Annotated in this window: 53 protein-coding genes and 2 tRNA genes (1 of these 55 cut by a window edge); 33 read left to right on the plus strand and 22 right to left on the minus strand. The window is 66.9% G+C overall.

The window, feature by feature from the left end; all coding sequences use genetic code 11:
* From ADE01S_RS19500 to ADE01S_RS19525, 6 genes are all read left to right on the plus strand, one after another.
* Positions 1 to 924, plus strand: a 924-nt coding sequence (locus ADE01S_RS19500) for an FAD-dependent oxidoreductase (protein WP_122984343.1), incomplete at its 5' end; no start/stop codon positions are given.
* 271 nt (positions 925 to 1,195) lie between these two features.
* Complete coding sequence (locus ADE01S_RS19505) at positions 1,196 to 3,421, plus strand: glycoside hydrolase family 31 protein (protein WP_062683386.1); 2,226 nt, start codon at positions 1,196 to 1,198, stop codon at positions 3,419 to 3,421.
* 260 nt (positions 3,422 to 3,681) lie between these two features.
* The gene (locus ADE01S_RS19510) at positions 3,682 to 4,770 is read left to right on the plus strand and encodes a methionine ABC transporter ATP-binding protein (RefSeq protein ID WP_062683387.1); all 1,089 of its coding nucleotides are present in this window, start codon (positions 3,682 to 3,684) and stop codon (positions 4,768 to 4,770) included.
* Complete coding sequence (locus ADE01S_RS19515; protein ID WP_062683388.1) at positions 4,727 to 5,380, plus strand: methionine ABC transporter permease; 654 nt, start codon at positions 4,727 to 4,729, stop codon at positions 5,378 to 5,380. The genes ADE01S_RS19510 and ADE01S_RS19515 overlap by 44 nt, the downstream gene beginning before the upstream one ends.
* Positions 5,381 to 5,436: 56 nt before the next feature.
* On the plus strand, positions 5,437 to 6,234 hold the full coding sequence (locus ADE01S_RS19520; RefSeq protein ID WP_062683389.1) for a MetQ/NlpA family ABC transporter substrate-binding protein: 798 nt from the start codon (positions 5,437 to 5,439) through the stop codon (positions 6,232 to 6,234).
* Positions 6,235 to 6,364: 130 nt separating this feature from the next.
* Positions 6,365 to 6,440: transfer RNA gene (locus ADE01S_RS19525), tRNA-Lys, on the plus strand.
* A gap of 32 nt (positions 6,441 to 6,472) precedes the next feature.
* On the opposite strand, the gene ADE01S_RS19530 is transcribed toward ADE01S_RS19525, so the two are convergent.
* A complete protein-coding gene (locus ADE01S_RS19530) occupies positions 6,473 to 7,408 on the minus strand; it encodes a LysR family transcriptional regulator (RefSeq protein ID WP_062683390.1) in 936 nt (311 codons plus the stop codon).
* 143 nt (positions 7,409 to 7,551) lie between these two features.
* Between ADE01S_RS19530 and ADE01S_RS19535 the strand changes: the two genes are divergently transcribed.
* From ADE01S_RS19535 to ADE01S_RS19560, 6 genes are all read left to right on the plus strand, one after another.
* On the plus strand, positions 7,552 to 8,487 hold the full coding sequence (locus ADE01S_RS19535) for a 3-hydroxyacyl-CoA dehydrogenase family protein (protein WP_062683391.1): 936 nt from the start codon (positions 7,552 to 7,554) through the stop codon (positions 8,485 to 8,487).
* 178 nt (positions 8,488 to 8,665) lie between these two features.
* A complete protein-coding gene (locus ADE01S_RS19540) occupies positions 8,666 to 9,205 on the plus strand; it encodes a TRAP transporter small permease (protein ID WP_228468134.1) in 540 nt (179 codons plus the stop codon).
* Positions 9,202 to 10,473: a TRAP transporter large permease gene (locus ADE01S_RS19545; protein WP_062683393.1), complete on the plus strand. Its 1,272-nt coding sequence runs from the start codon at positions 9,202 to 9,204 to the stop codon at positions 10,471 to 10,473. Before ADE01S_RS19540 ends, ADE01S_RS19545 begins: the two co-directional genes overlap by 4 nt.
* 71 nt (positions 10,474 to 10,544) lie before the next feature.
* On the plus strand, positions 10,545 to 11,537 hold the full coding sequence (locus ADE01S_RS19550) for a TRAP transporter substrate-binding protein (protein WP_062683394.1): 993 nt from the start codon (positions 10,545 to 10,547) through the stop codon (positions 11,535 to 11,537).
* Positions 11,538 to 11,574: 37 nt separating this feature from the next.
* Positions 11,575 to 12,408 (plus strand): NAD-dependent epimerase/dehydratase family protein, encoded by an 834-nt coding sequence (locus ADE01S_RS19555; protein ID WP_062683395.1) that lies wholly within the window; start codon positions 11,575 to 11,577, stop codon positions 12,406 to 12,408.
* Positions 12,409 to 12,464: 56 nt separating this feature from the next.
* Positions 12,465 to 13,379 (plus strand): SMP-30/gluconolactonase/LRE family protein, encoded by a 915-nt coding sequence (locus ADE01S_RS19560; RefSeq protein WP_062683396.1) that lies wholly within the window; start codon positions 12,465 to 12,467, stop codon positions 13,377 to 13,379.
* Here the strand turns inward: ADE01S_RS19560 and ADE01S_RS19565 are convergent.
* Positions 13,360 to 14,337 (minus strand): LysR family transcriptional regulator, encoded by a 978-nt coding sequence (locus ADE01S_RS19565; RefSeq protein WP_062683397.1) that lies wholly within the window; start codon positions 14,335 to 14,337, stop codon positions 13,360 to 13,362. The genes ADE01S_RS19560 and ADE01S_RS19565 overlap by 20 nt on opposite strands.
* 208 nt (positions 14,338 to 14,545) lie before the next feature.
* On the opposite strand from ADE01S_RS19565, the gene ycaC reads away from it, so the two are divergent.
* Complete coding sequence (gene ycaC / locus ADE01S_RS19570) at positions 14,546 to 15,172, plus strand: isochorismate family cysteine hydrolase YcaC (RefSeq protein ID WP_062683470.1); 627 nt, start codon at positions 14,546 to 14,548, stop codon at positions 15,170 to 15,172.
* Between the two features lie 30 nt (positions 15,173 to 15,202).
* On the opposite strand, the gene ADE01S_RS19575 is transcribed toward ycaC, so the two are convergent.
* From ADE01S_RS19575 to ADE01S_RS19585, 3 genes are all read right to left on the minus strand, one after another.
* A complete protein-coding gene (locus ADE01S_RS19575) occupies positions 15,203 to 15,493 on the minus strand; it encodes a ClpX C4-type zinc finger protein (protein WP_062683398.1) in 291 nt (96 codons plus the stop codon).
* Between the two features lie 141 nt (positions 15,494 to 15,634).
* Complete coding sequence (locus tag ADE01S_RS19580) at positions 15,635 to 16,054, minus strand: hypothetical protein (RefSeq protein WP_062683399.1); 420 nt, start codon at positions 16,052 to 16,054, stop codon at positions 15,635 to 15,637.
* Positions 16,051 to 16,491, minus strand: coding sequence for a ferric uptake regulation protein (locus ADE01S_RS19585; RefSeq protein WP_062683400.1), 441 nt, complete (start codon positions 16,489 to 16,491; stop codon positions 16,051 to 16,053). Before ADE01S_RS19585 ends, ADE01S_RS19580 begins: the two co-directional genes overlap by 4 nt.
* A 143-nt stretch (positions 16,492 to 16,634) precedes the next feature.
* Between ADE01S_RS19585 and ADE01S_RS19590 the strand changes: the two genes are divergently transcribed.
* Positions 16,635 to 17,414, plus strand: coding sequence for a helix-turn-helix domain-containing protein (locus ADE01S_RS19590; RefSeq protein ID WP_075873344.1), 780 nt, complete (start codon positions 16,635 to 16,637; stop codon positions 17,412 to 17,414).
* A 42-nt stretch (positions 17,415 to 17,456) separates the two neighbouring features.
* Here ADE01S_RS19590 and ADE01S_RS19595 read toward each other — a convergent pair whose 3' ends face one another.
* Positions 17,457 to 17,918: a YkgJ family cysteine cluster protein gene (locus ADE01S_RS19595; protein WP_062683401.1), complete on the minus strand. Its 462-nt coding sequence runs from the start codon at positions 17,916 to 17,918 to the stop codon at positions 17,457 to 17,459.
* 146 nt (positions 17,919 to 18,064) lie between these two features.
* On the opposite strand from ADE01S_RS19595, the gene ADE01S_RS19600 reads away from it, so the two are divergent.
* Positions 18,065 to 18,670 carry a DNA-3-methyladenine glycosylase I gene (locus ADE01S_RS19600; protein WP_062683402.1) on the plus strand — a complete coding sequence of 202 codons (606 nt, stop codon included), beginning with the start codon at positions 18,065 to 18,067 and terminating at the stop codon, positions 18,668 to 18,670.
* Positions 18,671 to 18,674: 4 nt separating this feature from the next.
* Here ADE01S_RS19600 and ADE01S_RS19605 read toward each other — a convergent pair whose 3' ends face one another.
* The gene (locus ADE01S_RS19605; RefSeq protein WP_062683403.1) at positions 18,675 to 20,579 is read right to left on the minus strand and encodes an LTA synthase family protein; all 1,905 of its coding nucleotides are present in this window, start codon (positions 20,577 to 20,579) and stop codon (positions 18,675 to 18,677) included.
* 245 nt (positions 20,580 to 20,824) lie between these two features.
* On the opposite strand from ADE01S_RS19605, the gene ADE01S_RS19610 reads away from it, so the two are divergent.
* Entirely contained in the window at positions 20,825 to 22,900 is a 2,076-nt protein-coding gene (locus ADE01S_RS19610; protein ID WP_062683404.1) for an AsmA family protein, read from the plus strand.
* A 22-nt stretch (positions 22,901 to 22,922) separates the two neighbouring features.
* On the opposite strand, the gene ADE01S_RS19615 is transcribed toward ADE01S_RS19610, so the two are convergent.
* Complete coding sequence (locus ADE01S_RS19615) at positions 22,923 to 24,512, minus strand: sensor domain-containing diguanylate cyclase (RefSeq protein ID WP_062683405.1); 1,590 nt, start codon at positions 24,510 to 24,512, stop codon at positions 22,923 to 22,925.
* Positions 24,513 to 24,523: 11 nt separating this feature from the next.
* Positions 24,524 to 25,150 carry a TetR/AcrR family transcriptional regulator gene (locus tag ADE01S_RS19620; RefSeq protein WP_062683406.1) on the minus strand — a complete coding sequence of 209 codons (627 nt, stop codon included), beginning with the start codon at positions 25,148 to 25,150 and terminating at the stop codon, positions 24,524 to 24,526.
* Between the two features lie 117 nt (positions 25,151 to 25,267).
* Between ADE01S_RS19620 and ADE01S_RS19625 the strand changes: the two genes are divergently transcribed.
* Positions 25,268 to 26,014 (plus strand): 3-oxoacyl-ACP reductase family protein, encoded by a 747-nt coding sequence (locus ADE01S_RS19625; protein WP_062683407.1) that lies wholly within the window; start codon positions 25,268 to 25,270, stop codon positions 26,012 to 26,014.
* A gap of 152 nt (positions 26,015 to 26,166) precedes the next feature.
* Positions 26,167 to 26,242, plus strand: a tRNA-Lys gene (locus tag ADE01S_RS19630).
* A 298-nt stretch (positions 26,243 to 26,540) separates the two neighbouring features.
* Here ADE01S_RS19630 and ADE01S_RS19635 read toward each other — a convergent pair.
* Positions 26,541 to 27,233, minus strand: coding sequence for a GntR family transcriptional regulator (locus ADE01S_RS19635; RefSeq protein ID WP_062683408.1), 693 nt, complete (start codon positions 27,231 to 27,233; stop codon positions 26,541 to 26,543).
* A 315-nt stretch (positions 27,234 to 27,548) separates the two neighbouring features.
* On the opposite strand from ADE01S_RS19635, the gene ADE01S_RS19640 reads away from it, so the two are divergent.
* From ADE01S_RS19640 to ADE01S_RS19675, 8 genes are all read left to right on the plus strand, one after another.
* The gene (locus tag ADE01S_RS19640; protein WP_062683409.1) at positions 27,549 to 28,652 is read left to right on the plus strand and encodes a phosphotransferase; all 1,104 of its coding nucleotides are present in this window, start codon (positions 27,549 to 27,551) and stop codon (positions 28,650 to 28,652) included.
* A gap of 11 nt (positions 28,653 to 28,663) precedes the next feature.
* Complete coding sequence (locus ADE01S_RS19645; RefSeq protein ID WP_087881413.1) at positions 28,664 to 29,989, plus strand: aspartate aminotransferase family protein; 1,326 nt, start codon at positions 28,664 to 28,666, stop codon at positions 29,987 to 29,989.
* 92 nt (positions 29,990 to 30,081) lie between these two features.
* A complete protein-coding gene (locus tag ADE01S_RS19650) occupies positions 30,082 to 31,674 on the plus strand; it encodes an ABC transporter substrate-binding protein (protein ID WP_062683410.1) in 1,593 nt (530 codons plus the stop codon).
* A gap of 15 nt (positions 31,675 to 31,689) precedes the next feature.
* Positions 31,690 to 32,667 (plus strand): ABC transporter permease, encoded by a 978-nt coding sequence (locus ADE01S_RS19655; protein WP_370511554.1) that lies wholly within the window; start codon positions 31,690 to 31,692, stop codon positions 32,665 to 32,667.
* Positions 32,664 to 33,500, plus strand: a complete 837-nt coding sequence (locus ADE01S_RS19660; RefSeq protein WP_062683412.1) for an ABC transporter permease — start codon at positions 32,664 to 32,666, stop codon at positions 33,498 to 33,500. The genes ADE01S_RS19655 and ADE01S_RS19660 overlap by 4 nt, the downstream gene beginning before the upstream one ends.
* Positions 33,501 to 33,503: 3 nt before the next feature.
* Positions 33,504 to 35,102, plus strand: a complete 1,599-nt coding sequence (locus ADE01S_RS19665; protein ID WP_062683413.1) for an ABC transporter ATP-binding protein — start codon at positions 33,504 to 33,506, stop codon at positions 35,100 to 35,102.
* 30 nt (positions 35,103 to 35,132) lie between these two features.
* The gene (locus ADE01S_RS19670; RefSeq protein WP_062683414.1) at positions 35,133 to 36,176 is read left to right on the plus strand and encodes a histone deacetylase family protein; all 1,044 of its coding nucleotides are present in this window, start codon (positions 35,133 to 35,135) and stop codon (positions 36,174 to 36,176) included.
* 1 nt (position 36,177) lies between these two features.
* Positions 36,178 to 36,900 carry an SDR family NAD(P)-dependent oxidoreductase gene (locus ADE01S_RS19675; protein WP_062683415.1) on the plus strand — a complete coding sequence of 241 codons (723 nt, stop codon included), beginning with the start codon at positions 36,178 to 36,180 and terminating at the stop codon, positions 36,898 to 36,900.
* 37 nt (positions 36,901 to 36,937) lie between these two features.
* Here the strand turns inward: ADE01S_RS19675 and ADE01S_RS19680 are convergent, their stop codons facing one another.
* From ADE01S_RS19680 to ADE01S_RS19695, 5 genes are all read right to left on the minus strand, one after another.
* Positions 36,938 to 38,167: an MFS transporter gene (locus ADE01S_RS19680; protein ID WP_062683416.1), complete on the minus strand. Its 1,230-nt coding sequence runs from the start codon at positions 38,165 to 38,167 to the stop codon at positions 36,938 to 36,940.
* Positions 38,168 to 38,234: 67 nt separating this feature from the next.
* Positions 38,235 to 39,140: an amidohydrolase family protein gene (locus ADE01S_RS19685; protein ID WP_062683417.1), complete on the minus strand. Its 906-nt coding sequence runs from the start codon at positions 39,138 to 39,140 to the stop codon at positions 38,235 to 38,237.
* Positions 39,137 to 39,394, minus strand: a complete 258-nt coding sequence (locus tag ADE01S_RS32315) for a hypothetical protein (protein WP_367305467.1) — start codon at positions 39,392 to 39,394, stop codon at positions 39,137 to 39,139. Before ADE01S_RS32315 ends, ADE01S_RS19685 begins: the two co-directional genes overlap by 4 nt.
* A gap of 83 nt (positions 39,395 to 39,477) precedes the next feature.
* A complete protein-coding gene (locus ADE01S_RS19690) occupies positions 39,478 to 40,599 on the minus strand; it encodes an FKBP-type peptidyl-prolyl cis-trans isomerase (protein WP_062683418.1) in 1,122 nt (373 codons plus the stop codon).
* On the minus strand, positions 40,596 to 40,964 hold the full coding sequence (locus ADE01S_RS19695; protein WP_062683419.1) for a YuaE family lipoprotein: 369 nt from the start codon (positions 40,962 to 40,964) through the stop codon (positions 40,596 to 40,598). Before ADE01S_RS19695 ends, ADE01S_RS19690 begins: the two co-directional genes overlap by 4 nt.
* A 351-nt stretch (positions 40,965 to 41,315) precedes the next feature.
* Between ADE01S_RS19695 and ADE01S_RS19700 the strand changes: the two genes are divergently transcribed.
* The 3 genes from ADE01S_RS19700 to ADE01S_RS19710 all read left to right on the plus strand — a co-directional run bounded on the left by ADE01S_RS19700 (position 41,316) and on the right by ADE01S_RS19710 (position 43,167).
* Complete coding sequence (locus tag ADE01S_RS19700; RefSeq protein ID WP_062683420.1) at positions 41,316 to 41,972, plus strand: HAD family hydrolase; 657 nt, start codon at positions 41,316 to 41,318, stop codon at positions 41,970 to 41,972.
* 126 nt (positions 41,973 to 42,098) lie between these two features.
* Positions 42,099 to 42,746, plus strand: coding sequence for a YiaD family glycine zipper/OmpA-like lipoprotein (locus tag ADE01S_RS19705; protein WP_062683421.1), 648 nt, complete (start codon positions 42,099 to 42,101; stop codon positions 42,744 to 42,746).
* Positions 42,747 to 42,840: 94 nt separating this feature from the next.
* The gene (locus tag ADE01S_RS19710) at positions 42,841 to 43,167 is read left to right on the plus strand and encodes a 4a-hydroxytetrahydrobiopterin dehydratase (protein ID WP_062683422.1); all 327 of its coding nucleotides are present in this window, start codon (positions 42,841 to 42,843) and stop codon (positions 43,165 to 43,167) included.
* A 4-nt stretch (positions 43,168 to 43,171) separates the two neighbouring features.
* On the opposite strand, the gene ADE01S_RS19715 is transcribed toward ADE01S_RS19710, so the two are convergent.
* The 6 genes from ADE01S_RS19715 to ADE01S_RS19740 form a co-directional block, all read right to left on the minus strand.
* Positions 43,172 to 43,627, minus strand: a complete 456-nt coding sequence (locus ADE01S_RS19715) for a MarR family winged helix-turn-helix transcriptional regulator (protein WP_062683423.1) — start codon at positions 43,625 to 43,627, stop codon at positions 43,172 to 43,174.
* Positions 43,624 to 43,851 carry a hypothetical protein gene (locus tag ADE01S_RS19720; protein WP_062683424.1) on the minus strand — a complete coding sequence of 76 codons (228 nt, stop codon included), beginning with the start codon at positions 43,849 to 43,851 and terminating at the stop codon, positions 43,624 to 43,626. Before ADE01S_RS19720 ends, ADE01S_RS19715 begins: the two co-directional genes overlap by 4 nt.
* Complete coding sequence (locus ADE01S_RS19725) at positions 43,848 to 45,476, minus strand: FAD-dependent monooxygenase (protein WP_062683425.1); 1,629 nt, start codon at positions 45,474 to 45,476, stop codon at positions 43,848 to 43,850. Before ADE01S_RS19725 ends, ADE01S_RS19720 begins: the two co-directional genes overlap by 4 nt.
* Before the next feature lie 120 nt (positions 45,477 to 45,596).
* A complete protein-coding gene (locus ADE01S_RS19730; RefSeq protein ID WP_062683426.1) occupies positions 45,597 to 46,295 on the minus strand; it encodes a DUF6776 family protein in 699 nt (232 codons plus the stop codon).
* A 145-nt stretch (positions 46,296 to 46,440) separates the two neighbouring features.
* A complete protein-coding gene (murU, locus tag ADE01S_RS19735) occupies positions 46,441 to 47,127 on the minus strand; it encodes an N-acetylmuramate alpha-1-phosphate uridylyltransferase MurU (RefSeq protein ID WP_062683427.1) in 687 nt (228 codons plus the stop codon).
* Positions 47,127 to 48,167: an aminoglycoside phosphotransferase family protein gene (locus ADE01S_RS19740; RefSeq protein ID WP_062683428.1), complete on the minus strand. Its 1,041-nt coding sequence runs from the start codon at positions 48,165 to 48,167 to the stop codon at positions 47,127 to 47,129. Before ADE01S_RS19740 ends, murU begins: the two co-directional genes overlap by 1 nt.
* A 190-nt stretch (positions 48,168 to 48,357) precedes the next feature.
* Between ADE01S_RS19740 and ADE01S_RS19745 the strand changes: the two genes are divergently transcribed.
* The 3 genes from ADE01S_RS19745 to rsmA are packed head-to-tail and all read left to right on the plus strand — an operon-like array spanning position 48,358 to position 53,180.
* Positions 48,358 to 50,754 carry an LPS-assembly protein LptD gene (locus ADE01S_RS19745; RefSeq protein WP_062683429.1) on the plus strand — a complete coding sequence of 799 codons (2,397 nt, stop codon included), beginning with the start codon at positions 48,358 to 48,360 and terminating at the stop codon, positions 50,752 to 50,754.
* Positions 50,751 to 52,370, plus strand: coding sequence for a peptidylprolyl isomerase (locus ADE01S_RS19750; RefSeq protein WP_062683430.1), 1,620 nt, complete (start codon positions 50,751 to 50,753; stop codon positions 52,368 to 52,370). The genes ADE01S_RS19745 and ADE01S_RS19750 overlap by 4 nt, the downstream gene beginning before the upstream one ends.
* Before the next feature lie 18 nt (positions 52,371 to 52,388).
* Positions 52,389 to 53,180, plus strand: a complete 792-nt coding sequence (gene rsmA, locus ADE01S_RS19755) for a 16S rRNA (adenine(1518)-N(6)/adenine(1519)-N(6))-dimethyltransferase RsmA (RefSeq protein WP_062683431.1) — start codon at positions 52,389 to 52,391, stop codon at positions 53,178 to 53,180.
* Between the two features lie 66 nt (positions 53,181 to 53,246).
* Here the strand turns inward: rsmA and ADE01S_RS19760 are convergent, their stop codons facing one another.
* A complete protein-coding gene (locus tag ADE01S_RS19760) occupies positions 53,247 to 54,389 on the minus strand; it encodes a glycerate kinase (protein ID WP_062683473.1) in 1,143 nt (380 codons plus the stop codon).
* A 104-nt stretch (positions 54,390 to 54,493) separates the two neighbouring features.
* Here ADE01S_RS19760 and pyk point away from each other — a divergent pair, with 104 nt between their 5' ends.
* On the plus strand, positions 54,494 to 55,426 hold the 5' portion of the coding sequence (gene pyk / locus ADE01S_RS19765) for a pyruvate kinase (protein ID WP_062683432.1). The gene runs 510 nt beyond the window's last position; 933 of the gene's 1,443 nt are visible here — the first part of the coding sequence; the start codon lies at positions 54,494 to 54,496; the stop codon falls past the right edge of the window.

Genomic DNA, 55,426 nt, shown 5'->3' on the forward strand with positions numbered 1-55,426 from the left:
GCGGGCAGCCAGCGCGCCCTGGCGCGCTGGCTCGGCTTGGCCGCGGACGCGGCGCCGCGGGTCTGCGGCACCGTCCAGCTCGAACGCGACGCGGGCCGGTCCGCCGCCATGGCCGATACCCTGGAGGCGCTGGCGTTTCCATCCCGCTGGGTGCGCCAGGTGAGCCGGGACGAGGCCAGCGAGCTGGCCGGCCTGCCGTTGGCGCGGGGCGGCGTGTTTTTCTCGCGAGGCATGCTGGTGCGGCCGGGACGCCTGATCGAGGCCTTGCTGACCCTGCCCGGCGTGACGGTGCTGCCGGGCGCGGTGGCGCGGGTCGAACGGACCGGAGCGGCCTGGAGCGTGCGGGACGAGGCGGGCGAGGAGCTTGCGCAGGCGGAAACGGTCATCCTGGCCAACGCGGTCGGCGCGCAGGGCGTCTTGTCGGCCAGCGGCCTGCTGGACCCGCTGCCGCGCGTGGCGCAGATGCACGCGCTGGCCGGGGAGGTGACGCTGGTGCCGGCGGAGGCCCTGGAGGGCGGGCCGCGCTGCATCGTCGGCGGGGAGGGCTATCTGTTGCCGGACACGGGCGAGGGTTGCGTCGCCGGCAGCACCTACGTGCACGGCGCCAGCGAGGCGCGGATCGGCGCCGAGGGGCAGCGGGTCACCCTGGACAAGGCGGCCGGCCTGCTGGGCCGCCTGCCCGCGGCGTTCGAGGCGCTGGCGCCCGGCAGCCTGCCGGGCTGGGCGGGCTGGCGGGCGGTGCTGCCCGGCCGGCTGCCCGCCGTGGGAGCGTTGCCGCATGCGCCCGGCCTGTGGCTCGCGATCGGGTACGCGTCGCGCGGGCTGTCGTGGTCGGCGCTGATGGGCGACGTGATCGCCGCCCGCTTGGCGGGCGAACCTTCGCCGCTGGAAACGGACTTGGCCAGGCTGGTTTCACCCCGTTGAAAAAAGCCGGGACGGAGAGAGAAAGAGGGTCCCCAGGTGGCGTAGAATGCAGGAATTGCCAGGATTTGGCGCCAAATGGGCCTGAATTGGTGCCAGACCCGGCGTTTCGGCGGCCCCTCGGAGCTCTGCGCCCGTGGGCAATGGCCGGGGGCTTTAGACCCCTTTTATGGATGAGTTGGCCGTCCAAAAGAGGGACCGAGTTTATTTCAAAGCCCAAATCCGTCAAAATAGCGTCTTTTGATGGTTTTTGGCTTAAGCCGGGGGATGCTCTGTGCCGCCCAAGTTCGACTTTGCCCATACTACCCAGCTCGATAACGTCGAGCTGCTGACGTCCCGCCCCAGTCGCATCGATTTCGACGCGGGCGATGGGTTGCACCTGGTAGTCGAGGCGCATGCGCCTGGTGTTTTCCGCCTGCGCTGCGGCGCGGCGAATCACCTTACCGATGACAAGCCCGGCGCGCGTGCGCGCGCCGTGGCGGAAATGCTGCTCGCGCGCCAGGAGGCCGTGGGCGAGGCCGCTATCGCTCCGCGCGATGACGGCGAAGGCTGGCGGATCTCCCAGGGCGACGTCGTCCTGGAGATCCTCTCCAATCCTGTGCGCGTGGCGCTCTATCGCAACGAAGAACGGGTGTTCGAGTCGGAAGTGTCCGCTCACACGCCCGCCTTCGGGCATAACGCGCTGGAACAGGCCGACGACGCGGTCTGGACGGCCGGCTTCACGCTGCAGGCCGACGAACGCGTGTTCGGTCTCGGCGAAACCCCGGGCGATCTGAACCGCCGCGAAGAGTCCGTGGTCTCGGACGACCCCGAGCACCGGGCGTTGCCGCTGGCCTGGAGTCCGCGCGGCTGGGGCGTCTACGTGAACACCATGCGCCGCGTCGAGCATTCGGTCGGCGTCGCGCCCGCGGATTCCGCGTACGTGCTGACCGTGGACGATGCCGTCCTGGACCTGTTCCTTTTCGTCGGCGAACCCGGCGAGATCCTCAATCAGTACACCGCGCTGACCGGCCGCGCGGGCCAGCCGTCGTTGTGGGCGATGGGCGCGTGGCTGCAGCAGGCCGCGGGCCAGATGCCCACCGAGACCGTGGCCCTGGTGGCGCGCATGCGCGAAAACCAGATCCCGGTGGATGCCGTGACGCTGGCGCAGCCGGCGGCATGGGGCTTCCAGGCGGACAAGACGGTATTCGAATGGGACGCCCAGCGCTTCCCGGATGCCAAGCAGATGCTGGCGCTCTTCCACAAGCACAACGTGCATGTCGCGGCGTCCGGCTTCCCTGGCGTGCTGAAGACCAGCCCGCTGTTCGAGGAACTGGAAGACCGCGGCTGGCTGCTTGCCAAGGACGACGGCTCCGCCCAGGTGTTCGACGGCAACGCCGCCACCTCCGGCCAACCGTACGGCCTGCTGGACCTGACCTACCGCGACATCTACAACCTGTGGGTGGAGCGCCATCGCCAGCTGGTGGAAGACGGCCTGGACGCGCCCGCGTGCGACGCCCAGATCGCCATCCCCGACGGCGTGACGGCCCGCAACGGCGAAACCGGCCCCGCGCTGCGCAGCATGTATCCGCTGCTGGTGCGCCGCGCGCTGTTCGATGCGGTCGCCGGCCTCAAGGTGCCGCCCGAGGGCGTGGTGCCCAGCGCCGACCTGTTCCCCGCCGCGCAGCGCCTGCCGTGGCAGGTGGGCCCGCAGGTCGAGAACAGCTGGGAAGGGCTGCGCCATACCCTGCGCACCGCGTTGTCGATCGGCGCCAGCGGCCTGCCCGTGCAGGTGCACGGCATCGGCTCGGCCTCGCGCGACCGCGCCGGCATGACGCCCGAGCTCTACCTGCGCTGGCTCACCGTCGGCGTGTTTTCGTCGAACTTCTCTTTCCAGGGCGTGGATGGCCTGATGCCCTGGGACTTCGGCGAAGAAACCCTGGCGCACGCCAAGACCTGGATGCAATGGCGCTATCGCCTCGTGCCCTATGTGCTGGGCGCCATCGAGGATTCGGCGCGCACCGGCCTGCCGGTGCAGCGTTCCATGGCGATGTCGTTCCCGAACGATCCCCACGCGCACGACTGGGACCTGCAATACCTGCTGGGACCGGCCCTGCTGGTGGCGCCCGTCACGGAACCCGGCAAGCAGGTGCGCGTCTACCTGCCCAAGGGCGAAGCCTGGTGGGACCTGAACACGGGGCACCGCTACGAGGGCGGCACCACCTGGACCATCGACTGCGAACTGGGCCAGTTCCCGGTGTTCGGCCGCGAAGGGCACATGCTCTGTCTCGGGCCGGCCGCGCAGCATACGGGCGAGTTCAACTCGGCCCGCATCCTGGACGAGGTCTGGATGTTCGGCATGCCGGTGCACAACCCGGTCGTCATGCGCAACAAGATCCGCGTGATGCAGATGCAGGGATCCAGCTACATCAAGGGCCTGGAAGGCTTGCGCATCTCGCCGTCCGAGGGGCTGGAAGTCAAGCGCCGCGGCGCGGAAGTCCGCATCTCGCGCGCGCGATAAGAGCGCGATAAGAAACAGGATCCCCCGGTCCAGGCGCCCGCCGCGCGGGCGCGCAGGCGGTCTTGAGGGGGGCAGCCCGGAGAAACAGGTGGGCAGCGGGGAAGGGCTTTCCTTCCCCGCTGCCCATTTCCGCGTTCATGGCTGGCGCCTCGCGGCGAGGCCGGCCGGCGGCAGTTCGGGCTTTTATATTACTTAAAGTTATTAAAAATGGAAAAAACGGTCGTTCTCTTTAGAAGAGAGAAGATACAAAATCGCTTGCCATGATTCACATCGAGAACCTATCAAAGACCTATGCCACGCCGCATGGCCAATTCCAGGCGCTGCGGGGCATCAACCTGCATATCGAGCAGGGCGAGGTCTTCGGCATCATCGGCCCCAGCGGGGCCGGTAAAAGCACGCTGGTCCAGTGCATCAACCTGCTGGAACGCCCCAATGAAGGCACGATCGCCATCGGCGGCCAGCCGCTGACGGGCCTGGGCGAAGCGCAATTGCGCGCCCAGCGCCGCCGCATCGGCATGGTGTTCCAGGGATTCAACCTGCTGTCGCGTCGCACGGTGTACGGCAACGTGGCGCTGCCGCTGGAAATCGCCGGCGTGGACAAGGCCGAGATCCCGGCCCGCGTCGAGCGCCTGCTGGCGCTGGTGGGCCTGGAACACCTGCGCGATCGCTATCCCAGCCAGATCAGCGGCGGCCAGAAGCAACGCGTCGGCATCGCCCGCGCCCTGGCCAACAATCCGGACGTGCTGCTCAGCGATGAAGCCACGTCCGCGCTGGACCCGGAAACCACGCACAACATCCTGGCCCTGCTGCGCGACATCAACCGCAAGACCGGCGTGACCGTGGTCATGATCACGCACCAGATGGAAGTCGTGCGCGAAGTCTGCGACCGCGTCGCCGTGCTGTCGCAGGGCGAAGTCGTGGAACTGGGCAGCACGCGCGAAGTGTTCGCGCAGCCCCGCCACGAAGTGACCCGCGCCATGGTGTCGGCCGCCACCGCGTCCGACCTGACCGACGCCACGCTGGCGGCGGTGAAGCAACGCATCGCCACGCTGGCCGCCGACCGGCCGGGCCAGGCCCTGCGCCTGCTGCGCCTGTCGCTGACCGGCAACGACGCGTCGGGCTCGTTCCTGTCCGACCTGTACAAGCAGTTCTCGCTGGACGTGGACCTGATCCAGGCCCGCGTCGAAGACATCCAGGGCGTGGCCGTGGGCACGATGTTCGTGCTGGCCCAGGGCGCGCCCGCCGCCGTCAAGGAAGCGATCGCCGCCTTGACCGCCCGTGACATTACCGTTGAAGAAATCGCCCATGAGCCCGCAACTGATCGACCTGCTTATTACGTCGCTGCTTGACACCCTCCTGATGGTGGGCGTGGCCAGCGCCATCGCGGTGGTGGTCGGCATTCCGCTGGGCGTGATCCTGACCGTGACGGCCCGCGGCAACATGCTTGAAAACCAGTCCGTGAACCACGTGCTGGGCGCGGTCATCAACGCCACCCGCTCGGTGCCCTTCGTCATCCTGATGGTGGCGATCATCCCGTTCACGCGCTTCGTGGCGCAGACCTCGATCGGCACCACCGCCGCCATCGTGCCCCTGTCGGTCGCCGCCATTCCGTTCATGGCCCGCATCGCCGAGAACGCCATGCGCGAAGTCGATCCGGGGCTGATCACCGCCGCGCGCGCCATGGGCGCGTCGCCCATGCAGATCATTCTCAAGGTGCTGCTGCCCGAATCGCTGCCCGGCCTGGTGGCGGCCACCGTCGTGACGGTCGTCAGCCTGATCGGCTATTCGGCGATGGCCGGCGCCATCGGCGGCGGCGGCCTGGGCGACCTGGCCATCCGCTACGGCTACCAGCGCTTCCAGTCCGACGTGATGGCCGCGGTCGTCATCGTGCTGATCGTGCTGGTCCAGGTCATCCAGAGCCTGGGCGACCGCTACGTGCGCCGCATTTCGCATCGTTGACCGGGCGCGAGCCCCTGCTTTCTTCCCCCACTTCCGTCATTCGGGATACTTGCAACATGAGCATCAAGGTTTTGAAGTCGCTGGCCGCGTTTGCCCTCGGCGCCGCCGTAATCGCCCAGCCCGCGCTGGCCCAGGACAAGCCGCTGAAGATCGGCGTCACCGCCGGCCCGCACGCCCAGATTTTCGACGTGGTGAAGCAGGAAGCCGCCAAGCAGGGCCTGAAGATCGAGGTCATCGAATTCTCCGACTACGTGCAGCCCAACGTGGCGCTGGCCTCGGGCGACCTCGACGCCAACAGCTACCAGCACCAGCCCTACCTGGACAACGCCAACGCCGATCGCGGCTACAAGCTGGTCAGCATCGCCAAGACCGTGATCTTCCCCATCGGCATCTACAGCAAGAAGATCAAGTCCCTGTCGGAACTGAAGGAAGGCGCCCGTTTTGCGCTGCCGAACGACCCGACCAACGGCGGCCGCGCGTTGCTGTTGCTGCAGGCCAACGGCCTGATCAAGCTGCGTCCCGACACCGGCCTGAAGGCCACCCCGATCGACGTGGTCGAGAATCCCAAGAAGCTGCGCTTCATCGAACTGGACGCCGCCCAGCTGCCGCGTTCGCTGGACGACACGGACGCCTCGGCCGTGAACACCAACTTCGCGCTGGAAGCGGGCCTGGATCCGGCCAAGGACGCCATCGCCCAGGAAGCCTCGGATTCGCCGTACGCCAACGTGCTGGTCGTGCGTGAACAGGACAAGGACCGCCCCGAGTTCGCCAAGCTGGTCAGCATCTACCACAGCCCGGCCGTGAAGCAATTCATCGAGACCAAGTACAAGGGCGCCGTGGTGGCCGCCTGGTAAGCGTCCATCGACTACCCGGAACGGCCGCCGCTGGCGGCCGTTTTCATTGGCGGGGAGGGCGCGGGAAGGGGTGATGGCATCCTTTTTTTGACAAACGCCTTCAAGTGCGCCATAATTTCTGGCTTCGGTCGGGCTGATAGCTCAGTCGGTAGAGCAGCGGACTTTTAATCCGTTGGTCGCGAGTTCGAGTCTCGCTCAGCCCACCACCTCCGCCTTTTTTGCGAAGGCGGAAAGAGAATCAAGCACCTGCGAGCGATCGCGGTGCTTTTTTTTCGTCCGTAGGGTCCACGCTTGCGACTTCGCGCAAGGCCTCGGCCAGCAGTTCGGCGGGCCGGGACAGCGAGCGGCCGGCGCGTCGCAGGATGCCGATGTACCGGTAGAGCGGCGGATCATCGATCGAAATGCGCCGCAGGCGGCTCGTGTCTCCGCCGCGCGCCACCAGCTCCGACAGGATGGCCACCCCGAGCCCCTGCGCCGCCATCGCCATGATGGTGGAGTTGTACACGGCCTCATACGCCGCCGGCAGCGAAATCTTGTTCTTGTCGGCCGCGGCTTCGATGTGCATGCGGATGCTGCTTTCCCTTACCGGAAGGATGAGCGGCGGGCCGGCAAGGTCCTTGAGCGTCACCGTGTCTTGCGTCGTCCAGGGATAGTCCGGAGCGACGAACGCGCAGAAGCGGTCCGTCATCAGCTTGTCCCACACCAATTCCTGATCGCGCTTGACCGGGCTGCCGACGCCAAAGTCGACTTCGCCGTTCCGGATCATGTAGGTCAGGCGCGAAGCCACCGTGTCGCGTATGCGGACGGTGATGCCGGGGTATTCGCGATTCAGCCGGTGTATCGCGTGGGGCAGCAGGCCCGCCGCCAGCGAGGGCAGGGCGGCGACGGTCACGGTGCCTCGTTCCGGATCGCTGGCCTCCCGAGCGTGCGTGACCAGGTCTTCGATTTCGGTCACCACGCGCTCGATTCTCGGAAGCAGTTCCAGGCCTTGCGGCGTCAGGTTCACGCTTCGGCGATTGCGATCGAACAGGTGCGTGCGCAAATGCGTTTCGAGCTGCTGGATCTGTATGGTGAGCGCCGATTGCGAGATGTTCAGCTCATACGCGGCGCGCGTGAAGTTTCCCAAGCGGGCAATCGCGAGAAACGCGCGGAGTTGCTTCAGATCCCCCAGCATTGCCGAAACTCCATTCAATACTGCGATAGCTTGAGTTATTAATATTCTTGAAAACTCTATTCGTATATTTGAATTTTACCAATCACAGCCATCTCTGTACATTGATGCTCAGCACTTAACCTGGCCTTTAAACGGGAAAAATAATGAGCAGCGTCAATAAGGTGGTTGTGGTCGGCGGAGGAACAATGGGATGCGCGGTCGCCGCCATGTTCCAGGTGGCGGACTGGAGCGTCCATGTCGTTGAAACGGATGCAACGGCGCGGCTTGCGGTGCCGGGGAAAGTGGATGCCGCGGCGCAGGCGCTCGGCGCCGACGGCGGCGAAGCCCCGCCCGCCGTTCATGGCGCGCTGGCGGACGTCGATTGGGCCGGCGTCGATATCGTCATCGAATGCGTATTCGAAAATCTTGAACTGAAGCAGGCGGTTTTTGCCGAGCTGGAAACCCTGTGTCCGGCGCCGACGCCGTTGACCAGTAATTCGTCGAGTTTCCCGATAAGCCAGATAGGTAAAAACCTGGCGACGCAATGCCGCATGCTCGGCCTGCATTTCTTCATGCCGGCCCACCTGGTGCCTGCCGTCGAAGTGGTTTGCAGCGCGCAATCGGATGCAGCGACCGCCGACCGGGTCAGCGACATCATGCGCGCGGTCGGGAAAAAGCCGATACGCGTCAAGCGCGATATTCCGGGCTTTCTTGCCAACCGGATCCAGCATGCCTTGATGCGCGAGGCGATCGCCCTGGTCGAAGAGGATTTCGCCTCTCCGGAAGACGTGGACGCGGCCGTCCGGTATGGGTTCGGGTTCCGGTATATCGCCGCCGGCCCGCTGCTGCAGAAGGACCTGGCCGGGATCGATATCCACTGCGCCGCCGCGGCGACCATGTATCCCTACCTGCGCACCGACCAGGAGCCCAGCGCCTATATGCGCGAGCTGGTGGCCAACGGGAATATCGGAGTGAAGTCTCCCTCGTTGCGCGGGTTTTACCAATGGACCCCGGAACAAGTGGCGCTCGAAAAGAAGCGCTACGAGACGGCGCTGCTCAAGGCGGCGCGCATTCTCGCGGACGAAGAGGCCAACCACTGATCTCCGCCGACGCAAGGCAAACGCAGCATCCATAAAAAAATACCAAAAAGACCAGCCTGCGACGCAGGCTCCTATCTAGCAAAAGGGGTGGGTTGATGAAGCGAGACAAAAAAACCGGGGAGGCCATATGAGCGAACGCTCTGCCTCCCACATGAAATTCATGGCTTTGCAGCGAACCATGAATACCGTAAACAACGTTGCGGAGAAATGCGCCGGACTGCTGCTGCTAGGCATGATCGTCGCCATTTCGATTTCCGTGCTTGCCCGGCTTCTCTATACCTACACCGGCATTCCGCTGTCCGCGCCGTGGGCGGAGGAAATCGCGCGCTACATGATGGTCGGCAGCGTCTTCATCGGCGGCGCGGTGGCCGCCTATCACCTGCGGCTGATCGGCGTGGACGTATTCATCAGCATGATTCCGGAGCGCACCGCGCGCTGGCTGCGGCTGCTGTCCCATCTCCTGACCCTGGCGCTTGCGCTGCTGCTGGTCTGGAAATCCATCCACTTGATCGAACTCGGAATGCGGCAGTGGTCGCCCGCGCTGGAAATGCCGATGGCCTATGTCTATTCGCTGATGGCGATCGGCTGCCTGCTCATGTGCGCGAACACGCTCACCAATGCGGTCAAGGAACTGCTGAACGTTGAATTGCCGCAGCGGGAATCGGCGGAAATGGAAGAAGCGATGGAAATAAAAAATAGCGTCGAGGGGGCAATATGATCCTGGTTCTCGGTTTATCGTTTTTCCTGATCATGCTGATAGGCGCGCCGATCATGACGGCGCTGGGCCTGTCCGCGGCCATGGCGCTGCAGTCGGGCGACCGGTCGTTGCTGATCGTCGCGCAGATGGCATTCCAGTCCCTGGATTCGTTCAGCCTGATGGCCGTGCCGTTCTTCATCCTGGCGGGCCATCTCATGCAGTCCGGAGGCGTCGCGCGCAGGCTGGTGCAGCTGGCCAACGCCTTCGTCGGCTGGATCCGGGGAGGGCTGGGCGCCGTCGCCGTGTTGACGTCCCTGCTGTTCGCCACGGTATCGGGGTCCTCGTCCGCGACCACCGCGGCCATCGGATCCGTGCTGATCCCCGAAATGGAAAAGAAGGGATATCCCAGATCCTTCGCGGCCTCGATCGCGGCTTCTTCCGGGGAGCTCGGCGCGATCATTCCGCCCTCCATTCCGATGATCGTCTACGCGCTGACGGCCAACGTATCGGTCGGGGCGCTGTTCATCGCGGGGATCCTTCCCGGACTGCTGATCGCCATTTCGCTGATCCTGACGGTGTGCGTGGTCGCCAGCATCATGGGCTTCGACGAAGTTCGCCCGGTGAGCCTGAAGGATTGGGCCAAAGGCGTGCTGGTGGCGTTGCGGGACGCGACGCTGGCCCTGATGATGCCCGTGATCATCCTGGGCGGCATATATGGCGGCCTGTTCACGCCGACCGAGGCCTCCTGCATCGCGGTCCTCTACGGCCTGGCGCTGGGCATGTTCGTCTACAAGGAAATCACGCTCAAGAACCTGCTCGGCATTTTTGGCCGGGCGGCGGTGATGTCCGCGATCATTTTGCTGATCGTGGCCTTCGCCGCCGTGTTCGCGTACCTGTTGACGATCAACCAGGTGCCGCAACGCGTGGCCGCCGCGCTCGGCTCGATGACCACCAGCCCCTTCGTCTTCCTGCTGCTGGTCAACGGCCTGCTGTTCGTGGTCGGCATGTTCATCGAAGCATTGGCGGCGATCCTCATCATCGTGCCGATCCTGGCGCCGATCAGCGTGAGCTTCGGCATCGATCCCATCCATTTCGGCATGATCGTCATCACCAACCTGGCCGTGGGCATGGTGACGCCGCCGGTAGGGGTCAATCTGTTCGTGGTGTGCGAGGTGGCCCAGTTGAAGATGCATCAATTGGCCCGCTACCTGGTCATCTTCCTCGCGGTGCTGGTCGTGGACATCCTGATCATCTCGTACGTTCCCGCCCTCAGCACGGCCTTTCTGTAGATAGCGGCGCCGGGCGGCAGCCCGGCGCCAACCGAACAAACATAAATCCAGAAATAATCCAGGAGACAACAATGAAGGCTTTCAAGAAAATGCTGGGCATCGGAGCCCTGAGCGCGCTGATGTTCTCCGCGCCGACCCATGCGCTGAACATGGACGTGGGGCATACGCTCACCACGGACAGCCCTTTCCACGTCGGCACGCAGAAGTTCGCCGAGATCCTGACAGAGAAATCGAACGGGAAGATCAACGTCACGGTGTTCCCGCACTCGCAATTGGGCGGGGAACTCACCATGATCCAGGGCGCCGTGGCCGGAGCGACCGACCTGTTCGTCACCGGCCAGCCGGCGCTGAACAACGTGGTGAAGGAGTTCCTGGTATTCGATACGCCGTTCCTGTTCGACAGCGTGGAGCAGGCCAACGACATCCTCGCCGGTCCGGTCGGCGACAAGTTCATGGCTATCCTGCCGAAATACGGCATGGTGGGCCTGGGCTGGTTCTCCGCCATCGAGCGCAATGTCTTCGGCAATCGGGCCATCAATTCCGCCGGCGATCTGAAAGGCATGAAGATCCGCGTCATCCAGTCGCCGGGATACGTGGAAAGCTACAAGACGCTGGGCGCGCAAGCCACGCCGATGGCGTACTCCGAGCTGTACCTGGCGCTGCAGCAGAAGGTCATCGATGGCGGCGAGACCACGCCCGACCAGTTCGTGTCCGACAAGTTCATCGAAGTGTCCAAGTACTTCAACATGACGCACATCAATATCCATCCCGCGCTGTTGGTCATGTCCAAGACCCGCTGGGATTCCCTCTCCGAAGATCAGCGCAAGATCGTCAAGGAATCGGCCGACGAAGCGATGGCCTACGCCCGCGACTATTACAAGAAGGTCTATGACGAGGGCATGGAAACCATGAAGAAAAAGGGCGTCGAGATCGTCTATCCGAGCGACCTGGACTCCCTGGTGCAGGCAACCCGGCCGGTGACGAAAAAGCTGATCGGCGACGCGCCCAACGGCCAGGCGCTGTATGACGCCGTGATCGCCGCCAAGGCCACCGCCAAGAAATAATCCCTAGCCCGGCTTCGGGACAGACACAGGAAGACCAATGACTTGCTTCACCAAACCTGAAAACCTGCGGGTGCTGATCACGGGCGCGGCCGGGAACATCGGAAAATGCCTGCGCGACCAGTTGCGCGGCCGCTATGCCCTGCTGCGCCTGGCCGACATCGCCGAGCAGGAGCCCGCCCGCGAGGGCGAGGAAATCTGCGCGATCGACGTGCGGGACATGAGCTCCGTCGAGCGCTGCATGGAAGGCATCGATTGCGTGGTTCATCTCGCCGGGATTCCCGGCGTGGACACCTGGGAGAAGATCCTCCCGATGAACATCGACGGCTGCTACAACGTATTCGAAGCCGCTCGCCGCCAAAACGTGCCGCGCGTCATTTTCGCCAGCTCCAACCATGCCGTGGGCTACCACCGGAGGGAAAAGTTCCTGGACAACACCGTGGAACCCAGGCCCGATTCGCTGTATGGGGTGTCGAAGGTATTCGGCGAGGCCCTGGGCCGGATGTACGCCGACAAGTACGGCATGTCGGTCGCGTGCCTGCGGATCGGGACGTTCCGCACGCCGGACCATCCGAGCGAGGCCCGGCAGTTGCTGACCTGGATCAGCCACAAGGACATGGCGGAGTTGACGCGTTGCTGCATCGAGCACGAGTCGTACCATTTCGCCGTGGCCTATGGGGTGTCGAACAACCTGCGCAACCGCTGGGACAATTCCAACGTGAAGTTCCTGGGTTACCAGCCGCAGGACGACTCCGAGGTCTTCGCGGCGGAGATCCTGGCCAGGAACATTCCCGAGGACCCGATCGCCGCGCAGTTCCACGGCGGCTTCTATTGCCCCCTGGAATTCGTCGGCACGACCGACAGGATTTCCTGAGGCTTTCGTGTCACGATCTACGCCATCCATGAATCAGCAGTTGCCACGGGGAAACCATGTACGCCGCTCCGCCAGCCATTGAAGCCCAAGTCTTTGCCCGCCTGCCCGACGCCTTCAGGAAGCCGGAAGGCACGTCCGAGTGGCATCGCTACCAGCCGGGCAACCAGCCGCCGCATTCCCTGCTGGAGGGGCCGTCCTTCGATGCCCAGGGGCGTTTGTATTGCGTGGACGTGCCCTGGGGCCGGGTGTTCCGGGTCGACGAACAAGGCCGCTTCGCGCTGATCGCCGACTACGACGGGGAGCCCAACGGCCTCAAGATCCATCGGGACGGCCGCATTTTCATCGCGGATTACGCCCGCGGCATCGTCCAGCTCGATCCGGACACGGGCGAGGTCACGCCCGTCCTGGAGCGCGTCCACCTGGAGCGCCTTAAGGCGGTGAACGACCTGGTGTTCGCGTCCAACGGCGATCTGTATTTCACCGACCAGGGCCTGACGGGTTGGCACGACCAGACGGGCCGCGTCTTCCGGCGCCGGGCGGACGGCCGCGTCGACTGCCTGCTGGACAACATCCCCAGCCCCAACGGCCTGGTGCTGGATCCGAGCGAGTCCGTTCTCTACGTGGCGGTAACGCGGGCGAATGCCATTTGGCGCGTTCCGCTGACGCGCGACGGCCACGTGACCAAGGTCGGCACCTTCATCCAGATGTCCGGCGGCGGCGGGCCCGATGGCTTGGCCATCGACGAGGAGGGCAACCTGGCGGTCGCGCACGTCGGCCTGGGCGCGGTCTGGCTGTTCAGCAACCGCGGCGAACCGATGTTGCGCGTCAATTCCCCGCTGGGGGCATTGACCACCAATGTCGCGTTCGGCGGGCCGGACCGCAAGACGCTTTACATCACCGAGTCCGAGTCGGGGTCCATCCTGAAGGCGCCGATGCCGGTGCCCGGCCGCGTCATGTATTCGGGCGTCTGACCGGCGCCGGCTTCGCCTTGCGGGCGGCGTTCTTGCCGCCCGCCGGCGCCTCTTGCGGCGCGTGCAGCTGAAGCATCCGCACCAGGTGGTCGATAAAGCCGCGGACCACCTTGGCGGGCACGTGCCGGGTGTTCGGGTACAGGGCCGCCATGGTGTAGGGGCGCTGCCGCAGCTCCAGGGGAAGGGCGACGAGCAGCCCCTTGCGTATCGGTTCGTCCACCAGGAAGGCCGGCAGGGAGGCGATGCCCAGCCCCGCGATGGCCATGTCGCGGATGGCTTCGCCATTGTTGGCCAGGATCCGTGAGCGCATCGCCACGGTGACCGGCTCGCCTTGCGGGCCCTCGAATTGCCAGAATCGCCTGGCGTGCACCAGCGCGTAATCGATCGCGTCATGTTCGGCCAGATCGGCCACGCGGGTGGGCAGGCCGCGGCGCTGCGCGTAATCGGGGCTGCAGCAGATCAGGCGTTCGCATTCGCCCAGCGTGCGCGTCTTCAGGGACGAATCCTCGAAGTGCCCGATCCGGACGGCCACGTCATAGCCGCCCTGGGCGAGCGAGACGGGGCGGTCGTCGTAGTCGACCGCGATCTCCAGGCCGGGATGCTGCCGGCCGAAATCGGCGATGACCGGGCCCAGGTACAGGATGCCGAACGACATGGGCGTGGAGATGCGCAGGCGGCCGCGCAGCGTATCGCCCTTGGTCGGCAGCATGTCTTCCACGGCTTCGTGGAGTTCGCCCAGCAAGGGGGCGATGCGGTCGTACAGGGCCTCGCCGGCCTCGGTGGGTTCCAGCCTGCCGGGCAGCCGCTGGAACAACTGCAGCCCCAGGGCCAGTTCGAAATCGCGGATCCGCTTGCTGATCACCGATTTGGTCAGCGTGAGGTGCTTCGCCGCGCCCGTGACCCCTCCGCAGCGAACCACCTGCACGAAGGTTTCCATGTCGTCGTATCGCCACTGCATGGTTGTTTCTACGGCTCATCGGCGTTCGTGCGAACAAGGCCGGTAGTGTACTGCCGGGGGGCGATGGCCGCAGGGCCCCGCAGGCCGCGTCCCGGGCCGTTCTGTAGGGACGAATCCGGCGTTCGGCCGAAGGAAACCCATATTGCCCCGCGGCGCGGCCGGACTGCACTACTCTTGGGTGCAGTTCAACATTTTCCTGGAGAAACTCATGGCCAAGCCCTACGTGAAACTCGACAAGACCCAGGCCGCGGTGCTGCTGGTCGACCATCAGACCGGCCTGCTATCGCTGGTGCGGGACTTCCAGCCCGACCAGTTCAAGAACAATGTCCTGGCCCTGGCCGACCTGGCCGAATACTTCAAGCTGCCCACCATCCTGACCACCAGTTTCGAAGACGGCCCCAACGGCCCGCTGGTGCAGGAACTGAAAGACAAATTTCCCAAGGCGCCCTACATCGCCCGTCCCGGCAACATCAATGCCTGGGACAACGAAGACTTCGTCAAGGCCGTCAAGGCCACGGGCAAGAAGCAGCTGATCATCGCGGGCGTGGTCACGGAAGTGTGCGTGGCCTTCCCGGCGCTGTCGGCGCTGGAGGAAGGCTTCGACGTGTTCGTCGTCACCGACGCATCGGGCACCTTCAACGAAGTGACCCGCGACGCGGCATGGCGCCGCATGGAGCAGGCCGGCGCGCAACTGATGAGCTGGTTCGGCGTGGCCTGCGAACTGCACCGCGACTGGCGCAACGACATCGAAGGCCTGGGCACGCTGTTCGCCAACCACATCCCGGACTACCGCAACCTGATGGCCTCGTACTCGACGGTCAAGGCCAGTAAGTAAGGCCGGGGCCGGCGGCGCCGCGCCGGCCTCTCAGGAGGCCAGCCTGCGCGCCGGCAGGGCGGACAGCTCGTGCAGGCTCAGCCCGCAGCTGCGGGCGCGCTCGGACAGGGATTCGCTGTGGGCCAGGGCGCGCTGGCTTTCTTCCAGCAGCACGTCCAGCTGCTCTTCCAGGGTGGCCGCCATGACCCAGGCGCGTTCGGCGAACAGGGCGGAGAAGTTGTCGACGCAGCCCTTGCAGATGGCCGCGCCGTTTTTTTCGAGCAGCGGCGCGCCCTGGGCGAGCGTCGATCGGCAGAAGATACAAGCGAGGGCGAGGTTCATGCGTCTGGCGGCTCATTCACGGGTTGGCGGGAACGCGGACGCCGCGAATGCCGGTGCCCTGTCTAGGACAACGGCGCGGCGCGCGAACTCTTAAGCCGGCCCGGTCGACTATGCCGCCCGGCGGGGCGGAACCGCGGTCGTTCAATCGACGACGAAGCCGCCCGGCCCGGACTGCCCCAGCAGTTCCCGGGCGCACTGCGTCGCCTGCCCGGCGGTCGCCACCGCCAGGAACGGCATGCCGAAGGCGCGGGCCATTTTTTCGCCGCGCTTGCGCAGCTTGTCCAGCGCTTCGGCGTCGCTTTCCACGGCGATGAAGGCCCGGCAGCGGGCTTTCAGGCGCGGCATATTGGCGGTCTGCCACTCGATCATGGCCTTGCGGTCGGCCTGGCCGGCCTCCTGGCGCATGTCGGGCACCACCATGACGAAGGTCTGGGGGTTATCCACCAGCATTTCCATTTCGCGTATCCAGGTGGCCGAATAGCCGTCGGGCGCGCCGCCGTGCCTGGCCGTGACGATGGGAAACTGGGATAGGTCGTGGAAGAAAAATTGTTCGCGGTTCATTCGAATTCTCCGTGAGGGGAAGTGGGCGCGTCCAGGTGGCATCCGCAGCCGCCATAGAGCACCAGGCTGTAGGAGTCCAGCAGGAAGCCGCTCTGTTTCGCGATCTTCCTGACCAATTGCGCCATGGCGGGGTCGCTGGATTCCAGGATCCGCCCGCAATGCGTGCAGACCAGGTGGTCGTGATGTCCTTTGTCGTTGAGTTCGTACACGTTGGTATGCGTGTCGAGCTGAGTTCGTTTGAGCAGGCCGACGCCTTCTAGTTGCGTAATGACGCGATAGACGGTGGCCAGGCCGATACTGCTGTGGTCCGAAATGAGGTTGCGGTAAACGTCCGCCGCGCTCATGTGCAGGCCGGCGTGCTGGTAGAAGATGTCCAGGATCTTCATCCGCGGGAAAGTGGCCTTGATGCCGGCAAGGCGCAGCCGTGAGTGATCCATGAGGTTGCTCCGTCAGGGGGGCTGATGTCCTGGGGCCCGTGGGGGCGCCCTTCGGTATGAACCGGTCTTGGTGAGAATGATGTACATTTTCAAAAAGCCCCGCTCGCCGGAAACCGTCAACCAGTAGCTCAAACCTGCCAACCATGCTTCACGTGGCCATCGCGCCCGTCCTCCCGGATGTCTTGCTGACCCCCTTCAGTGTCCAGGGGCGCCGCGAATCCAAAGGCATTGCCGTGCCCTCGCATGTCCATGACGAGGGCATGCTGGTGCTGGTGCACGAGGGCCTGGTGGTGGTGCAGGCGGGCGCCGAGGTCTGGACCGTGATGCCGGGCAGCCTGGGCTGGATCCCGCCCGGCGTGCAGCACGGCGCCAGATGGTTCGGCGAGGCGCGCGGTTCGTTCCTGTACGTGCGCCAGGATGCCTGCGGGCGCTTGCCGGATCGCTGCCGGTCCTGGCCGGCCTCCAGGCTGATCGAAGCCCTGGTCGAGCGTTTCACGGGATCGGACGGAGGGAGGCTGTCGTCCGCCTACCAGGAGCAGTTGTTCGACGTGCTGCTGGAGGAGCTCAAGCACCGGGAACAGGATCCCGTGCTGTTGCCCATGCCTGCCGACCCGCGCCTGCAGGAGCTGGCGCACACGCTGCTGGATACGCCGGACGACACCGCCGGCATCGATGAATGGGCGCAGCGGCTCAATATGTCGTCGCGCACGCTGATGCGGCGGTTCCGCCAGGAAACCGGCGTGACGCTGGGGCAATGGCGGCAGCAGGCGCGCCTGCTGCGCGCCCTGGAACTGCTGTGCCGCGGCGGTTCGGTGACCGAGGCCGGGCTGTCCGTCGGGTACGAAAGCACCAGCGCATTCATCGGCAGCTTCCGCGCCGCGTTCGGCGCCACGCCCACCCGCTACCTGGCGGGGCGGGGATAGCGGCGCTTGGTCGCCGCGGCGCGCGTCAACTGAGCGGCCGCGTCAGGCCGCGGCCGGCTGGTTGGGATGCAGCGGGCCCTGGGGATCGTTCTCGGCGTCCGGGCGGGGCGGAACCGGCGGCAACCCCAGGCTCAACCGCAGCCGTTGGCAGTCGGGATTGGGCGAGCCGTCGGGCATCCAGACGTCGAATTCGCGGCAGGGCGTGGGGCGTTGCTCGTAGATGGCGCAATGGATGCCGGGGCGGCCGAGTTCGCCTCGCAGCGAGATGCAGCGCCCGCCGCCGGTTTCGGTGCCTTTCATGCAGGCGCGCAGCGGGCTCATCTGGGTGACGAGCTCCACGGGCACGTGGCCGCCGTTTTCGCCCGCCAGCTCGCCGCAATAGAACGACACCCTGAAGTGCGAACAGCAGGCCCCGCAGTCCAGGCATGGGTTGGCGGCCGGGTCGTCGCCCGCCAGGACGGAGGGCGAGACGAAGGTGACGAGGGTAGAGTCGAGCAGGGACATGGGGCGCCGGAGCGCGCGGTCAGGGCCGGCGCGGGATCAGGGTCGCAAATATTAGCTGGATATGAACCGCGGCCGCCACGGTTTTTTTGGGGCTGGCGCCCCGGCTGCGGTAGCATCGATGGCCCGAACGCGCCCAGGAGCTTGCCTTGAACGCCAACACTGAATTTTCCGACGGCCTGGCCCGTTGCCGCTGGGTGGATACCTCCGCCGAATACATGGCCTACCACGACCGCGAGTGGGGCTATCCCGAGGCCGACGACCGCGCGCTGTTCGAGCAGCTGTGCCTGGAAGGGTTCCAGTCCGGCCTGAGCTGGCGCACCATCTTGTCCAAGCGCGAGGCGTTCCGGCGCGGCTTCGCCGGGTTCGATCCCGCCAAGGTGGCGAGATTCGGCGAGAAAGAGGTGCTGGCGCTCCTGGCCGACGCCGGCATCGTGCGCCATCGCGGCAAGATCGAGGCCGTGATCAACAACGCGGCGCGGGCGCTGGAGATGATCGAGCGCGAGGGCTCGCTGGGCGCCTACTTGTGGCGCTTCGAAGCCCCGCCGGGCGCGCCGTCCACCTACGGCGCGTCCACGTCGGCGCAATCCGAGGCGCTGTCCAAGGCGCTGAAGAAGCTGGGCTGGAAGTTCGTCGGGCCCACCACGGTCTACGCCTTCATGCAGTCGGTGGGCATGGTGAACGACCACAGCCCCGACTGCCATTGCCACGCGGCCAGCGAAAAGGCGCGCAAGGCGTTCAAGCGGTCCGCGTAGCGGTTCAGGCCGCCGCTTCGGGAACCACGGCGCCCGGCAGGCAGTAGCGTCCTTCCCGGTAGGCCCAGCTGGGCCACAGCGCGTGCGCGAGCGCCTCGGTGGCCAGGGCCGGGTCCAGGTCCACGGGCGCGTAGTCTTCAGGCGCGGTGTAGCGGTACTGCACCGGCGGCTTGTTGGGTGCCAGCACCAGCAGGTCGTTTTCCTTCAGATATCCATAGGTGTTGTCGTACTGCATGATGGCCCGGCCCGGCGTGCTGCGGGTCAGGTCGTGCCCGATCATGGGGTGCTCGGTATCCACGCCGATCAGCGACAGCAGGGTGGGCGGCAGGTCGATCTGGCTCATCAGGCGGTCGTCGCGGCGCGCCTCGACGCCGGCGCCCAGGATCACGGCGGGGATGTGGAAGTGGCGCACCGGCACCAGGCTGGCGCCGAAGACCCGCGAATCGTGGTCGGCGGCCACCAGGAACACGGTGTTTTCCCAGTAGGGGGCGGCCTTGGCGCGCTCGAAGTAGCGGCCCAGCGCCCAATCGGCGTAGCGGACCGTGTTCTCCACGGTGGCCGGATTGCCTTCGGTCTGGATGCGGCCCGCCGGATACTCCCAGGGCGAGTGGTTCGACACGCTGAAGGCGAGCGTGAAGGTGGGGCGGTCGCCGTCTTCGCGCAGCAGCCGGTCCAGCTGGGTGAACATGTCCTCGTCCGAGGCGCCCCAGGTGCCGACGAAGGCGGGGTCGACGAAATCGGCGCGGTCCACAATTTCCTTGAAGCCGTTGCCCAGGAAGAAGCCCTTCATATTGTCGAAGTGCGATTCGCCGCCGTAGATGAAGCGCGAATGGTAGCCATGGCGGCCGAGCAGGTCGGCCAGCGAGAAAAAGCCCCGTTGCGAGCGCGGCAGCTTCAGCACGGCCTGCGCCGGCGTGGGCAGGAAGCCCGTGACCACCGCCTCCAGCCCCCGCACCGAGCGGGTGCCCGTGGCATAGCAGCGCGTGAAGGCCCAGGCCTCGCGCGCCAGCGCGTCGAGTTCCGGCGTCAGGTTGGCGCCGCCCAGGCCGGCGCAGTACTGCGCGCCCAGGCTTTCTTCCAGGATGATCACGAGATTGAGCGGCCGCGCCGTCTTGCGGGTGGCCGGCTGGTGGTGCAGGCTGGGGAAATCGGGGTTGGCGGGCGGGTCGGGCAGGCCGGCCTGCGCCAGCACCAGCCCTTGCATCCTGGCGTCGTCCATGCCGCCGTAGACGGCCGAGGCGGACTTCTCGTTCTTCATGCTGTAGATGGCGTAGAAGACGTTGTAGAGCGAGTTCAGCGCCAGGGTGTTGAGCATGCCGTCCGAGGAATAGGCTACCGAGGACGGGTTGATCGGGCGGTGTCCGAGGGTGCCGCGGATGGCCAGGATCACGATGGCGAGGATCGCCAGGCTGGCGAGCGGCATTTGCCACCACGTGAGTTGCGCGTCCGGCCGGGCGTCGCCGAACAGGCCGTAGGCGCCCCAGCCGATCAGCGCCAGGGCGCCCAGGCCGCCCAGCAGCGCCGTCTTGTAGCCGCGCCAGAGCATGCCGGAGACTTCGCGGGGGTGTTTCAGGTATTCGACGAACAGGCGGTTGGGACGGGTGTCGTATTCCAGGATGAAGGGCGGGCTGGCCACTTCCAGGAACGCCAGCAGGATGAACGCGACCAGGTACCAGTAGCCGGCCAGCGTGGCGGCCAGCGGAAAGTGCCCCAGCAGGGGCGACAGCACGGCCGGCAGCGCCGCCAGCACGGCGATCTGGTGGGCATCGATACGCAGGCCCCCCAGAAGCAGGGGCAGCAGGCCCCCGGCATCGCGCACCCGCTTGAACTGCCAGGCGGCCAGCGCCAGGCGGCTGAGCGTCAGCAGCGCAAATGCCGCCACCACGAAAATCAAGGTCGAATGCCGCATCGGGCCTCCAGGTTGGTCAGCGATCCATTTCGCTTTGTAACCGGCCGTAGGGGGGCCGGGCACGCATCATGCTGCGCAAATGCCGGACGAGGCACACCGCGCGGCGCCGCCAAGGCGAATGGGCTGGAAAGATCCGCATACATTATGGGGCCGGCGAGCCCGGCCGGCGCCGCGGGCCGCGATACCCTTTAAGGGTAGCGATGGCCGGCCGCGGTACGCCGGCCGCAATGGCAAGGATCATAACCATGACGCGCTCAAGAAAAATAGCGATCGGGATTGTAGGGGGAGCGGCGCTCCTCGTGGCGGTGGCGGTGGCGGGGATCGCCACTTTCGACTGGAATCGGGCCCGGCCCATGATCAACGAACGGGTCAGCGCCGCGATCGGGCGGCCCTTCGCCATCAACGGGGACCTGAGGGTGCAGTGGCAGCGGCAGCCGGACGAGGGCGGCTGGCGCGCCTGGGTGCCGTGGCCGCGCTTCATCGCGAACGATATCTCGGTGGGCAATGCCCCCTGGGCCAAGGCGCCGCAGTTCGCCACGCTCAAGCGCGGCGAGTTCAGCCTCGCGCCCTTGCCGCTGCTGCGCCAGCGCGTGGTGATCCGCCGCATCCAGCTGACCGAGCCCGCCGCCGACCTGGAACGCCTGGCCGACGGCCGGGCGAACTGGGAGTTCACGTTGCCCGAGACCGGCGAGCCGTCGCCCTGGGTGCTGGATATCAATGAGATCGGCTTCGACAAGGGCCGCGTCGGGCTGGTCGACGAGGTCCTCAAGGCGGACCTTACCGTGCAGGTGGATCCCCTGGGCAAGCCGGTGCCCTTCGCGGACGTGGCGGGCGCGGCCTTCGCGGAGGAGGACGGCGCGAAGACCGCGCCGCGCGACTACGTGTTCGGCTGGAAGGTGGACGGCAAGTACAAGGGGCTGGCCACCAAGGGTGAAGGCAAGGTAGGCGGCATGCTGGCCCTGCAGGATGACCGGCAGCCCTTCCCGGTGCAGGCGGACGTCACGATCGGCGGCACCCGCGCGGCGATCGCGGGCACCCTGACCGATCCCGTCAACCTGGGCGCGCTCGACCTGCGGCTTAAGCTGTCGGGCGCCTCGATGGCCCAGCTGTATCCGCTGACCGGCGTGACCCTGCCGGATACGCCGCCGTACTCCACCGACGGGCATCTGGTCGCCAAGCTGCGCAATCCCGGCGGAGCCGTGTTCGATTACAAGGCGTTCAACGGCAAGGTCGGAAACAGCGACCTGCATGGCGACATCTCGTTCGCCCTGGGCGCGCCCCGGCCGAAGCTGACCGGGAAACTGTCGTCCAAGCAACTGCGCATGGAGGATCTGGGGCCGTTGATCGGCGTTCCTTCGGGCAAGGTGGCAGGGGCCGAAACCGACAAGGCCAAGGACGCGCCCGCCAAGCCCAAGGGCGGCAAGGTGCTGCCGACCCAGGCATTCCGCACGGATCGCTGGCGCGACATGGACGCCGACGTGGCGCTGGAAGCCGGCCGCATCGTGCACGACAGTAAGCTGCCGCTGTCCGACCTTTCCGTCCACGTGGTGCTGCAGGACGGCAAGCTGACGCTGGATCCCCTGCGCTTCGGCATGGCCGGCGGGAACATCAATTCCACCGTCCGCCTGGACGGCTCGGGCGCGCCGCTGACCGGCCGCGTGGAGCTGCACGCGCGCCGCCTGCGGCTCAAGCAGCTTTTCCCGGCGACGCCCGCGATGCAGAAAACGCTGGGCGAACTGAACGGCGACCTGGCCGTGAGCGGCGCCGGCAACTCGGTGGCCGCGCTCCTGGGCACGTCCACGGGCGACGTGAAAATGCTGGTCAACGACGGGGTGATCAGCCGCAGCCTGATGGAGATCGCGGGGCTGAACGTGGGCAACTACGTCGTGTCCAAGCTGTTCGGCGACGACGAGGTCAAGATCAATTGCGGCGCCGCCGACCTGGAGATGAAGAACGGCGTCATGACGCCGCGCGTCTTTGTCTTCGACACGGAGAACGCGCTCATCAGCATCACCGGCACGGCCGACTTCAAGAACGAGACGGTCGACATGGACATCACGCCGGACAGCAAGGGCTTCCGCATCTTTTCGCTGCGTTCGCCGCTGTATGTGCGGGGCACGTTCGGCTCGCCCGACGTGGGCGTGCATGCGCTGCCGCTGGCCGCGCGCGGCGCGGGCATGGTGGCGCTGGGCGTGCTGCTGACGCCGGCCGCCGGCCTGCTGGCCCTGATCGCGCCCAGCACCACCGACGAGAACGCCTGCGGTCCGCTGCTGGAGCAAATGCGCAAGCCGCCGAAAGCGCCGGCTTCTCCGAAGAAATAAGCGGGCAGGGCGGCGCCTGGCCCTAGGCCGGCGGCGCGCTCCGCGAGCCGGCCTGGGTGTTGTCGTCCGCCACGCAGACGGCATTGCGGCCGTGGTTCTTGGCGTAGTAGAGCGCCTGGTCCGCGCGCTGGTAGACCGCGTCCAGCGTCGTGCCGTGTTCGGGGTAGGCCGCCACGCCCGCCGAAATGGTAATGGGGGCGGGCACCGCTCCATGCTGCGCCGCCATCCGCTGGCGCAGGCGGTCCACGATGGCGATCGCGGCCGCCATGGGCGCGCCGGGCAGCAGCATCACGAACTCCTCGCCGCCGGCGCGCGCCAGCGTATCGCCGCTGCGGGAACCCTCGCTCATCAACCGGGCCAGCGCCTGCAGCGCGCGGTCGCCGGCGGCGTGCCCGTAGCGGTCATTGATGTTCTTGAAGTGATCGATGTCGATGGCCACGATCGCCACCGGCTCGTCCTCGGCCTGCAGCAGCGCCAGCGCTTCGTCCAGGCCGCGTCGGTTCAACAGCCCGGTCAGGGTGTCCGTGGTGGTTTCGCGGCGCAGGTCGCGGATCTTGTGATGCAGCGACGCCAGCCCCATGAGCAGCGCGCGCTTGAGCTGCGCCGCCTCGAAATACCAGGAGCGCACCTTGCGGATGCGGTCCGCGGAATCCGGATTCTGCATGTGCTTGGCGATGCCGGCCAGTTCGCCCAGCGGGCGGGCGATCCAGCGCGACAGCAGCCAGATCGACGCCACGGACAGCAGCAGCAGCGGCAGGGTATTACTGGCCGTGGCCATGAGCAGGTCGCTCAGGGGCTGCAGGGTATTGTCGACGGGGCGCTGCGCGACGATGCTCCAGCCCGTGCTCGGCACCGGCGCATAGCCTGCCAGCATCTCGCGGCCCCGGTCGTCGGTGTAGCGCATCTCGCCGGTCTCTCCGCGGCGGGCGGCGGCGAGGGCCTCATTGTCGGGGCTGCGCTGCCCCAGGCGGCTGCGGTCGGGGTGATAGATCAGCGTGCCGTTGCGGTCCACGACGAGCAGCGAGGAATCGTCGCGGTAGAAATGCTGGCCCAGCAACCGGTCCAGCACATTGTCCTCGTGCAGGTACAGCGTGCCCGCGATGTAGCCGAGATAGCGGTAGTCGGGCGAGACGATGGGATGGGTATAGAGAATCACCCAGCGGCCGCTGCGGGTCTGGAAAGGCTCGCTGATGGTCGGGCGCCTGGCGGACAGCGCCTGGGTGAAGGCTTCGCTGACCAGGTTCTGGCCCAGCAGTTGCGGGGACGAGGTCGACACCGCCAGCACCTTGCCCTGCGGCGACACGACGAAGCTGGAATTGAAATGACCCAGCTGCTGTTCCTGGCGCCGGGTCTCCGCGCCCATGTCCTGCGGGCGCGTCTCCATGTCGCTCAGCATGTCCGCGCTGTATGCCAAGTAGCGCTGCAGGTCGGTCAGGAAGGTGTCGGTCGCGCTGGCCAGCTTCGAGGCATAGGCCTGGTTGACATCCAGCGCGTTGCGCAGCAGCAGGTCACGCTGCACCAGATAGCTGGCATGCAGGCCGCCCGCCAGCACCAGGATCACCGAGAGCAGGCTGATCCACAGGATGAGGCGCCGCAAATCGATGCGGAACATGACGCGATCCGTCAGAGGCTGGCGCGGTCCGGCGGGTGTCCGGCCAACGCGTCCCAGGCGCACATCGCCTGCCTGGCGACGGCCTGCAAGGTCTTGCGGGTCGCGCCGTCGCGCGCCTGGATCGACATGCCGTGCAGCACGGTGGCGTAGAACGCGGCCAGGCTCTTGAGATCCGCGCCGGCGGGCAGCTCGCCGCCGGCGGCGCCCGCATGCAGCCGGGCCAGGATGCGGCCCTGCATCTCGCGGCGGTTGTCGCCCAGGAAGTCGCCCACGCTGGCGTGGTTCACGCAGCCCGATGGCGCGCCCAGCACGATCATGCAGCCGGGAGGATGGCCGGGCGCGGTGAAGCGTTCGGCGGAGGCCAGCAGCATGGACTGGACGGCTTCGCGGGCGGTGGGCGCATCCTGCAGCGCGCGCCTGCCCGAGCTGCCTTCGGTGTCGCGGTAGAGCTCGACCGCTTCGCGGAACAGGCTTTCCTTGGAGCCGAAGGCGCCATAGAGGCTGGGCGAATTGATCCCCATCGCTTCCGTCAGATCGGTCAGCGATGCTCCTTCATATCCCTTCGACCAGAACACATCCATGGCCTTGCGCAAGGCCTGGGCTCGGTCGAAGTTCCGGGGACGCCCACGTTCTGCCATAGGCTCGATTTTACCTGTCGCGCGAATTTTGTGTTGATCGATAAAAAAATGGTTGACGGGCCGGCGTCGGGTCGGCGAATATATTTGTACTGACCACTACAAATATGGATTCCGACCATGCCTGAATTGACTGGAAAAATCGCTTTCGTGACCGGCGGCAGCCGGGGCATCGGCGCGGCCATCGTGCGCCGCCTGGCGGCCGATGGCGCCAACGTGGCGTTCACCTACGTGAGCCCATCCTCCGCCGAAGGCGCTCAGGCGCTGGCGCGCGAACTCTCCACGGATGGGCGCCGCGCCCTCGCCATCCAGGCCGACGCCTCGGACGCCGACGCCGTCAGGCAGGCGATCGAGCAAGCCATCGCCGAACTCGGTCCGGTGGACGTGCTGGTCAATAACGCGGGCGTGTTCATTACCGGCCCCATCGGCGAAGCCCGCCTGGACGACTACGAACGGACGATGGATATCAACGTGCGCGCGCCCTTCGTCGCGATCCAGGCTGCCCAGGCCGTCATGCCCGACGGCGGCCGCATCATCAACATCGGCAGTTGCCTCGCCGCGCGCGCCGGCCGCCCGGGCGTGGCGCTGTACTCCGCGAGCAAGGCGGCGTTGGTCGGCCTGACGCAAGGCCTGGCCCGCGACCTGGGCCCGCGCGGCATCACCGTCAACGTGGTGCACCCCGGCCCGATCGACACCGACATGAATCCCGCCGACGGCGCGCACGCGGGCGACCTGGTCGCGGTGCTGGCCCTGCCGCACTACGGCGAAACCCGCGACATCGCCGGCATGGTCGCCTTCCTGGCCGGCCCGGAAGGGCGCTACATCACGGGCGCGAGCCTGGCGGTAGACGGGGGCTTCGCGGCCTGACGCAGGGCCCGCCAAAAATTTTTCCGCACCCAACTTGCACAAACCAAAAAAGCTGCATATAATCTTGCTTCTTCGCAGTACACACATAACGAAACGCAGCGGCGCCGGCAGTAAAAGCGCAGCAAGGCGGATCAGGACTGAGTGAATTGCAAGGGCTGTTAGCTCAGTTGGTAGAGCAGCGGACTCTTAATCCGTAGGTCGAGTGTTCGAGCCACTCACAGCCCACCAGAATTCCTGGAAGCCCCAGAAAAAAGCCCACCGAATCTCGGTGGGCTTTTTGTTTTTCCGGGGATTTTGACTGCGCATGATTCATGGGATGCGCATTTCGCGTATGAAAGTTCCGGCGGTATGCGTGACACAGCGGCGCCTATGTGCCCCAGCTGAGCGACGTTCGCATGGCTGCGATGGGCATCCGCATATCGGAGATGTGTTTCGGCGATGTCTCGGGCTCGTCCCACTTGACGCAGCGCGGGGCAGTCCATCGTGCGCAGCTTGCGGCGGGCTCCGCCGCAAGCCCGCAAGCCGACTAACGCGCCTGCCTTGTCGCCGCAGCTGCGCCGCCGCCGGTTTCGGCAGCCTGCGCGGAACGCTTCTTCAGTTCCAGGATGACCTGGCCGCCCGACAGGATGTCAGTCTGGACGGCGATCCGGGCCGCCTGGCTGTCGCGGTTGCGCATGGCGGTGAGCAGCGAGTAGTGGCCGTCGATCATGTCGCGGCCTCCCTCTGAATAGCACTGGGCGATCAGCGGGCCCATCTTCAGCCAGAGGCGCTCCAGGATGCTCAGGAGCACCGGCATATTGGCGATGCGACAGTATTCGAAATGGAAGTGCTGGTTCAGGCTGATGGCGGCGAGGACTTCGCCGGCGGCCAGCGCCTGTTCGTTCTGTTCGATCAGCGCTTCCATGCGCGCGATGTCTTCGGCGGAGGCGACCTCGGCGGCCCGGGCGGCGGCCATGCCTTCCAGTTCCAGCCGGATGTCGCGGATTTCCAGGTATTCGGGGAGGGTGACTTCGGCTACCCGGATGTCGCGCGCGCTGCGCATGACGAGCGCGCCGTCCTGCACGAGGCGCAGCACGCCGTCGCGCACGGGGGTAATGCTGGTGCCCAGTTCCGCCGCCAGTTCCCGGATGCGCAGCCGGTCTCCGGGCCGGAGCTGGCCTTCCATCAGGGCGCTGCAGATCTTGGTGTAGACCCGGTTGCCCATGCTTTCGTACTGCATGGCCGAAAAACGGGCCTCGGCCTGCGGGGGCAGTTGAGTGGGCGCGAGAGGCTCGGCGGAGGGCGGGATAGGAGGGCTTGCGCTCGGATGATGCATCAAGGTAGGTGCCTGAAGTCATAAGTCCGCCACGGGAAACGCTGTCCGGGCGGGCGGAGGGCGCGCTTTCGGCCCAGCTCCTACTTTATCAGTCTTATAGGAAAAACAAGCGCTTGAGAGCGGCTTTGCCGGGATTTCCATCTCCGGGATTACACCGATGTCGTAATTCCGCGATATTGATGCATGATGCATCAAATATTTTAATTGGGATGCCTAGTGATGCTGTCCGACGCCGCCGCCGGCATGGAAGAACCGGTGGACGCCCTGCTGGTCAATTCGCCTCCGCCGATCCGGCAGGAGGATGCCGAACGCGTGGCCGGGGCCTGCTACCCCGGTTATGCGCAGTGCGTTCCGCTCTCGGGGGAGCGCGACATGAACTTCCGGATCAGCCGCAAGGACGGCGCATCCTTGACGCTGAAGTTCATCAACGGCGCGGAAAGCCCGGACGAAACGCGGATGCAGATCGCGGTGCTGAAGCACCTGGAAGCGCGCCAGACGGGCCTGGGCACGCTGCGGGCGCCGCATCACCAGCCCGCGGACGCGGCCGGCCTGTCGGCGGATCCGGATATCCGGCCGGGCAGCGACGATGGCGCGGCCCTGCAGGATTGGCTGGACTTCCGCGTTCCGGACCTCGCGGGCGCGGTGCGGGTGCGGGCCTATGGCTTCCTGCCGGGCCGCCCCGGCGCGGCCATGGCGGCCGGGCCGCAATCCTGGCAGGCGGTGGGCAGGGCGGCGGGGCGGCTGGACGCGCAGCTTGTCGATTTCGAGCATCCGGCGGCGCATCGGCAGTTCCTGTGGGACGCCTGTCAGGTGGCGCGGGTGCGGCCGATGCTGGACGCGGTGGAGTCGCCCGACGAGCGGGCGCGCATCGCCGCCTACCTGGACGTCTTCGAGCGGGACGTGGTGCCGGCGCTGGCGGCGCTGCCCAGCCAGATCATCCATAACGACCTGTCTCCCAGCAACATCCTGGTGAACGAGGCGGGCACGGACCTGGCGGGCATTCTGGATTTCGGCGACATGGTCCACGCGCCGCGCATCGCCGAGGTCGCGATCGCCGCGTCCTATCAGATGACGGCGCCCGGCCGTCCCCTGGACGTGCTGTCCGCCGTGGTGGCGGGCTACGAGTCGGTGCTGCCGCTGACGCCGGACGAACGGCGCCACGTGCTGGACCTGGTGCTGGCCCGCCTTGTGCAGCGCATGGCGATCCCGTCCTGGCGCGCCCTGCGCTTTCCCGGCAACGGCGCCTACATCCTGCGCAGCCGCGCGGCGGCGACGGCGCTGTTCAACGAGCTGTACGACGAATGGAGCCGGGGCGCGCGCTGAGCGCGTCCCGCATGGAGTTGCGCGATGCCGCGCAAGAAACGAGCGAAGGACATGCGATGACGGTGAACGGCAGCAATACGCAGCAGGACCTGCTGGCGCGGCGCAAGGCGCTGGGGCCGGCCTACCGGTTGTTCTATGAAGAGCCGGTGGAACTGGTGCGCGGCGAGGGCGTGTGGCTGTACGACGCGTCTGGGCGCCGCTATCTGGATGCCTACAACAACGTGCCGGTGGTCGGTCATGCCAATCCCGCCGTGGTAGAGGCGCTGACGCGCCAGGCGTCGGTGCTCAACACGCACACGCGCTATCTGCACGACGGCGTGGTGCGCTACGCCGAGCGCCTGCTGGCGCTGTTCCCGAGCGCGCTCGACACCGCCATGTTCACCTGCACGGGCAGCGAGGCCAACGATCTGGCGCTGCGCATCGCTTTCGAGGCGACGGGGCGGCGCGGCGTGATCGTGACCGGCAACGCCTATCACGGCGTGACGATGGCGCTGGCCGACGTGTCGCCGTCGCTGCGTCCGGTCGGCGCGCACGTCCGCACCATTCCGGCGCCCTGCCTGCTGGAAGGCACGCCGCAGGAAGTCGCGGCCAGGTTCGCCGCCAGCGTGGACGCGGCGGCCGACGAGCTGGAAGCCGCCGGCACGCCGGTGGCCGCGCTCATGGTCGACACGGTGTTCGCCAGCGATGGCCTGTACGCCGATCCCGGCGAGGCGCTGACCCTGGCGGCCGAACGCGTGCGCGCCCGGGGCGGGCTGTTCATCGCCGACGAAGTGCAGGGTGGCTTTGCCCGCATGGGCGTCAACTGGTGGGCATTCCAGCGCGACAGCGTGATCCCGGACATGGTGTCCATGGGCAAGCCCATGGGCAACGGACATCCGATAGGCGGCCTGGTGGCGCAGTCGCGCCTGGTCGAGGCCTTCGGCCGCGAATGCCGTTATTTCAACACCTTCGGCGGCAATACCGTGTCGTCGGCCGTGGGCCTGGCCGTGCTGGACGAGTTGGCGCGCATGGACGCGCCGGCCCACGTCGAGCGCGCCGGCCAGGCCATGGGGCAGGCGCTGGCCGATCTGGCGCGGCGTCACGAATGCCTGGGCGCGGTGCGCGGACACGGCCTGTACTGGGGGGTCGACATCGTGTCGCCCGACGGCGATGCGGCGCATGCCGCCCGCCTGACCCAGCGCATCGTCAACGGCTTGCGCCAGTCCGGCGTGCTGCTGGGCACCGCGGGCCGCAATGCTTCCACGCTCAAGATCCGCCCGCCGCTGGTGTTCCGGCCCGAGCATGCCGCCATCCTGGCCGCGGCCTTGGACGAGCAGTGCCGGGCCGCGCTGCGCTGAGCCGCGCCAACACGCCGATACCACAACACAACAACAAGACGTTTCACAAGATCCGTCCCACTCCACCACGTCGAATACGCAAGGGAATCATCATGCGCAACACTAAGTTCTTCAGGAAAACCGCACTGAATGTCCTGCTGGCCGGCGCCGCCGTCCTGGGGGCAGGCACGGCCGCCATGGCGCAGACGCACGGCGGCACGCTCAATGTGATCCTGAATCCCGAGCCGCCCATCCTGATGCTGGGCCTGAACCAGCAGACGCCCACGCAGATCGTCGGCGGCAAGATCTACGAGAGCCTGCTGACCTACGATTTCAAACTGAATCCCCAGGCCAGCCTGGCCAAGTCGTGGAACGTGTCGGCCGACGGCCTGACCTACACCTTCGAGTTGCAGGAAGGCGTGACCTGGCACGACGGCAAGCCGTTCACGGCTGACGACGTGCTGTTTTCGCTCAAGGAATACCTGCCCGAGGTGCATGCGCGCGCCCGCAACAACCTGAGCCATGTGGCGAGCATCGAGAAGACCGGTCCGCTGACCATCGTCATCACGCTGAAGGAGCCGTATTCGCCCTTCATCAACGCCTTCGAGGTGTCGTCCGCGCCCATCGTGCCGGCCCACATCTACAAGGGCACGGATTTCCGCAACAACCCGGCCAACCAGACGCCGATCGGCACCGGACCGTTCAAGTTCAAGGAATGGCAGCGCGGCCGCTTCGTGCTGCTGGAGCGCAACGACAAGTACTGGCGCCCCAATCTGCCTTACCTCGACAAGATCTACTTCCAGGTGATCCCGGACGCCAATTCGCGCCTGGTGGCGCTGGAAAGCGGTTCGGTGCAGGTGGCCAGCTTCGGCGATATCGACTTCGCCTTCCTGCCGCAGATCAAGGCCAACCCCCAGCTGGAAGTCACGACCCAGGGCTATGAGTTCACCGGCTCGCACGCCGCGATCGAGCTCAACCATCGCGCCAAGCCGCTGGACGACGCGCGCTTCCGCCAGGCCATCCAGTACGCCATCGACCGCAAGTTCCTCGCCGACCGCATTTTCTTCGGCGCCGCGCGTCCGGCCACGGGCCCGGTGTCGTCGGTGACGCGTTTCTACGACGACAAGCTGCCGCGCTACGACTACGACCCGAAGAAGGCCATCGCGCTGCTCGACGAAATGGGCCTGAAGCCCGACGCCAGCGGCAAGCGCGCCAGCATCAAGCTGCTGGGCCTGCCGTATGGCGACACCTGGACCAAGGTGTCGGAGTACGTGAAGAACTCGCTGTCCAAGGTGGGCGTGGAAGTGGTGCTGGAAAGCACCGATGCCGGCAGCTGGGCCCGGCGCTACTCCAACTGGGAATTCGATACGGTGGTCGAGTACCTGTACCAGTACTCGGACCCGGCGCTGGGCGTGGATCGCACCTATCGTTCGGACAACATCCACAAGGGCGGCTACGGCACCAACACCTCGGGCTACGTGAACAAGGACGTGGACGCCGCGCTGATCGCCGCCGCGAAGGAAGTGGACCCGGTCAAGCGCCAGCAGCTGTATTCGCAGGCCTACGGCCAGGTCGCCAAGGATGCGCCGACCGCGTGGCTGGTCGAACTGGCCTTCCCCACGATCACCAACAAGAAGGTCAAGAACGTGACGACGTCCGCCATCGGCGTGGCGGAAAGCTTCGCGACGACCTACATCGAGAAGTAAGCGGGAGAACGCATGATGAGGTGGCTGCGGCCCTTACTTTCGGTGCTGGGTAAATCGGTCACGGTGCTGATCGCAGTCGCCGTCATCAACTTTGCCCTGGTCCACATGGCGCCCGGCGACCCGGTCAGCGTGCTGGCCGGCGAAGCCGGATCGTCCGACGCGAAGTTCCTGGAGCAGTTGCGCCGGGAGTTCAAACTCGACCAACCGCTCGTGGTGCAGCTGGGAAGCTATCTGCAATCCATCGCCACGCTGGACCTGGGTTACAGCTATCGGCAGCAGCGTCCCGTCTGGGACATGATCGCCGACCGCTTGCCGGCCACGCTGGTGCTGGCGATTCCGGCGTTCCTGATCGCCCTGCTGGGCGGGATACTGCTGGGCGCGCTGGCCAGCCGATACCGGGGATCATGGCTGGACTCCGCCATCACGGCGGCGTCGCTGGCGTTCTACGCCACGCCCATCTTCTGGGTCGGCCTGCTGCTGGTGCTGGGGTTCTCGGTCAGCCTGGGCTGGCTGCCGGCCTTCGGCTACGAAACCATGGGTTCGTCGCTGACCGGCATATCGCGAATGCTGGACATCGCCAAGCACGCCTTATTGCCGGTCGTCACGCTGGCGGGCTTCAACCTGGCGGTCTACACGCGCCTGGCGCGGGCCTCCATGAACGAGATCCAGGGGGCCGATTTCGTCAAGACGGCCTGGGCCAAGGGCCTGTCGTCCGGTCGGGTGGTCTGGGTGCACCAGTTGCGCAACGCGGTCCTGCCGGTCATCACCCTGGCGGGCATGCAGGCCGGGCAGCTGATCGGCGGGTCGGTGCTGGTGGAAACCGTGTTCGCGTGGCCGGGCATCGGCCGGCTGGCCTTCGATGCCTTGCAGCAGCGCGACTATCCCGTCCTGTTGGGGGTGTTTTTCTGCACGTCGGTGGTGGTGGTCGCGTTCAACCTGCTGACCGACCTGATCTACCGCCTCGTCGATCCCCGCATGCAGAGTCAATCATGAAGTCATTGATCAAGCGATATTTCACCAATGCCGGCGCCGTGGTCGGGCTGGTCTGCCTGAGCGCCATCGTGCTGATGGCCCTGGGCGCCCACTGGCTCTATCCCCTCAATCCCTGGGATACCACCGAAGCGCCGTTCCTGCGTCCGTTTGAAGAAGCCGGCGCCTGGCTGGGAGCCGACTCCATGGGCCGCAACATCGCGGCGGGCATCGTGCACGGCGCGCAGGCCTCGCTGCTGGTGGGCGTGGTGGCGACGGTGGTGGCGGTGTTCATCGGCATGCTGATCGGCGTGCCGGCCGGGTATCTCGGCGGCCGCTGGGACGAGCTGCTGATGCGCGTGACGGAAATCTTCCAGACCATCCCCAGCTTTCTGTTCGCCATCGTGCTGGTGGCGATCTTCCAGCCGTCCTTCGGATCGGTCATCACCGCCGTGGCGCTGGTGAGCTGGCCGCCGATCGCGCGGCTGGTGCGCGCCGAATTCATGCGGGTCAAGGCCAGCGAGTTCGTGGAGGCCGCCACGGTGCAGGGCTATTCGCGCGCCCGCATCGTGTTCACCGAAATCCTGCCCAACTGCGTGTCGCCGCTGATCGTGATGGCCTCGCTGATGGTGGCCAACGCCATCCTGCTGGAAAGCGCCATCAGCTTCCTGGGCCTGGGCGATCCCAACCTGATGACCTGGGGCTATATGGTGGGCGCGTCGCGCACGTTCCTGCGGCTGGCCTGGTGGATGTGCCTGTTTCCGGGCGTCGCGATCTTCGTCACCGTGCTGGCGGTCAACCTGATGGGAGAGGGGCTCAACGATGCGCTCAATCCCCGTCTCCATCGCAAGGGGTGAACCGTGACGCCGTTGCTTCAGATTGAAAACCTGTCGATTTCGCTGCCGGCGGGCGGCGACCGCAAGTTGGCGGTGGACGACGTCAGCCTGACCTTGAACCCGCATGAAATCGTGTGCGTGGTGGGCGAGTCGGGATCGGGCAAGTCCACGTTGGCGCATGCCGTGCTGGGCCTGCTGCCGCGCGGCCTGCGGATCGCCGGCGGGGCGATCCGCCTGGGCGAACTGCAACTGGCCGGCATGTCGCTGGGCGAGTTGCGCAAGGTGCGCGGCAAGCGCATCGCCATGGTGTTCCAGGAGCCGCTCAGCGCGCTCAATCCGCTGATGCGCTGTGGCCGCCAGATCGGCGAGATGTTGCGCACGCACGGCATGCGCGATGCGGCCAAGGTGGAGGCGCGCGTCGCCGAGCTGCTGACGTCGGTGGGGCTGCCGGACCATGCCCGCATCGCCGATTCCTACCCTTATCAATTGTCGGGCGGGCAACGCCAGCGCGTCATGATCGCGATGGCCCTGGCGTTGGAACCCGATATCCTGATCGCGGACGAGCCGACCACGGCGCTGGACGTGACCACCCAGGCGCAGATCCTGGCGCTGATCAAGGAGATCCAGCAGCGCAAGGGCCTGGCCGTGCTGTTCATCACGCACGACTTCGGCGTGGTGTCCGAAATCGCCGACCGCATCGTCGTGATGCAGGGCGGCAAGGTGGTCGAGTCCGGCGCGGCGCGGCAGGTGCTGCACGAGCCGCAGGCGGCCTACACGCAGTCGCTCCTGGCCGCGGTGCCGTCGTTCCGGCCGCCGCCCGCGATCGCGAGCCAGCCCGATCCCCTGCTGACGATCAAGGATCTGCGCAAGACCTATCTGCGCAAGGGCAAGTGGTTCGGCCCGGCCCAGCGCTTCCCGGCGGTCAAGGGCGTGTCGTTCGATATCCGGCGCGGCGAGACGGTGGGGCTGGTGGGCGAATCGGGCTCGGGCAAGTCGACCATCGGCCGCATGCTGGCCGGCCTGGTGTCGGCCGACGGCGGCGAGATGCGCCTGCGCGGGGCCGACCTGCTGGCTGAAGGCGCGTTCGCCGATCCGGCGCGGCGCCGTTCGGTGCAGATGATCTTCCAGGACCCCTACGGTTCGCTCAACCCGCGCCATACCGTGGCGCGCATCCTGACGGGCGGCATGCGCCGCCATGGCATGTCGGCGGCCGCGGCCATGGACCGGGCGCGCGAACTGATGCGGCTGGTCAAGCTGGATCCGTCGGCGCTGGACCGCTATCCGCACGAATTCTCCGGCGGGCAACGCCAGCGGCTGGGCTTTGCCCGCGCCATCGCCGTGACGCCGGAGCTGATCGTGGCGGACGAGCCGGTGTCGGCGCTGGACGTTTCGGTGCAGGACCAGGTGCTGGCCATGCTGCGGCAATTGAAGCAGGAGCTGCGGCTGTCCATGCTCTTCATCACGCACGATCTGCGCGTGGCGTCGCAGTTGTGCGATCGCGTCATCGTGCTCAAGCATGGCGAGATCGTCGAGCAGGGCCCGACCGCCCAGGTCCTGGAGAATCCCCGGCACGAGTACACGCGCGAGCTGATCGCCGCGGTGCCCGGACGAAGCTGGAAATAAACACACCCACACGCTTTATAGGATCGCGCAGTGAAAGCCTTCATCTCCCCGACCCATGACGTGCCCTGGCCCGGCAATGCCATGATCCGTGGCTTGCTCAAGCAGCACCACGACCGCGCCGAGCGCAGCATCGAAATCCTGGCCGCGCTGCGCGACGACCTGCGCCTGGACTGCCGGTTCGTGCAGCGCGCCGCCGAGCGTCCCGTCGAATTGTTCGAAGTCCATGCGCCCGACTACCTGCACTACCTGGAAACCGCCTGGGATGAATGGTCCAAGGCGCCGGATGCCTCGTTCGAGGTGCGGCCGTACATCAACACCAACCGCTACTTTCCCACGCTGCGCACGCGCATCCCGGTGACGCTGGCCGGCCAGTACCTGGGCGACGGCGGCTCGCCGCTGGTCCAGGACGCCTGGGTCAATATGAACGGCAGCGTGGATACCGCGGTGGCGGCGGCCGACGCGATCATCGCGGGCGAGCGCAGCGCGTATGCGCTGCTGCGCCCGGCCGGCCACCACGCCATGCGCGACCTGGCGATGGGCGGCTGCCACATCGCCAACACCGCGATTGCCGCGCAGCGCCTGGCCAAGCGCTTTGGCCGCGTGGCCGTGCTGGACATCGACGTGCACCACGGCAACGGCACGCAGCAGATCTTCTACGACCGCGACGACGTGCTGACGGTGTCGCTGCACGGCAAGCCGGAAACGCTGTTCCCGTTCATCTGCGGCTATGCCGACGAGATCGGCACTGGCGCGGGCGAGGGCTACAACTGCAACCTGCCCATGGAAGGCGGCACGGCGATCGACGGCTACCTCGGCCACTTCGACCGGGCGCTCCAGCGGATCAAGGATTTCGCGCCAGGCGCGCTGGTGGTGGCGGCGGGCTACGACACGTTCCGCCACGATCCTTTCGGCAACCTCGATATCGACACGGCCGATTACGCGGTGCTGGGCGACCGCATCGCCCAGCTGGGCGTGCCCACCCTGTTCGTGCAGGAAGGGGGCTACAAGGTCGATACGCTGCGCGCCAACGTCAATTCGCTGGTGGAAGGCTATCTGACGCGCCAGGGGGCCTGACATGAGGACTGCCGAATCCGGGGCAGGCGCGGGCCGCGTCGTGCTGATCAGCGGCGCGAGCCGAGGCATCGGGCTGGCGCTGGCGCGCGAGTTGCTGGCGCACGGCTGGCGGGTATCCGCGGGAACGCGCCAGCCCGTGGCGGCGCTGGCGGAATTTGGGGCCGACCGGTGCCATTGGTCGCCGTTCGACGCGCGCGATCCCGCAAGCGAGGCCGCCTGGGTGGCGGCTGCGCACGGCCATTTCGGCCGCATCGACGCCATCGTGCACAACGCCGGCATCCTGAGCGACAAGTCGGTGGTCGAGGCCAGCGACGAGGACTTCGACGATATCTTCGCCGTCAACGTCAAATCGCCCATGCGCCTGACGCGGCTGGCATGGCCGCATTTGCGGGCCGCGCCGGAAGGCAAGGTGCTGGTCATCGCCTCGCTGGCCGGCAAGCGCGTGCGCGCGGCCGAAGGCGGGCTGTATTCCATGAGCAAGGCGGCCGCGCTGATGCTGGCCCATGGCATCCGCCATGCCGGCGAGCCGGACCGCATCCGTTGCACCGCGATCTGCCCGGGCTTCGTCGCCACCGATATGGCCGATGGCGTGGACGACTCCATCAAGGCGCAACTGACCCAGCCTCAGGAAGTGGCCCGCATCGCCCGGATGGCGCTGGAGCTTTCCGCCACGGCCAGTGTGGCGGAAATCCCGATCAGCTGGCGGGTGGAAACGGCGTTCTGAGCCGGGCATTCATTGCCCGGGCCGATTCCGCCGACCGTCAGCTCAGTACCTTGCCCTTCGTTTCGGGCAGCAATAGCGCCGTGACGATGACGATGGCGTAGGCGCCCGTGGCGAATGCGCCGATGGCCCATCCCAGGCCATGCGTCTGCGAAAGAAACCCCACCAGACTGGGGAACAGCGCTCCGATGCCCCGGCCGAAGTTGTACGCGAAACCTTGCCCGTTTGCGCGCACGTCCGTCGGGAACAGCTCGGTCAGGTAGGCACCGATACCGCTGAATATCCCGGATGCCGCGAAACCCAGCGGAAAGCCAAGGACCAGCATCGCGTCGTTGCTCAGCGGCACGAGCGTGTACACATAAACTGTCAGCGCCGACAGAACGGAGAAAATCAGCAGGTTGGCCCGGCGCCCGAGCTTGTCGGCGGAATACGCGCCGGCGATGTAGCCGCAGAACGAGCCCACGATGATGACCATCAGATAGCCGCCGGTGCCCAGAACGGACAACTGGCGCTCCGTCTTGAGGAAGGTGGGCAGCCAAGTGGTAATGGCGTAATAGCCGCCCTGGACGCCGGTGCACAGTAATGCGGTGACCATCGTGGTTTTCAGCAGGGAAGGGGAGAAGATCTTCCAGAAGGAGGGCCGTTCCGCCGAGCTCTGCGCCTGGGCGCGCGCGCGCTGGAAGACTTCGGGTTCCGGGACGTGCTTGCGGATGTAGATGACGAGGAACGCGGGGGCGACGCCGATCCAGAACAGCGTGCGCCACGCCCATTCGGGAGGCAGCACCGAGAACGCGATGGTGTAGAGAATCGCGGCAGCGCCCCAGCCTACCGCCCAGCCGCTTTGCACCGTGCCGACCGCCTTGCCGCGGTGCTGCGCGCGAACGATTTCCCCCATCAGCACCGAACCGACGGCCCATTCTCCGCCGAAGCCCAGCCCTTGCAGCGCCCGCAGGATCAGGAGTTGTTCGAAATTCTGCGCGAAACCGATGGCCACCGTGCAGGCGGAGAACCAGAGAATGGTGATTTGCAGGATGCGCACGCGGCCGTAGCGGTCCGCCAGGATGCCCGCCAGCCAGCCGCCGATCGCCGAGAACAGTAGCGTTACGGTGCCAAGCATGCCGGCCTGGCCCTTTTCGATGCCCCACAGGCTGATGAGTGTGGAGATCACGAAGGTGAACACCATGAAATCCAGCGCGTCTATCGCCCAGCCGCCGAAGGCGCCGATGAACGTCCGGCGCTCGGTCTTGTTCATTTCCCTGTACCACTGCATGTGTCGACTCCTGATTCTTCTTGCCAAGACGCGCCGCGGCGGGCGCGCGGGTGAAGGTGAATGGGCCCTAGACGGCGGGGAAATCGTAGAGCCGCTGCGGGTTGCTCACCAGTATGCGTCGCCGCAATTCGGGCTCGGGCGCCCAGGCGGCCAGCTGGTTGCGGAGCCGGCCGGTGTCGACCATGGGCGATATGTGCACATGCGGCCAGTCGCTGCCCCACACGACGCGATCTGGCGCGGCTTCGATCAATGCCCGCGCCCAGGGCGTGACGTCCTCGTATGCATCGAATCGGGTGCTGATGCGGTAGGCGCCGGAGAGCTTGGCCCACCAGCCATGGTCGACCAGCATATGGCGCAGGGCCTGGAAGCCTGCGCTTTGCAGGCCTTCGGCCACGGGCATGTGGCCCATGTGGTCGACGACGCCGGGCACGGGAAGCTTGCGCATCCTGGGCAGCAGTTCGGGCAACTGGCGCGCGTCCATCAGGAACTGCATGTGCCATCCCATGTCCTTGGTCCGGTGCGCCAGGGTTTCCATGGCGTCGAAACCGATGCCGCCGCCAAACAGTACGTTCAGGCGCAGGCCGCGCACGCCGGCGGCATGCATGTTCTGGAGCTCACGGTCGGTGACATCCGGGCCGACGACGCCGATGCCGCGCAACTGGTCGGGGTGCCTGCGCAGCACCTCCAGCATGTAGCGATTGTCGGTGCCATAGACGCTGATCTGCACCAGCACGCCGCGCGACATGCCCTGGCTGCGGAGCATGTCCAGGTACATCTGCTCGGTCGCGGGCGGGGGCGTGTAGGTGCGCTCCGGCACCATGGGGTATATGCCGGCGTCCCCGGCCACGACGTGGGCGTGGGTGTCGACGGCGCCGGCGGGGATATCGAATGCCGGGGGCTCATGCTCGCCCAGGGGCAGCGGGGCAAGGCAATGAGGGATGTCCGCGTCCGGGCGCGGTTCGAAGCTGGTCATGCTCGTCTCCAATGGCAAGGTGCCGATGGTTCAACGCCCATTCTTGTGAACGGCCGGCAATTGACGGAAAGTCGACGATGCGATGGCCTCGAAGATCGCAACGTGCTCGCGATGCACTTGTTCGGGTAGTCCTTCTTCGCGTTGCGTGTGTTCGCGCGCGGTGAGCAGCACAGGGCTGCCTCCAGGCGCCGCAGGATGTGTTCCATGACGTCCACGTCTTCCTGGGTGCGGCGTTCAGCGGCCAAGGCGGCCACCGCGCTTTCGAGGTCCAGCCGCAATTCATAGATGGCCGTCAATTCCGCCGCATCCAATTCCGGGCACGAGGTTCCGGCGCGCCTTACTTGATTCCGACGATCTTGATCGTCATGATCAAGCTCGCTCCGGGTGGAATGTCTTCGCTGCCCGAATCGCCCTCAATCAGCTTCGCGGGAACGTGGATTTTCGCGGAGCCGCCCAGCCCCAACTGAGTGACGGCCGCCTTGAATGCCGGCGGCAGATCCGTGACCTTGCTGGTGACTCCTTCCTTGGTGGAAAGCACTTCGCCGGAGCTCAGCTTTTCTTCCAGCTCGAAGAGGATTTCGTTTTGGGCGGTCACCATGGGCGGCGTGCCCTTCTTCAGGATGCGATACACGGCGCCGTCCGGCATCTTGACGGCGCCTTTTTCTTTTGCGGCCTCCGCCAGCAGGACCTTGCTCTGCTTTTCATTCTTGGACAGCATGGCGGCATCCAACTGCTGGTCCACGCTGGCAAGATCGGCGGAAATCGTGTTCTGGGGCAATTGCATGCTGTTGGCGACCCGGTCGTTGAACCCCTGCGCGAACGCGGGCAGGTCCAGCTTTCGGCCGATGGATTGCAGCTTTTGTGTTTCCTGCGGCGCGCTGTCTCCGTACCAGGCGCCCAGCGCGTAGCTGATGCGGACATCCTTCGGGGCGGTGCTGTCGATGGCGACACGCCTTGCCGGGCCCGGGATTTCTCCCTTTGCGTCGCCGGCCTGTTGCGAGGCCGGCTTGTTGCCCGCCTGCTGGTTGGCCTTGCGCAAGTCCGCCAGCGCCCGTTCCTGTTCCTCCCGCTGCCGCGCCAGGATCTGGTTTTGCGCGAGAAGCTCGGCGACCTGCTGGTTCAGGCCGATGATTTCCTTCCCGGCCGCATCGGATCCGGCTTCGGATGCGTCATGGGCGGGGCGGCTGGCAGCCGCCGCCTGCAGGGCGGCAAGTTCGTTCTCTAGCGCCTGCTTTTGCGCCAGCGCGTCGTTCAGTTGCCGGGTCAGTTCGCCGATCTGCCCGGCCGCCTGCTGTGGCGCGGGCGCGGGAACAGGCGCAGGGATCGAGCGGCGATGCGAATCGCTGCCGATGATGTTCTCTTCTGCCAACCTATCCAGCAGGCTGGTTTCGGAGGCGGGCGCCTTGGCAACGGAAAACATGAGCGCGCAGCACAGCGCGGTGCCGATGGGTTTTTTCATAGCTGGCTGTGCAGGCCCTGCGCACGCTGCAGCATGTTGGAATAGATGGCGTTATTGATGCGGAAGCACACCAGCGAAAGCACCCTGTCGATTTCGGTCTGCATGACTTCGGCCGCCTTGCCGTCGATTGCCGAAGCATTGGATTTGTAGAGAACGTAGTTTTCGTTGATGGCGGCGAGCTGGGCCCTGTAGGTTTCGTAGGCGTCCGGGTTCAACTGCTTCAGCGCGGAGAATTCCTGGTAGCACTGCTGGTTCTTGTCGATGGCATCGTCTTTCGTGGCGACGAGGGCGGTGGGGCGGGCGCTGCAGCCTGCCAGGGCTAACGCGGCAGACAGAATGGCTGCGCTGGCTGGGAGAAATTTCATGAATGCTGGTCCACGGATGAGTGCGAAACCGCCTGCCGAACGGGCGGGCAGCCGATCGCGCCGCGTCGGCGATGGCGATCGCATCGATTCGGGGGGATCGAGGTTTTGACCAGCAATAGACCACAGATGGCTGCGCGAAGAATATAGGGCCTGTCTGATTTGGTGGGCGCGATTTCCGCAGGTGCGCCTGGATGCAACTCGGTCCATTCGAGGCGCTTGCGGCCTGGGAACGCCGGGTGCGCCGAGCGTGGCGCATTAAGGACTGGCTTAAGTGTGGGTAAACGGGCCGTGAATCACGGCGAGCGCCGGACTATTTATAGTGGGCCCATCATCATTCCGAGAGAGCGCCGCATGCCCAGTCCCGCCGTTACGTCTTCCTATCCCCGCGCCGTGCTGTTCGATCTGCTGACCGCCCTGCTCGATTCCTGGACGGTCTGGAACCGCGCGGCAGGCGCCGAGTCCGCCGGCCGGGCCTGGCGCGCGGAGTACCTGCGCCGGACCTACGGCTGCGGCGCCTATCAACCCTATGAGCGCCTGGTGGAGGAGGCGGCGCAGGCGGTGGGCCTGCCCGCCGCGGCGCCGCGGGCGCTGGAAGCCCACTGGGACGAGCTGCCCGTCTGGGACGGCGCGCGCGAACTGTTGCAGGCGCTGCGTCCGCATTGCCGGCTGGGGGTAGTTACCAACTGTTCCGAGCGCCTGGGTCACCGGGCGGCCGCCCTGCTGGGCGTGGAATGGGACGTGGTGGTGACGTCCGAGGAGGCCGGCTATTACAAGCCCGACCCGCGCCCCTACGCGCTGGCCCTCGCGCGCCTGGAGGTCGAGCCGCCGCAGGCGGCGTTCATCGCGGGATCCGGCTACGACATGTTCGGCACCAGCAAGGTGGGGCTGCGCACCTACTGGCACAACCGCGTGGGATTGACCCTGCCCGACGGCGCGGCGCGCCCCGAGCGGGAGTCGCCGGGGCTGGATGCGGCGCTGCCGTGGCTGGCCGGGTTCCACGCCGGCTGAGCGCGCCGGATAGGCCTCCAGGCCGCCGCTTGGGCAATACAAAATGTTGCCCGTGGCGGCCCTTCCGCTTGCTAGCATGGGCAAGCCGGAATGATCCGGCATACCGACGGGATAGTGGAGGTTGCCATGCGTTCAAGAACAATATTCAACCGTATCGCAATTGTCGCGGCATCGGGGGCCTTGCTGGCCGGGTGCGCCACGCAACAGCAGACCAATACCGCCGTGGGCACCGGCGCGGGCGCCGCGCTCGGCGCGGGCATCGGCGCCTTGATCGGCCACGGCACGGGCGCGGCCATCGGCGCGGGTATCGGCGCGGTGGCGGGCGGGCTGGTCGGCTACAACTGGAAGGTCGTCAAGGAAGACGTGCAGAATTCGGGCGCGTCCTCGCTCGGGATCGACGTGGTGGAAATGCCCGACGGCAGCCTCAAGGTCAACATCCCCAGCGGCGTGTCGTTCGACACGGACAAGACGCAACTCAAGCCCGCCTTGCTGCCCGTCCTGGACAGCGTGGCGCGTTCGCTCAACCAGCATCCCGAGTTGCGGGCGAAGGTCGTCGGCCACACCGACAGCACGGGCGCGCTCGCGCACAACCAGACGCTCTCGGTCAACCGCGCGAAGAGCGTGACGGACTACCTGAGCAAGCAGGGCGTGGCCGCCGGCCGCCTGTCCGTGGAAGGGCGCGGCCCGAACGATCCGATCGGAGATAATGCGACCGCAGAAGGCCGCGCGCTGAATCGGCGCGTGGAGATCTACCTGTACGCCGTGAAGCAGTAATTCCCGGCCCGTGCCCCTGTTCCTGCGCCTCTGGCGGCCGGCGCGTTGCGCGGCCGCCGGCTCCGGCGACAGGGGCACTTTTCCGGAGTCCGCCATGTCCATGTTTCCTCCCGCCCGCATAGGCACCGATACCGCGGTGGCCGCCCTGTCCGGTTGGCAGGCGGTGGCGATGCGCGACGCCATCGAGAAGCGCTTCCGCTTCGCCAGCTTCAATGCCGCGTTCGGTTTCATGACGCGCGTGGCGATGTTCGCGGAAAAGCTGAACCATCATCCCGAATGGACCAACGTCTACAACCGCGTGGACGTGACCCTGACCACCCATGACGCGGGCGGCGTGACCGAGCTGGACGTGCGCATGGCGCAGTTCATGGACGAGGCGGCCGCGCAGTTGGGCGGGACCGCGCCGAAGGCCGGCGCCTGAGGGTTCAGTCGTCCGCGGCGTCGTCGCGGGCCTGCAGGTGGTCGATCAGGCGGTCGAGCATGCCGCCCAGGAGGCGCTGTTCGTCCGCGCTCAGGCAGGCGAAGATTTCGTCGTTGCGCCGGGCGATCAGGTCGATGACGCGCCGGTACTGCGCCACGCCGGCCGCGGTCGGCGCCAGCACCACGCCACGCCCGTCGGACTCGGAATTCGTTTTCTCGACCAGGCCGCGCTCCACCAGCGCCTGCGCCGAGCGGCTGGCCTGACCCTTGTTCAGGTTGGCCGCGCGCGCCAGGTCGTTGACGGACAGGGGCGCATAGCGGCCGATGGCCGCCAGGCAGCGCGCCTCGCCCAGGGGAATGCCGCAATCCGCCAGATAGACGCGATTCGTGTCCCGGTCCGTGATCTTGTTGAGCACGTGCAGGCGATAGGTCAGGAATCGTTCGAGGGCGGGCTGGGTCACGTCGGGGCGGCGGCGGTGGGGGCGGGATAGTTTGCCACAGGGCCGTCGGGCTGGCAGGCGGCCTCGGCCTGCGCCAGCAGCGCCGCAGCCTGGTTGGCGTCGGTCAGCAGGGTCAGCAGCGACAGGCTCAGGATGGACAGGAAGAGCGGCGCCTGCGCTTCGCCGACGCGCGTGAGCGCCTGCGCCATCCCGGTGTAGGTCTGGTCCAGTTCGTCGTTGGTCATGCTTGGCCTTCCTTGTTCGGGGTCAGGTCGATCGAGGGGTAGTAGGGCTGGAGCGCCGCGAGCAGGGCGCTGGCCGCGGGCGCCGCCCAGCGGCCCAGCACGTAGCCGTCCGGCCGCATGAGGTAGACGGTGCCGGCGTCGCCGCCGAACCGCTGGCGCAGTTGCCCATGGGTGTCGCGCAGGCTGCCGGCGTCCGTGCCGATGCGCAGCACGCGCAAGGGTTGGGGCGCGCCGCGGGACGAGGCGGCCAGGGCCTCCAGGTCCGCCGTCAGCGCCGGGCCGGGGGAGAACGCCAGCGCCACGAAGCCGGCGCCGAAGTATTCGCTCAGATGGCGGGATGTGTCGCCGTCGTGCAGCAGCGCCTCGGGCGCGGGCTGGCCGGGCGCCGCGGCGCCGGCATGCGGCGCCCGGTCAGCCAGGTTCAGCGGCGAGGTGTCGTACGAGATGGGCGCGGACTGACGCGGGTTGATCAGCGGCCGCACCGCGTCGTTCACCAGTGCCAGGCGCAGCGCCGCTTCGCGCATCAGGCGAAAGCCATAGTCCGGCGGCGCCATGAATTCCGTGCTCTTGGCCCCGTAGGCCAGGTTCTGCCGGGTGGCGTGGACGCGCTCGACGCTGTAGCTGTCCAGCAGCGAATCGGGCGCCTGGCCTTTCAGCACCCAGGCCAGTTTCCAGGCGAGGTTGCCGGCGTCGTCCAGCCCGGAGTTCAGGCCGCGCACGCCGAAGATGGGCACCAGGTGGCCGGCGTCGCCGGCGAACAGGACCCGGCCGTGGCGATAGCTGTCCAGGGTCAGGCACTTGGCGTTGTAGATGGAGATCCAGAGCGGCTTCCAGGGCGCGGTCTCGCCGATCATGTCCAGGTGGCTCTGCACGCGCGGCAGCACGTTTTCGGGCTTGACGGCCTCTTCGGGATCCTCGTCGTCGCGGATCTGGTAGTCCACGCGCCAGACGTTGCCGGGCTGGCGGTGCATGAGCAGGGTGGACCCGGGATTGGACGGCGGGTCGAACCAGGCCAGGCGCTCGACCGGGCGCCGGGATTCCTGTTCGATGTCGACGATGACGTACCGCCCTTCGTACTGCATGCCTTCCAGCTTCAGGCCCATCGCTTCGCGCACGGTGCTGCGGCCGCCGTCGCAGGCGATCAGCCAGTCGGCGCGAACGCTGTGACGCTGGCCGCCGCTGTCTACCTCGACGGTCACGCCGCTGTCGTCGGCCTGCAGGCCGGCGACGCGGGCCGACCATTGCAGCGCGGCCAGTTCCGGATGGCGCTGCATGGCCTGGTGGGCATATTCCTCCACCGCGTACTGCTGGATGTTGACCATGGGCGCATAGCGCTGCAGCGGCTCGTGCGGCATTTCGAAATGCAGGACCTCGCGGTCGCGGTAGTAGCTGCGTCCGCCGGTCCAGGCCAGGCCCGTGGCCGCGAGCGGGCGGTCCGCGCCGACCCAGCCCATGATTTCCTGGGAGCGCCGGGAAATGCAGATGGCGCGGCTGCCGCTGCAGTAGTCGTCGTCCGCTTCCACGGTAAGGGAGGCGATGCCGTATTCGGCGAGCAGGGCGCCCAGCATCAGACCGACGGGGCCGCCGCCGGCGATGAGGACGGGAACGTGAGAGGGGAGCGTCATGGTGTCTCCGCAGTTTGGTTGTTTGCGCAACTATATGCTGGGGTGGTTGTGTGCGCAACTACTTTTTGAAGACAAAAAAAACCCGCCGGATCAGGGCGGGCTTCGGGTCGGGGCGGCGGTTCAGTTGCGCACGTAGTAGATGCGCATCGCGTGTTGCTTCTGCCCGCCGTCCATGACGCGCAGCACCACGACCTTGGGCGTGAAGCCGTCGGGCAGCTTCAACTGGCCGATCGCGTAGTCGTAGCGGTCCACGTTCAGGGTGGGGCCTTCGGGCGTGACCGTGGCGGCGCGGCCGTTGGGGTAGGTGCCGTCGATGGAGAAGGTGAGCGTGCCCTTGAACGGCGCGCCCTGGCGTTCTTCGCGCATGACCAGGACCTGGAAGTCGAGCTGGCCCGGCGCGCGCTTGAAGGTGGCCGAGCGGATGCCCAGGTTGCCGCCGCGCGGGTCTGCGGGCATGGCGTCCTGGAACAGGACCAGTTCCTTGTTCAGCGTGTCGATCTTGCTGCGGGCCTCGGCCAGGTCGCTGGTCAGCTTTTCGTGGCCGGACTTGTTGGCGTCGCGCTGCTGCGTGGCTTCTTCGAGCTGGCTTTGCAGGCGCTGGCGTTCGAGGTTGGACGCGCTGAGTTCGGTATGCAGCTGTTCGGATTGCTCGACGGTCAGCCGTTGCGGACCGTAGTTGGTCTGGAGGAAGAGCACGCCGCCCGCGCCCAGGGCAATGCCCACCAGCAGCAGGACGAGCCAGCGCGGCATGCGGCGCGTGCGTTGCCCCGGTTGGTATACGGAGGGCTTGAACACGGCCCGTTGCGATCTTCCGAACATCCCCATTCCTAGAAAACTTCCTGTAATTTAGGCTCATCCGCGGGCTGCGCGCGGGTCAAAGCGTCAGAGAATACCCCGTTAGCCGGGGCGTTGGGTGCGCGGACAAGCCTGGTTGCGCACCTTGATATTGTGAAATATGTGGACATCAACGGGCCAGGGCGTCGAGCTCGGCGTCCAGGTCGGCCAGCCGTTGAGGCGTGCCCACGTCCGTCCATCGGCCCTCGTGGCGCGCGCCGCGCGCCAGGCCGCGGGCCATGGCTTGCCTGAGCAGGGGCGCCAGGGGCGCCGCCGTGCCCCGGACGACGTCCGCGAACAACGAAGGATGGTAGACGCCGATACCGGCGAAGGTCAAACGGGGTTCGCCCTGGGCATGGACGAGGCCGTCCGCCGCCAGGTGGAAATCGCCCGCCGGATGCTGGACGGGGTTGTCCACCAGCAACAGCCAGGCTCCGCCCGGGGGCAGCGTCCGGCCGAGCCCGGGCGCCTGGCCCGGATCCCAATCGCACCAGACGTCGCCGTTGACCACCAGGAAGGGGGCGTCGCCCAGCAGGGGCAGCGCCTGGGCGATGCCGCCCGCGGTTTCCAGCGCGGACGCTTCGGCCGAATACCGGATGCGCACGCCGTATTCGCCGCCGTCTCCCAGCGCCCGCTCGATCTCGTGGCCGAGCCAGGCGTGGTTGATGACGATGTCGCGGATGCCGGCGGCGGCCAGCCGTTGCAGATGCCAGACGATCAGCGGCTTGCCGCCCACGGACAGCAGCGGCTTGGGCAGGCGGTCCGTCAGCGGGCGCATGCGCTCGCCGCGGCCCGCCGCGAGTATCATGGCCCGCATCAGAACGTGTACCCGACGGAGACTTCGCGGTTGTCCAGCTTGTCCAGCAGGCGCAGGAGCGGGGTGAAGACGCCGTAGCGCTGGGCCACCTGGCGGACGTAGGCGTTCATGCGCGGCAGGTGGGCCAGGTAGTGGGCCTTGCCGTCGCGATGGTTGAGCCGGGCGAACACGCCCAGGATGCGCAGGTTGCGCTGCAGCCCCATCCATTCGTAGGCGCGATGGAATTCGGCGAAATCGGCGTCCACCGGCAGTCCGGCCGCGCGCGCCATTTCCCAATAGCGGATGGCCCAGTCCAGCTGCTGGGGTTCTTCCCAGGTGGTGCGGGCGTCGGTGACGAGCGAGGCCAGGTCGTAGGTGATGGGGCCGGCCAGCGCATCCTGGAAATCGATGACGCCGGGATTGGGGCCATATTGCGGCTGGTCGCAGACCATCAGGTTGGGCGAGTGGTAGTCGCGATGCACCAGCACCCGCGCCTGGCTGCCGTTGGTGGCCGACAGCAGGGCGAAGATCTTGTCCAGGGCGTTCGCGGTCTTGTCGTCCAGCGTGACGCCGTGGTGTTTCCCCACGTACCATTCGGGAAACAGCTTCAGTTCGTCGGCCAGACGGGCCGAATCGTAGATGCCCAGGCCGGCCGTGGACGCCTGCTGCAGCTGGACCAGCGCGCGGAGGGCGTCGCGGTACAGCGCCTGGAGCTGGCTGTCGGTCAGCCCCGACTGGATGCGCTGGTAATAGGTTTGCTCGCCCAGGTCGGACAGCAGCAGCAGGCCCAGGTCCTGGTTCTTTTCCAGCACGGCCGGCACGTTCAGGCCTGCATCCGCCAGCAGTTGGCCCACCTGCAGGAACGGGCGGGTGTCTTCATGCGCCGGCGGGGCGTCCATGACAATCAGGGTGCGTTCGCCGGCGTCCAGCCTGAAGTAGCGGCGGAAGCTGGCGTCCGAGGAAGCCGGGCGCAGCGTCTCGACAGCCAGATTCAGGGCGGCGGGCAGGCCGCCCAGCCAGTTGCGGATCTGCTCAAGGCGGGGGTCGTGATCGTTTTTCAAGGAAGATCCGTGTCAGAAAGGCAATATTGCGGAAAATTGTGCCGCGCGGGGGCGAGAGGCCGGCCGTGAGCACTTAGGGCTGGGCCTATGGCGCGGCTTCTCTATAATACCGGCTCGTTTCCGTTAGCATTGGCCCTTCGTGGGTGCCGGTGTCGGGTTTCCCCATCGTCAAAAAGGGCTGTTTTCACTCGTGCGCAAGGTTCGGTGGTTGATCCTCTCTGCTGTCAGCGTGGCCGCCGGAGCCGTCCAGGCTCAAGGCAGCCAGGGCACCGCTCCCGCCGCGCCGTCAGCCACGCAGACGCCCGCGCTGCGCAGCTCGCCGGGCTTGCGTCTGCATCGCTTGCCCGACGACGCCATTCCCGCCTTCATGGAAGCGGACTCGATCGAGGGCGACCCCGATTCCGACCTGACCCTGACCGGCAACGCCCAGGTGCGCCGCATCGACGGCGTGATCAAGGGCGACCGGATCAATTACCGCAAGGACACGGGCGAGGTCGACGTCCAGGGCAGCGCCCGCATGATGCGCGACGGCACCCTGGTGACGGGGCCGAACGCCAAGTTCAACGTGGACAAGTACTCGGGCGAGGTCGAGAAGCCCAATTTCTGGATGGGCGCCACGGGCGGCTTCGCGGTCGCCGAGCACGCGGACATCTTCAGCAAGTCGCAGATGCGGCTGCATACGGTGACCTATAGCGGCTGCGCCTGCGAGACGCCATCCTGGTACATCAAGGCCAATACCGTCGACATCGATTTCGACGAGAACGAAGGCGTGGCGCGCAATGGCGTGCTGTACTTCAAGGACGTCCCGATCCTGGCTTCGCCCTACATGACCTTCCCGGTCAAGAAGGAACGCAAGTCGGGCTTCCTGATGCCGACCTACGGCACCACCAGCCAGGGCGGCTTCGATCTGTCGGTGCCGTACTACCTGAATCTGGCGCCCAATTACGACATGACCATCCAGCCGCGCTATTTCTCCAAGCGCGGCCTGCAGCTCGGCGGCGAATTCCGCTACCTGGGGCCCAGCTACGCCGGCACGCTGAACGGCACCTACCTGGCCGACGACCACGTCACCGGCGAGGACCGCTGGATGTACTGGTGGCGCCACCAGCAGCAGTTCTCCCACGGCTTCTATGCCGACTGGGACGTGGCGAAGGTCTCGGACGACGACTATTTCCGCGACATCTCCCAGCTGGGCCTGAACCAGGCCTCCACGACCTACCTGCCGCAGCGCGCGCGGGTGGGCTGGGGCTCCCAGTACTGGAGCGCGTACGCCCAGGTCTACAAGTACCAGACGCTGCAGGATCCGGAAGCGCCGCTGGTGCCGCCGTACGACAAGGTTCCCGAGCTGTACCTGCGCGGCGCGCGCTACGACTGGGGCGGTTTCGACGTCGACTGGACCTCCACCGCCGTGCGCTTCAGCATTCCCACGGTGGGCGGGGTGCGCCAGGGTCCCCAGGGCGACCGCCTCCAGAGCTACCCGACGGTCTCCTACCCGATCGTGAAGCCGGGCTGGTTCATCGTGCCGAAGGCGGGCGTGAACTACACCCAGTACCAGACCGACTGGTACGGCCGCGACTGGCTGCGCCTGAATTCCGGGACCTCGGCCGCGGGCACCTCGGCGGGCTATCCCCGCTCCCAATCGCGCACCGTGCCCATCATGTCGCTGGACACCGGCCTGATCTTCGAACGCGACACGTCGCTGTTCGGCAAGGCTTCCACGCAGACCCTGGAACCGCGCCTGTACTACCTGTACGTGCCGTACCGCGACCAGTCCAAGCTGCCGGTCTACGACACGTCGCTGGCGGACTTCAGCTTTTCGCAGGCCTTCGAGGAAAACATCTACACCGGCGGCTGGGACCGCATCGCGAACGCGAACCAGCTCACGGCGGCGCTGACCACGCGCTGGCTGGATGCCAATACCGGTTTCGAGCGCCTGTCGCTGTCCGTGGCGCAGCGGCTGTATTTCGCCGACCAGAAGGTGACGCTGCCCGGCGAGACGCCGCGCGAGAACGTGCGTTCCGATTTCCTGGTGGGCGCCAGCGCGGCGCTGACCGACACGCTCACCACGGAAGTGGCGGGCCAGTACAACCCGTATGACAACAATTGGTCGCGCGGCCTGGTGAGCGCCCGCTGGACCCCGCAGCGCCTGACCACGGTGGCGGTGTCGTACCGCTACCAGCGCGATCCGCAGCCGGGCGTCGCCTACCAGCCGCAAGGCCAGAACCAGGTCAGCCTGGCGCTCCAGTGGCCGTTCAGCAAGCGCTGGTACGGCGTGGGCCGGGTCGACTATTCCCTGCGTTCGGGCCCCTCCAGCACGATCGCCAACACGACGGACTCCCCGCGCGTGACCCAGGCCATCGCCGGCCTGGAGTACAAAGGGGATTGCTGCTGGGTGGGCCGCGTGGTCTACCAGCGCTATGCCGTTTCGGCCACGGACGCCAACTCCGCGGTGTTCCTGCAGCTGGAGCTGACCGGCCTGGGTTCCCTGGGGACCGACCCGATGAACCTGCTGAACAGAAGTATCCCCGGCTACTCGCGCATTACGCCGCCTGTGCCTGCCGGGACCACATTTGAAAGGTATGAATGATGCGTAGGTTGCACTCTTTGCGCCGCCTCTCCCGCAATGCGTTGCTGCTGGCCGTGTGCGCCGGCGTGCCTGCCGCGTACGCGGCCGAGCAGAACGGCAAGGGCTCGAACAACGGCGCCAAGGCCGCTTCCGCGCAGAACGGCGCGAAAGCCTCGTCCGCGCAGAAGAGCGCCGCTCCGGCTCCGCAGGGCGAACAATTCGTCGACGGGATCGCCGCGGTGGTCGACAAGGACGTGATCACGCTGCGCGAACTGCGCGACGCGTCCCTGCGCATCGCGGGGGAACTGAAGTCCCGCGGCATCCAGGTGCCCGACGACCAGACCCTGCAGCACCAGGTGCTGCAACGCCTGATCACGGAGCGCGTGCAGCGCCACGAAGCGGATCGCATGGGCATCCGCGTGGACGACGCGCAGGTCGACATGGCCATCCAGACCATCGCCGGCCGCAACAAGATCACCGTGCCGCAGCTGCGCCAGGAAATCGAGAAATCGGGCACCAGCTGGGACGCCTATCGCAAGTCGCTGCGCGATGAGATCCGCATGGACCGCCTGCGCCAGCGCGCGGTGGATTCCACCATCGTCATTTCCGACGCCGAAGTCGACGCCTTCCTGAAGGACCAGCGCCGCAATCCGGCGTTCGCCGCGGCGCCGGAAGCGCAGCAGCAGCCTCAGGCCCAGCCGCAGGCCCAGCAGCAACCGGCGCCCGAGCAGGCCGCCGCGCCGGCGGGCCCGATGCTCTACGCGCTGGCCCAGATCCTGGTGCGCGTGCCCGAAGGGTCGTCGCCCGAGCAACTGGCGGCGCTGCGCAAGAAGGCCGAAGGCCTGCTGGCCCAGGCCAAGCGCGGCGACGATTTCGCCAGCCTGGCCGCGGCCGCCTCGGACGGCCCCGAAGCGCTGCAGGGCGGCGTCATGGGCGTGCGCCCGCTGGACGGCTGGCCCGACCTGTTCGTGAAGGCCATCAGCGGCCTGCAGAAAGGGCAGGTCAGCAGCCTGATCCAGAGCGGCAACGGCTTCCACATCATCAAGGTGATGGATCGCGGATCGGCGCAGCCCGCGCCCAGCCGCACGGCCCGCGCCCCGGCTCCGGCGCCCGCGCCGCAACCCGCCGCGCCGCGTCCCCAACAGGCGCAGCAGGGGCCGGTCGAGGTCGTGCAGACCCGCGCGCGCCACATCCTGATCAAAACCTCCACCGTCATGAGCGACGAGCTGGCGCGCCAGCGCCTGGAGCAGGTCCGCCAGCGCCTGGTGAGCGGCGGCGCCAAGTTCGAGGACATGGCTCGCCAGTACTCGCAGGACGCGACGGCGCCGCAAGGCGGCGAACTGGGCTGGCTGAACCCGGGCGAAACGGTCCCGCCGTTCGAGGCCGCCATGAATGCCTTGCAGCCGGGCGAAATCAGCCAGCCGGTCCAATCGCCTTTCGGCTGGCACCTGATCCAGGTCGAAGAGCGCCGGCAGCATGACGCGTCGGACGACATGGCCCGCATGAAGGCCCGCCAGCTGCTGTTCGAGCGCCGCGCGCAGCCCGCGTTCGAAGACTGGCTGGAGCAGCTGCGCGCGCAGGCGTATGTCGACAACCGCCTGGAAAAGCAGCAGAAGATCCAACAGAACAACCGCTAAACGCATTACGGGCTTTACATGTCTCAACACCAGGCGCGCAAGCGCTTCGGCCAGAACTTCCTGACCGACGAAAGCGTCGTCGAGTCCATCGTCAGGGCGGTATCGCCCGCCCGCGACGATACCGTGGTCGAGATCGGGCCGGGCCTGTCGGCGCTGACCCGGCCGCTGCTCGAACGCCTGGATCACCTCACCGCGGTGGAGATCGACCGCGATCTGGCGGCGCGCCTGCGCAAGCAGTTCGAGGAAGGCCGCCTGACCGTGGTCGAGGCGGATGCGCTGACGGTGGATTTTTCCCAATTCGGCAGCGGGCTGCGGATCGTGGGCAACCTGCCCTACAACATCTCCAGCCCCTTGTTGTTCCACCTGATGACCTGGGCCGACCACGTTCGCGACCAGCACTTCATGCTGCAGCGGGAAGTGATCGACCGCATGGTGGCGCAGCCCGGTTCGGGCGATTTCAGCCGCCTCTCCGTGATGCTGCAATCGCGCTACCGCATGCACAAGCTGTTCGACGTGCCGCCGGAGGCTTTCGATCCGCCGCCCAAGGTGGTGTCGGCGATCGTGCGCATGGTGCCCCTGCCGGCCGAGCGCCTGCGCCCGGTCAGCGCGCGCGCCTTCGAAACGGTGGTGGCGCGCGCCTTCTCGCAGCGCCGCAAGATGCTGCGCCGCGTGCTGGCCGACTGGGCCGCGCAAGTGCCCTGGGAAGCCCTGGACATCGCGCCCACGGCCCGCGCCGAGGATATCTCGGTGGACCGCTACATCCGCCTGTCGGATGCGCTGGTCGAGGCTGGCGTGCTGCAAGGCGGCTGAGCCCTTCGGCGCCGGCAAACAAAAAAGCCCGCTCGGCGGGCTTTCTCGTTTGCGGGCGGGGCGGCCCTACAGCATGCGTTTTTGCGCCGCCATCCACAGTTGCATGACGTCGCGGGCGCGGTCGCTCAGCAGTTTCTCCGCGTCCGTCAGCGCCTGTTGCAGCGTGATGGGGCCCGGCGCCAGGCTGAACGCGGCGCTGATCCCGACCGCGTGCAGCGCTTCATAGCCTTCGCCCAGCGAGCCGGCCAGCGCCACGACCGGCACGCCCGCGCGCTGCGCGATCCGGGCGACGCCGGCGGGCGTCTTGCCGCGCAGGGTCTGCGCGTCCATGCGGCCTTCGCCGGTGAACACCAGGGTGGCGCCCACGACGGCCTCGGCCAGGCCGCCCAGTTCCGCCACGATCTCCACGCCGGGCCGGAAGCTGGCGTCCAGGAACGCCTTGGCCGCGAAGCCCAGCCCGCCGGCCGCGCCGGCGCCGGGTTCGTGGCGGTGATCCGCCGCCAGGTGCCGCGCGCAGACGTCGGCGAAATTCTCCAGCATCTGGTCCAGGACCAGCACCTGTTCCGGCGTGGCGCCTTTCTGCGGGCCGAATATGTGCGAGGCGCCCTGCGGGCCGCACAGCGGATTGTCCACGTCCGACGCGATATCGATGCGGATGCCCGCCAGGCGCGGATCCAGGCCGCGGGTATCGATGCTGGCCAGCTTGCCGAGCGCGCCGCCGCCGGGCGGCAGGCTGCGGCCTTCGGCGTCGAGCAGGCGCACGCCCAGCGCCGTCAGCATGCCGGCGCCGCCGTCGTTGGTGGCGGACCCGCCCAGCCCGAGGATGATGCGCGTGGCGCCCGCGTTCACGGCGGCCAGCATCAGTTCGCCCACGCCATGGCTGCTGGCGCGCATCGGGTCGCGCTTGGAGGGGGGGATCAGTTCCAGGCCCGCCGCCGCGGCCATTTCGATCACGGCCGTGCCGTCTTCCAGCAGCCCCCAGGTTGCGTCGACCTTGTAGCCCAGCGCATCGTTCACCGTCAGTTGCCGCGCCTTGCCGCCGGTGGCCGCCAGCACGGCCTCGACCGTGCCCTCGCCGCCGTCGGCCATGGGGATGCACACCGTATGGGCGCCGGGGAAGGCGGCCTTGACGCCGCGCGCGATGGCCGCGGCCGCGTCGGGCGCGGAAACGCTTTCTTTGAAAGAGTCGGGAGCGATGACGATTTTCACGGATTCGAACGGGCCGGTAGGGGTTGGAGTGATGCCCATGATACCCGGCTGTACGCAGCCGGCGTACCATAACGCTTCCGTTGTTTTAGCGAGAGTGGACCGTCATGCCCGTATTGCGCCGCACCAAAATTGTCGCCACCCTGGGGCCCTCGACCTCGACGCCCGAACGCATCGACGCGATGATCCGCGCGGGCCTGGACGTCGCCCGCCTGAACTTCTCGCACGGCAGCGCGGACGACCATCGCGAGCGCGCGCGGATGGTGCGCGAGATCGCCGCGAAGCAGGGCCGTTTCGTGGCCATCATGGGCGACCTGCAAGGGCCCAAGATCCGCATCGCCCGCTTCACCGACAAGCTGGTCCAACTGCAGGTCGGCCAACCCTTCACCTTGTCGCGCGCGCATCCGAAGGAGGCCGGCACGGCCAGCATCGTCGGCATCGATTACCCCGAGCTGGTGCAGGACTGCCGCGTCGGCGACGAGCTGCTGCTCGACGACGGCCGCGTCGTGCTGGTGGTGGATCGCGTCGAGGGAGACGAGGTCCACACCACCGTGACCGTGGGCGGCCCGCTGTCGAACAACAAGGGCATCAACCGCCGCGGCGGCGGCCTGTCCGCGCCCAGCCTCACCGACAAGGACCGCGTCGATATCAAGCTGGCGGCCGAAATGGAGCTGGACTACGTGGCCGTGTCGTTCCCGCGCTACGGCAGCGATATCGACGAGGCGCGCACGCTGCTGGCCGCGGCCGGCAGCCAGGCATGGATCATCGCGAAGATCGAGCGCGCCGAGGCCGTGGCGGACGACGAGGCGCTGGACGCCCTGATCCGCGCGAGCGACGGCGTGATGGTCGCGCGCGGCGACCTGGGCGTGGAAGTGGGCGACGCCGAGCTGGTGGGCATCCAGAAGCGCATCATCCAGCACGCGCGCACCCTGAACAAGGTGGTCATCACCGCGACGCAGATGATGGAGTCGATGATCTCCAGCCCCATGCCGACCCGGGCCGAGGTGTCCGACGTCGCCAACGCGGTGCTGGACTACACC

Origin of the sequence: Achromobacter denitrificans NBRC 15125 (genome assembly GCF_001571365.1) — a bacterium.
Taxonomy (GTDB): domain Bacteria; phylum Pseudomonadota; class Gammaproteobacteria; order Burkholderiales; family Burkholderiaceae_B; genus Achromobacter; species Achromobacter denitrificans.

Excerpts from the sequence above, each read along its gene's own strand:
- ADE01S_RS19510 (WP_062683387.1), top strand. The coding sequence starts at position 3,682 with ATGATTCACATCGAGAACCTATCAAAGACCTATGCCACGCCGCATGGC.
- ADE01S_RS19515 (WP_062683388.1), top strand. The coding sequence starts at position 4,727 with ATGAGCCCGCAACTGATCGACCTGCTTATTACGTCGCTGCTTGACACC.
- ADE01S_RS19520 (WP_062683389.1), top strand. The coding sequence starts at position 5,437 with ATGAGCATCAAGGTTTTGAAGTCGCTGGCCGCGTTTGCCCTCGGCGCC.
- ADE01S_RS19530 (WP_062683390.1), bottom strand. The coding sequence starts at position 7,408 with ATGCTGGGGGATCTGAAGCAACTCCGCGCGTTTCTCGCGATTGCCCGC.
- ADE01S_RS19535 (WP_062683391.1), top strand. The coding sequence starts at position 7,552 with ATGAGCAGCGTCAATAAGGTGGTTGTGGTCGGCGGAGGAACAATGGGA.
- ADE01S_RS19540 (WP_228468134.1), top strand. The coding sequence starts at position 8,666 with ATGAATACCGTAAACAACGTTGCGGAGAAATGCGCCGGACTGCTGCTG.
- ADE01S_RS19545 (WP_062683393.1), top strand. The coding sequence starts at position 9,202 with ATGATCCTGGTTCTCGGTTTATCGTTTTTCCTGATCATGCTGATAGGC.
- ADE01S_RS19550 (WP_062683394.1), top strand. The coding sequence starts at position 10,545 with ATGAAGGCTTTCAAGAAAATGCTGGGCATCGGAGCCCTGAGCGCGCTG.
- ADE01S_RS19555 (WP_062683395.1), top strand. The coding sequence starts at position 11,575 with ATGACTTGCTTCACCAAACCTGAAAACCTGCGGGTGCTGATCACGGGC.
- ADE01S_RS19560 (WP_062683396.1), top strand. The coding sequence starts at position 12,465 with ATGTACGCCGCTCCGCCAGCCATTGAAGCCCAAGTCTTTGCCCGCCTG.
- ADE01S_RS19565 (WP_062683397.1), bottom strand. The coding sequence starts at position 14,337 with ATGCAGTGGCGATACGACGACATGGAAACCTTCGTGCAGGTGGTTCGC.
- ycaC (WP_062683470.1), top strand. The coding sequence starts at position 14,546 with ATGGCCAAGCCCTACGTGAAACTCGACAAGACCCAGGCCGCGGTGCTG.
- ADE01S_RS19575 (WP_062683398.1), bottom strand. The coding sequence starts at position 15,493 with ATGAACCTCGCCCTCGCTTGTATCTTCTGCCGATCGACGCTCGCCCAG.
- ADE01S_RS19580 (WP_062683399.1), bottom strand. The coding sequence starts at position 16,054 with ATGAACCGCGAACAATTTTTCTTCCACGACCTATCCCAGTTTCCCATC.
- ADE01S_RS19585 (WP_062683400.1), bottom strand. The coding sequence starts at position 16,491 with ATGGATCACTCACGGCTGCGCCTTGCCGGCATCAAGGCCACTTTCCCG.
- ADE01S_RS19590 (WP_075873344.1), top strand. The coding sequence starts at position 16,635 with ATGCTTCACGTGGCCATCGCGCCCGTCCTCCCGGATGTCTTGCTGACC.
- ADE01S_RS19595 (WP_062683401.1), bottom strand. The coding sequence starts at position 17,918 with ATGTCCCTGCTCGACTCTACCCTCGTCACCTTCGTCTCGCCCTCCGTC.
- ADE01S_RS19605 (WP_062683403.1), bottom strand. The coding sequence starts at position 20,579 with ATGCGGCATTCGACCTTGATTTTCGTGGTGGCGGCATTTGCGCTGCTG.
- ADE01S_RS19610 (WP_062683404.1), top strand. The coding sequence starts at position 20,825 with ATGACGCGCTCAAGAAAAATAGCGATCGGGATTGTAGGGGGAGCGGCG.
- ADE01S_RS19615 (WP_062683405.1), bottom strand. The coding sequence starts at position 24,512 with ATGTTCCGCATCGATTTGCGGCGCCTCATCCTGTGGATCAGCCTGCTC.
- ADE01S_RS19620 (WP_062683406.1), bottom strand. The coding sequence starts at position 25,150 with ATGGCAGAACGTGGGCGTCCCCGGAACTTCGACCGAGCCCAGGCCTTG.
- ADE01S_RS19625 (WP_062683407.1), top strand. The coding sequence starts at position 25,268 with ATGCCTGAATTGACTGGAAAAATCGCTTTCGTGACCGGCGGCAGCCGG.
- ADE01S_RS19635 (WP_062683408.1), bottom strand. The coding sequence starts at position 27,233 with ATGCAGTACGAAAGCATGGGCAACCGGGTCTACACCAAGATCTGCAGC.
- ADE01S_RS19640 (WP_062683409.1), top strand. The coding sequence starts at position 27,549 with ATGCTGTCCGACGCCGCCGCCGGCATGGAAGAACCGGTGGACGCCCTG.
- ADE01S_RS19645 (WP_087881413.1), top strand. The coding sequence starts at position 28,664 with ATGGAGTTGCGCGATGCCGCGCAAGAAACGAGCGAAGGACATGCGATG.
- ADE01S_RS19650 (WP_062683410.1), top strand. The coding sequence starts at position 30,082 with ATGCGCAACACTAAGTTCTTCAGGAAAACCGCACTGAATGTCCTGCTG.
- ADE01S_RS19655 (WP_370511554.1), top strand. The coding sequence starts at position 31,690 with ATGAGGTGGCTGCGGCCCTTACTTTCGGTGCTGGGTAAATCGGTCACG.
- ADE01S_RS19660 (WP_062683412.1), top strand. The coding sequence starts at position 32,664 with ATGAAGTCATTGATCAAGCGATATTTCACCAATGCCGGCGCCGTGGTC.
- ADE01S_RS19675 (WP_062683415.1), top strand. The coding sequence starts at position 36,178 with ATGAGGACTGCCGAATCCGGGGCAGGCGCGGGCCGCGTCGTGCTGATC.
- ADE01S_RS19680 (WP_062683416.1), bottom strand. The coding sequence starts at position 38,167 with ATGCAGTGGTACAGGGAAATGAACAAGACCGAGCGCCGGACGTTCATC.
- ADE01S_RS19685 (WP_062683417.1), bottom strand. The coding sequence starts at position 39,140 with ATGACCAGCTTCGAACCGCGCCCGGACGCGGACATCCCTCATTGCCTT.
- ADE01S_RS19690 (WP_062683418.1), bottom strand. The coding sequence starts at position 40,599 with ATGAAAAAACCCATCGGCACCGCGCTGTGCTGCGCGCTCATGTTTTCC.
- ADE01S_RS19695 (WP_062683419.1), bottom strand. The coding sequence starts at position 40,964 with ATGAAATTTCTCCCAGCCAGCGCAGCCATTCTGTCTGCCGCGTTAGCC.
- ADE01S_RS19700 (WP_062683420.1), top strand. The coding sequence starts at position 41,316 with ATGCCCAGTCCCGCCGTTACGTCTTCCTATCCCCGCGCCGTGCTGTTC.
- ADE01S_RS19705 (WP_062683421.1), top strand. The coding sequence starts at position 42,099 with ATGCGTTCAAGAACAATATTCAACCGTATCGCAATTGTCGCGGCATCG.
- ADE01S_RS19710 (WP_062683422.1), top strand. The coding sequence starts at position 42,841 with ATGTCCATGTTTCCTCCCGCCCGCATAGGCACCGATACCGCGGTGGCC.
- ADE01S_RS19720 (WP_062683424.1), bottom strand. The coding sequence starts at position 43,851 with ATGACCAACGACGAACTGGACCAGACCTACACCGGGATGGCGCAGGCG.
- ADE01S_RS19725 (WP_062683425.1), bottom strand. The coding sequence starts at position 45,476 with ATGACGCTCCCCTCTCACGTTCCCGTCCTCATCGCCGGCGGCGGCCCC.
- ADE01S_RS19730 (WP_062683426.1), bottom strand. The coding sequence starts at position 46,295 with ATGTTCGGAAGATCGCAACGGGCCGTGTTCAAGCCCTCCGTATACCAA.
- murU (WP_062683427.1), bottom strand. The coding sequence starts at position 47,127 with ATGCGGGCCATGATACTCGCGGCGGGCCGCGGCGAGCGCATGCGCCCG.
- ADE01S_RS19750 (WP_062683430.1), top strand. The coding sequence starts at position 50,751 with ATGATGCGTAGGTTGCACTCTTTGCGCCGCCTCTCCCGCAATGCGTTG.
- rsmA (WP_062683431.1), top strand. The coding sequence starts at position 52,389 with ATGTCTCAACACCAGGCGCGCAAGCGCTTCGGCCAGAACTTCCTGACC.